The organism is Rhodococcus kronopolitis (assembly GCF_042654025.1).
Lineage (GTDB): Bacteria > Actinomycetota > Actinomycetes > Mycobacteriales > Mycobacteriaceae > Rhodococcus_G > Rhodococcus_G kronopolitis.
Genome location: NZ_JBHSFO010000014.1, coordinates 113232 through 170902 on the forward strand (window position 1 = coordinate 113232; position 57671 = coordinate 170902).

41 protein-coding genes (2 of these 41 cut by a window edge) are annotated in these 57671 nt (G+C 68.4%); 14 read left to right on the plus strand and 27 right to left on the minus strand.

The window, feature by feature from the left end; translation table 11 throughout:
- The 9 genes from ACFO6S_RS19210 to dndB form a co-directional block, all read right to left on the minus strand.
- A protein-coding gene (locus tag ACFO6S_RS19210) for an AAA family ATPase (RefSeq protein WP_378419571.1) crosses the window boundary here: on the minus strand, positions 1-66 show its 5' end (the start). The gene continues 1992 nt to the left of window position 1, outside the view; the window shows 66 of its 2058 coding nt (coding positions 1-66); its start codon is at positions 64-66; its stop codon lies beyond the left edge, outside the window.
- Positions 63-221, minus strand: a complete 159-nt coding sequence (locus ACFO6S_RS19215) for a hypothetical protein (protein WP_378419572.1) — start codon at positions 219-221, stop codon at positions 63-65. Before ACFO6S_RS19215 ends, ACFO6S_RS19210 begins: the two co-directional genes overlap by 4 nt.
- 49 nt (positions 222-270) lie before the next feature.
- The gene (locus tag ACFO6S_RS19220; protein ID WP_378419573.1) at positions 271-2436 is read right to left on the minus strand and encodes a DEAD/DEAH box helicase family protein; all 2166 of its coding nucleotides are present in this window, start codon (positions 2434-2436) and stop codon (positions 271-273) included.
- On the minus strand, positions 2433-4664 hold the full coding sequence (locus ACFO6S_RS19225; protein ID WP_378419574.1) for a sigma factor-like helix-turn-helix DNA-binding protein: 2232 nt from the start codon (positions 4662-4664) through the stop codon (positions 2433-2435). The genes ACFO6S_RS19220 and ACFO6S_RS19225 overlap by 4 nt, the downstream gene beginning before the upstream one ends.
- A gap of 670 nt (positions 4665-5334) precedes the next feature.
- Positions 5335-6807 (minus strand): DNA phosphorothioation-associated putative methyltransferase, encoded by a 1473-nt coding sequence (locus ACFO6S_RS19230; RefSeq protein WP_378419575.1) that lies wholly within the window; start codon positions 6805-6807, stop codon positions 5335-5337.
- A 6-nt stretch (positions 6808-6813) separates the two neighbouring features.
- Positions 6814-7200: a DNA sulfur modification protein DndE gene (gene dndE, locus ACFO6S_RS19235; RefSeq protein ID WP_378419576.1), complete on the minus strand. Its 387-nt coding sequence runs from the start codon at positions 7198-7200 to the stop codon at positions 6814-6816.
- Positions 7200-9173 carry a DNA sulfur modification protein DndD gene (gene dndD, locus ACFO6S_RS19240; protein WP_378419577.1) on the minus strand — a complete coding sequence of 658 codons (1974 nt, stop codon included), beginning with the start codon at positions 9171-9173 and terminating at the stop codon, positions 7200-7202. The genes dndE and dndD overlap by 1 nt, the downstream gene beginning before the upstream one ends.
- The gene (gene dndC / locus ACFO6S_RS19245; protein ID WP_378419578.1) at positions 9170-10699 is read right to left on the minus strand and encodes a DNA phosphorothioation system sulfurtransferase DndC; all 1530 of its coding nucleotides are present in this window, start codon (positions 10697-10699) and stop codon (positions 9170-9172) included. The genes dndD and dndC overlap by 4 nt, the downstream gene beginning before the upstream one ends.
- Positions 10696-11808, minus strand: coding sequence for a DNA sulfur modification protein DndB (dndB, locus tag ACFO6S_RS19250; protein WP_378419579.1), 1113 nt, complete (start codon positions 11806-11808; stop codon positions 10696-10698). The genes dndC and dndB overlap by 4 nt, the downstream gene beginning before the upstream one ends.
- A 121-nt stretch (positions 11809-11929) precedes the next feature.
- Between dndB and dndA the strand changes: the two genes are divergently transcribed.
- On the plus strand, positions 11930-13123 hold the full coding sequence (gene dndA, locus ACFO6S_RS19255; RefSeq protein WP_378419580.1) for a cysteine desulfurase DndA: 1194 nt from the start codon (positions 11930-11932) through the stop codon (positions 13121-13123).
- 307 nt (positions 13124-13430) lie between these two features.
- The gene (locus ACFO6S_RS19260; RefSeq protein WP_378419581.1) at positions 13431-14714 is read left to right on the plus strand and encodes a DNA sulfur modification protein DndB; all 1284 of its coding nucleotides are present in this window, start codon (positions 13431-13433) and stop codon (positions 14712-14714) included.
- 19 nt (positions 14715-14733) lie between these two features.
- On the opposite strand, the gene ACFO6S_RS19265 is transcribed toward ACFO6S_RS19260, so the two are convergent.
- On the minus strand, positions 14734-16182 hold the full coding sequence (locus ACFO6S_RS19265) for a sensor histidine kinase family protein (RefSeq protein ID WP_378419582.1): 1449 nt from the start codon (positions 16180-16182) through the stop codon (positions 14734-14736).
- 86 nt (positions 16183-16268) lie between these two features.
- Positions 16269-17591 carry a DGQHR domain-containing protein gene (locus tag ACFO6S_RS19270; protein ID WP_378419583.1) on the minus strand — a complete coding sequence of 441 codons (1323 nt, stop codon included), beginning with the start codon at positions 17589-17591 and terminating at the stop codon, positions 16269-16271.
- On the opposite strand from ACFO6S_RS19270, the gene ACFO6S_RS19275 reads away from it, so the two are divergent.
- Entirely contained in the window at positions 17590-18939 is a 1350-nt protein-coding gene (locus tag ACFO6S_RS19275) for a DEAD/DEAH box helicase (RefSeq protein ID WP_378419584.1), read from the plus strand. The genes ACFO6S_RS19270 and ACFO6S_RS19275 overlap by 2 nt on opposite strands.
- Positions 18940-19079: 140 nt before the next feature.
- Here ACFO6S_RS19275 and ACFO6S_RS19280 read toward each other — a convergent pair whose 3' ends face one another.
- From ACFO6S_RS19280 to ACFO6S_RS19295, 4 genes are all read right to left on the minus strand, one after another.
- Entirely contained in the window at positions 19080-20222 is a 1143-nt protein-coding gene (locus tag ACFO6S_RS19280; protein WP_378419585.1) for a sigma-70 family RNA polymerase sigma factor, read from the minus strand.
- A gap of 276 nt (positions 20223-20498) precedes the next feature.
- A complete protein-coding gene (locus tag ACFO6S_RS19285; protein ID WP_378419586.1) occupies positions 20499-26072 on the minus strand; it encodes an AAA domain-containing protein in 5574 nt (1857 codons plus the stop codon).
- Positions 26073-26169: 97 nt separating this feature from the next.
- On the minus strand, positions 26170-27534 hold the full coding sequence (locus ACFO6S_RS19290; protein ID WP_378419587.1) for a hypothetical protein: 1365 nt from the start codon (positions 27532-27534) through the stop codon (positions 26170-26172).
- A gap of 284 nt (positions 27535-27818) precedes the next feature.
- The gene (locus ACFO6S_RS19295) at positions 27819-27971 is read right to left on the minus strand and encodes an endonuclease/exonuclease/phosphatase family protein (RefSeq protein WP_378419588.1); all 153 of its coding nucleotides are present in this window, start codon (positions 27969-27971) and stop codon (positions 27819-27821) included.
- A 234-nt stretch (positions 27972-28205) separates the two neighbouring features.
- On the opposite strand from ACFO6S_RS19295, the gene ACFO6S_RS19300 reads away from it, so the two are divergent.
- From ACFO6S_RS19300 to ACFO6S_RS19320, 5 genes are all read left to right on the plus strand, one after another.
- The gene (locus ACFO6S_RS19300) at positions 28206-29582 is read left to right on the plus strand and encodes a T3SS (YopN, CesT) and YbjN peptide-binding chaperone 1 (protein ID WP_378419589.1); all 1377 of its coding nucleotides are present in this window, start codon (positions 28206-28208) and stop codon (positions 29580-29582) included.
- 22 nt (positions 29583-29604) lie between these two features.
- Positions 29605-30360 carry an HD domain-containing protein gene (locus tag ACFO6S_RS19305; protein ID WP_378419590.1) on the plus strand — a complete coding sequence of 252 codons (756 nt, stop codon included), beginning with the start codon at positions 29605-29607 and terminating at the stop codon, positions 30358-30360.
- A 148-nt stretch (positions 30361-30508) separates the two neighbouring features.
- On the plus strand, positions 30509-31120 hold the full coding sequence (locus ACFO6S_RS19310) for a T3SS (YopN, CesT) and YbjN peptide-binding chaperone 1 (RefSeq protein WP_378419591.1): 612 nt from the start codon (positions 30509-30511) through the stop codon (positions 31118-31120).
- A 200-nt stretch (positions 31121-31320) separates the two neighbouring features.
- A complete protein-coding gene (locus ACFO6S_RS19315; protein WP_378419592.1) occupies positions 31321-32730 on the plus strand; it encodes a T3SS (YopN, CesT) and YbjN peptide-binding chaperone 1 in 1410 nt (469 codons plus the stop codon).
- Positions 32731-32894: 164 nt separating this feature from the next.
- Positions 32895-33566: a hypothetical protein gene (locus tag ACFO6S_RS19320; protein WP_378419593.1), complete on the plus strand. Its 672-nt coding sequence runs from the start codon at positions 32895-32897 to the stop codon at positions 33564-33566.
- Between the two features lie 27 nt (positions 33567-33593).
- Here the strand turns inward: ACFO6S_RS19320 and recD are convergent, their stop codons facing one another.
- The 4 genes from recD to ACFO6S_RS19340 all read right to left on the minus strand — a co-directional run bounded on the left by recD (position 33594) and on the right by ACFO6S_RS19340 (position 43310).
- Positions 33594-35504, minus strand: coding sequence for an exodeoxyribonuclease V subunit alpha (gene recD, locus ACFO6S_RS19325; RefSeq protein WP_378419594.1), 1911 nt, complete (start codon positions 35502-35504; stop codon positions 33594-33596).
- The gene (locus ACFO6S_RS19330; protein ID WP_378419595.1) at positions 35501-38893 is read right to left on the minus strand and encodes a UvrD-helicase domain-containing protein; all 3393 of its coding nucleotides are present in this window, start codon (positions 38891-38893) and stop codon (positions 35501-35503) included. Before ACFO6S_RS19330 ends, recD begins: the two co-directional genes overlap by 4 nt.
- A complete protein-coding gene (recC, locus tag ACFO6S_RS19335; protein ID WP_378419596.1) occupies positions 38851-42168 on the minus strand; it encodes an exodeoxyribonuclease V subunit gamma in 3318 nt (1105 codons plus the stop codon). Before recC ends, ACFO6S_RS19330 begins: the two co-directional genes overlap by 43 nt.
- Positions 42169-42323: 155 nt before the next feature.
- Entirely contained in the window at positions 42324-43310 is a 987-nt protein-coding gene (locus ACFO6S_RS19340) for an ADP-ribosylglycohydrolase family protein (RefSeq protein WP_378419597.1), read from the minus strand.
- A gap of 60 nt (positions 43311-43370) precedes the next feature.
- Here ACFO6S_RS19340 and ACFO6S_RS19345 point away from each other — a divergent pair, with 60 nt between their 5' ends.
- The 3 genes from ACFO6S_RS19345 (at position 43371) to ACFO6S_RS19355 (ending at position 45917) form a co-directional block, all read left to right on the plus strand.
- Positions 43371-44051: an NUDIX hydrolase gene (locus ACFO6S_RS19345; protein ID WP_378419598.1), complete on the plus strand. Its 681-nt coding sequence runs from the start codon at positions 43371-43373 to the stop codon at positions 44049-44051.
- Between the two features lie 388 nt (positions 44052-44439).
- Positions 44440-45267: a hypothetical protein gene (locus ACFO6S_RS19350; RefSeq protein ID WP_378419599.1), complete on the plus strand. Its 828-nt coding sequence runs from the start codon at positions 44440-44442 to the stop codon at positions 45265-45267.
- A 56-nt stretch (positions 45268-45323) separates the two neighbouring features.
- Positions 45324-45917: a hypothetical protein gene (locus ACFO6S_RS19355; RefSeq protein ID WP_378419600.1), complete on the plus strand. Its 594-nt coding sequence runs from the start codon at positions 45324-45326 to the stop codon at positions 45915-45917.
- A gap of 214 nt (positions 45918-46131) precedes the next feature.
- Here the strand turns inward: ACFO6S_RS19355 and ACFO6S_RS19360 are convergent, their stop codons facing one another.
- The 3 genes from ACFO6S_RS19360 to ACFO6S_RS19370 are packed head-to-tail and all read right to left on the minus strand — an operon-like array spanning position 46132 to position 49018.
- Positions 46132-46755: a LutC/YkgG family protein gene (locus ACFO6S_RS19360; RefSeq protein WP_378419601.1), complete on the minus strand. Its 624-nt coding sequence runs from the start codon at positions 46753-46755 to the stop codon at positions 46132-46134.
- The gene (locus ACFO6S_RS19365; protein ID WP_378419602.1) at positions 46752-48266 is read right to left on the minus strand and encodes a lactate utilization protein B; all 1515 of its coding nucleotides are present in this window, start codon (positions 48264-48266) and stop codon (positions 46752-46754) included. Before ACFO6S_RS19365 ends, ACFO6S_RS19360 begins: the two co-directional genes overlap by 4 nt.
- The gene (locus ACFO6S_RS19370) at positions 48263-49018 is read right to left on the minus strand and encodes a (Fe-S)-binding protein (RefSeq protein ID WP_378419603.1); all 756 of its coding nucleotides are present in this window, start codon (positions 49016-49018) and stop codon (positions 48263-48265) included. Before ACFO6S_RS19370 ends, ACFO6S_RS19365 begins: the two co-directional genes overlap by 4 nt.
- 205 nt (positions 49019-49223) lie before the next feature.
- Here ACFO6S_RS19370 and ACFO6S_RS19375 point away from each other — a divergent pair, with 205 nt between their 5' ends.
- Both ACFO6S_RS19375 and ACFO6S_RS19380 read left to right on the plus strand, forming a co-directional pair.
- Positions 49224-50225 carry an MBL fold metallo-hydrolase gene (locus ACFO6S_RS19375; RefSeq protein WP_378419604.1) on the plus strand — a complete coding sequence of 334 codons (1002 nt, stop codon included), beginning with the start codon at positions 49224-49226 and terminating at the stop codon, positions 50223-50225.
- An 84-nt stretch (positions 50226-50309) separates the two neighbouring features.
- A complete protein-coding gene (locus tag ACFO6S_RS19380) occupies positions 50310-51830 on the plus strand; it encodes an acyl-CoA synthetase (RefSeq protein WP_378419605.1) in 1521 nt (506 codons plus the stop codon).
- A 15-nt stretch (positions 51831-51845) separates the two neighbouring features.
- On the opposite strand, the gene ACFO6S_RS19385 is transcribed toward ACFO6S_RS19380, so the two are convergent.
- The 3 genes from ACFO6S_RS19385 to ACFO6S_RS19395 all read right to left on the minus strand — a co-directional run bounded on the left by ACFO6S_RS19385 (position 51846) and on the right by ACFO6S_RS19395 (position 55032).
- Complete coding sequence (locus tag ACFO6S_RS19385; protein WP_378419606.1) at positions 51846-52787, minus strand: SGNH/GDSL hydrolase family protein; 942 nt, start codon at positions 52785-52787, stop codon at positions 51846-51848.
- Positions 52788-52899: 112 nt separating this feature from the next.
- Entirely contained in the window at positions 52900-53691 is a 792-nt protein-coding gene (locus ACFO6S_RS19390) for a DUF8176 domain-containing protein (RefSeq protein WP_378419607.1), read from the minus strand.
- Positions 53692-53721: 30 nt separating this feature from the next.
- Entirely contained in the window at positions 53722-55032 is a 1311-nt protein-coding gene (locus ACFO6S_RS19395) for a hypothetical protein (RefSeq protein ID WP_378419608.1), read from the minus strand.
- 333 nt (positions 55033-55365) lie between these two features.
- Between ACFO6S_RS19395 and ACFO6S_RS19400 the strand changes: the two genes are divergently transcribed.
- Positions 55366-55800, plus strand: a complete 435-nt coding sequence (locus ACFO6S_RS19400; RefSeq protein WP_378419609.1) for a hypothetical protein — start codon at positions 55366-55368, stop codon at positions 55798-55800.
- Here ACFO6S_RS19400 and ACFO6S_RS19405 read toward each other — a convergent pair.
- Positions 55754-56197, minus strand: a complete 444-nt coding sequence (locus ACFO6S_RS19405; protein ID WP_378419610.1) for a hypothetical protein — start codon at positions 56195-56197, stop codon at positions 55754-55756. The genes ACFO6S_RS19400 and ACFO6S_RS19405 overlap by 47 nt on opposite strands.
- Positions 56198-56361: 164 nt before the next feature.
- Positions 56362-57671, minus strand: the 3' portion of a protein-coding gene (gene pepN, locus ACFO6S_RS19410; protein WP_378419611.1) for an aminopeptidase N. It continues 1177 nt past the right edge of the window; 1310 of the gene's 2487 nt are visible here — the last part of the coding sequence; the start codon falls outside the window, past its right edge; it ends in the stop codon at positions 56362-56364.

Here is a 57671-nt window from a genome sequence, read left to right on the forward strand (position 1 = left end):
CAAATCGAATTCCTGGGTGCCCTTGAACTGACGGAAATTCGTCAGCGTGATCGAGTGCAATCTCACCGAATGATCCCCTTCACTGCCTTGAGCAGGTCATCGACAGTCGCGTTGCGGTCGCTGATGTGCAGCTTCGCCCGCTCGATCTCGAGGACCCGGAACAGGAAGTCCCGCTGCTCGTCGGTGAGCTCCTCGACCACCTGCTTCTCCGTACGCTTCACTCCGTCAGTGCCTTTCACCGTCACTCTTGTTTCTCCTCCACCTTCACTGCTACAGATGCATCAGCCCGTACCGCTCCTTGAGCGGACGAAGCACCTGCAAAGTCGTCTCGTAGTTCTCCGACAGCTCGGCAAACTCGGTCGCCCTCTCCAACTCCCGCACAAGCAACGCCCGCTCAACCGTGAAGTTCACCGGAGCATCCGCCGGCGGCACCGCCAAGTAGTCGAAGATCTCGGCCCTCTCCTTCCCTGGGGCGCGGCGAAGCAGACGACCACGCCGCTGCACGAACTGCCGCGGATTGCTGCTGCTCGCCAGCAGATACCCCACCCTCGCATCCGGAATGTCCACACCCTCGTCCAGGCAGCGCATCGCCACCAACGCCCGCAGATCGTCCCCAGACCCGAACCGCCGCAACAACGTCTTCCGCTCCACGGGCGCGGTGGTGGAAACGTAGGTGTGCGCCGTCAACCGCAACTCGTGGCCGACCAGATGCATCACCTCGTCGACCTGCCGCGGACCCGGCTCCTCACCGCGCTCCGCCGGGCGGTGTCCCTCCGCGCAATAGATCAACTGAAACCACTCGTCCCGCCGCGCCTCCAGGTCTGCTCGCAACGCCGCGACCTTTCCTGCGGCGTGCCCGAGCACACCGGCACGCTGACGCAGCAGGAACCCGAGCGGCGACTGCGGATCGGCGTCCTTCAACTCGTTGCCCGACCCGATCAGCCTGGCGATCTGCGCCGACAGATCGACATACAATCCGGTCTCCTGCGCGGTGAGTTCGACCAGCCGCGGCACGTACCGGTAGCGGGTCAGCGCCCCCATCTCGATCGCCTCACCCAACCCCAGTTTGAACACCACCGGGCCGAAATAGTCGATCAACGCGTCAGTGCCCTCGTCGTCGAACCACCGCTCCGGTGTCGCCGACAACCCCAGCCGGTACGTCCCGTTCTGCGGCAACGCCGCCCGATACGCAGGTGAACCCAGATTGTGCGCCTCGTCGGCAATCACCAACACCGGCTGGGTGATCCGCGCCAGCACCGACTGGAACCGCTCCCCGGAGAAGGAATCGTTGGTTGCCACCACGACCATCACCGGCCGCCGCCCCATCCGGACGGCAGTCAACTGATCGTCGACCTGCTGCGGCCACTTCTTGTTGGCGCCGTACACCGCCACCGGTCGCACCCCGAACGGCTCGACCTCGGGGAGCCACTGATCGACCAGATGGATCAGCGGAGCCACAATAACCACGACCAGCGGCTGCTCGTGCCGCGCCAACACTTCACCGAGCTTCGCCGCCGCGATCATCGCCGTCTTCGTCTTGCCGGTGCCGGTCGCCATCTCCAGGATCCCGCGCCCCCCACCGCCGAGCCACGCCGTCACCGCGTCCTTCTGATAGTCACGCACCGTCAGCGTGTCGGGGATCGCAAGCCGCGCAGGAACGCGAACCTCCACGCCAGCGTGCCCCGGGTCTCGCACCGGCACCTCAACCGCCGTCAATGCATCATCGACCCCGGGCAATGCGCGCCCCGGACGCTCCGAACCCAGCCGGACCAGACGCTCCCGAGCAACATCCGGGAACCGCTCGACACTCAGATTCTTAGTCCTGTTCTCCCACAACGCCTCGAACTCGTCCTCCAACCGCAACGCCCGCACCCCATCGCCTGGGACCCAGCCGCGAAACACCTCGACCGACTCGAAGTTCGCCATCAACCCGCCGCCAGTCTCGTTGCTGCTGCCGGTGAACCCGACCAGATCACCGAACCCGTCACGGAACACGCCGATCTTCTCGTGATAGATCCCGACCCGACCCGCCTGCTGCACAAACGCCAACTTGACATCGAGGCGGCCTTCGGCGATCAAACGACCCAACACGCCCAGCCCGTCGAGCACCCGATCCGGCTGCTCGACGTCGAGCTCACGCAATGTGGCGCGCTCGAGCACCGCTCGCATGTCATAGCCCCGGGCGATGTCGACGATGTCGTCCTCCGTCAGATGCGGCGACGCGATCAGCCGCATCACCCCACCCCGCTGCGCGAACACCTCAAGGCCCCGCGCATACAACGCCATACTCGTCGAAGTGAAGTAGCCGACCGCCCGACTGTACGACGACGCCACCGTGAACGACGGAACGAAGAACTCCGCAACGACATCGCCCTGATCGCTGCGATACCGATCCCGCAACACCAACGCCCGAAGCCCCCGGGCACCATCGGTCACAGCAGATCCAAGATGTCGTCGACCTTCGTACGCTCCTGCCGCTGCACCGGACCGTGCCCGGTCTCGAGGTGCTCACGACCCGCCACCAGCAGCTCGGCGACATCACCGTCACCACGCGTGCGGTACTCACCGATGATGCTCACCACCGGTGAATCCTCCGGCATCCCCAGCGCGGTCGCGAACGCTACCCGCGCCTGCTCCCGATCCTCGCCCTCCGCAGCGCCGATCAACGCCAACGCATCAGCCACCGGATCTCCCGACAATTCGCGCGCCAACTCGAACCCGAACGTCCGATCATCGCGCAGCACAAGAAACACTTCGGCGTCCGCCGCGACATCCTCCGCCAGAAGGAAGCGCCGAATCGTGCCGAACGCCGGCTGAATCCCCGTCCACGCCACCATCTGCGAACCCAACGGCGAATCCAGCTGCACCGTCTCACCCGACTGCAGCCCCAACACCGTCGCCACCGCCGCCGGCGCCACCGACCCACTGCCACGCAGATGGTCCGTGGTGATCCGCACCCGCAGTGCCCACCCATCCGGACGGCGGAACAACCGCCGCGTCCGCTCCGGCGCCTTACCCGCAGCCCGACCACCCCGACCCAACGACACAATGCGCTCGTTCGTCACGAACGGCGCTGCAGCCGCATACGCGACAACGCTGGACGCACTCACCGAGTAACGGGTCGTGATGTACTCGATGACCTCGTCGAGATGAGCGCGACCGCCGCCACGCAACACTGCATCCCGGATGATCGACCGGATATTGGTGTACTCCTCCACGCCCCACTCCGTCAGCGCCCACCGATCCCGATCGGCACGCACGAAACGCTCGTCACGGCTGAGGGCGTTGCCGAGAGACCGCGAGCTACGCTCGAACACAAACCGGTCAACGATCTCTTCCGTGGTCAGTGAGGACCCGACCAGAGACAGGATCGCTGCAGCGTAGTCGTTCACACTCGACGTCCGAATCAATGCGACGTCGCCGTCAACGATGTACCCGCAGTGCCTCAACCACTCCGCGGTCAGGTCCGGCAGCTGCTCGGGGTGACTCGACTCGATCAACTCAATCTCGTCCAGCCGCACCACGCCGTACTCATCGGCGCACTCCTGCAGCTGCGTCTGCGTCACCGCCATCGCTGCTGTCATCGTCGGAACGACACACCATCCGTCCTCGATCTCATAGGCATCGTCGAGACGATCGAGCACCCGCCAAGCAGGCTGCCTCACCGACTCGACCATCCGCCCCAGGGCGGGAATCAGCTTCACCAGATCATCGAGCGGACGAATGACACCGATGAGGTCCCGCGCAGCCTCGGCGACCGCCGCAAGCGCGCCCTCCCCGGACACAGAACTCAGCAAGGCACCCCGCGACTTGCTCTCGATCTGACGAATACGCTCGCGCGTCACGCCGTGCTCACGACCCAACTCATCGAGAGTTGCCGGATCGTCCGCAAACAACCGATCACCCAACACGTGTGCAGCTCGCGGATCAAGCAACCCGAGAGCGGCGTCGAACAAACCCGCGACGTCGCGGCCGAGTTCGACGTCGCTCAACACATCCCCCGCATTCAACGCCTCCAGACGGGCGCGTGCCTCGACGATCTCGTCCGGCGTCCCCGCAGGCACCACACCACCAACCAACCGCTGGCCCGGCAACCCCACCGTGCCGTACCACGTCGCCACCCTTTTCAAGTCTTCGACAAGCGACAACGCCCATTCGGGCACCTCCGCTGCCGCGAACGACATCCCACCCCCCAACGGGGAATCTGCCTGCGACGGAACCCAACCACCGTCCGCCACTGTCGGCGTCGCCACCGACGTCGACACATCCGCCAACGCCCGCAAGATCGCATCGACGGTCCCCACGCCGATCCCACGCCACCCCAACATGCTGTCCAACGCAACCGGCATCAGCTGCCCCGACCACCCGCAGTCCGCCCGAGTCAGCGCATTCGCAGCGCGAACCGGTAGATCCAGCCGCACCAGATCGATGTCTGCGGGCAGGCCCGGGAAAATCTGCCCGATCGTCCACCCCGTCAGCCGCTCCATCGCAAGCTCTGACACGGTCCCCAGCCGTGCCCTCCGCGTCACCAGATCGGTGTCGTCGATCGACTCGTCCCACCATGGCCTCGCGGCCACACCCGCCGCGCCAGCCAGCCACGGAAACGCATCCGCCCAACACCTCGGACGAACATCATCGAACGAAAAGTCGACCTCCTCGGTCAACACTGTGAATCAACCCCTTTCGAGTACCCGACACCTGTATATCGCCGGTATCAAACACATCCATTACGAACCCCCGAAACGGCAGGCGACACCCCCCGAACCCACTCCACAGCACCCCACACCTGCAGCCCAGCCAAACCCACGGATGTCAGATGCCACTCACGACCACACCATCGCTCTTGCCAGCCCTTTTGGTGGGTAGGTCGCGATCGCACCGTAGTGCTCGGCGACGCCGGCACACGTGGCATTGCCACTCCCTGACTCGGCATTGGCAGACCGTCGCCACGCGGTCGAACCGCCACACGTGACAGTCCACTGAGCTTGCGGTCGAGCGCCGTCTGCCCTCCGATCAAATGAACTGGGTCATCGCCCGAGCTAGAACTCCACGCCCCCGCCTCCGCGCGGGAGCTGATCAGAAGATACAACGCCATCACCGGCCTCACGGTTCCGGTCAATTCAGCGATTCGACCCAGTCGGGCAAACTACGTTCCTCGCCCGATAGGGCTCGGTGACCTCGTCCGCGCTGTCAATGGTGCACGTGAAGGCTTCGCACACAGGTCGAGCCTTCACTGCCGGATCTGGAGCTCATCGTCTGGCGCGAGACTGCGTAGCCGATCGTCCAGGCTGTCCCCGCTGGTGTCGAGCATTGCACTTGACCCATACAGCCCACTCAATTCGCGGGATGAACGGCTTGGATGCTCGCGAGCCTATGTCCGCGGACGACCTTGTCCTTCGACAACAATGTCCGCTCCCATCCTTGAAGGGTTCCAATAAGTTCCGGATTCTCGTATAGCCCGGCCCTCATCTCCGCCCTCGTCAGCCGGGCGTAGAGGTCGCGCCGCGGATCATCAACACAGACAAATTCTTCCTTGCGGTGAAGCAACGGGGGGTTGGGCGATTCTGAATAGTCACGCCAATCCACCGTCAGTTCGCGCAGATTCACCGTCACGGCCGATTCAAGTGTGGGATGCGCGTCCCGCTCGAACCGCGGATAACTCAGGAAGGACACCTGTGGCTTCACCACCGACAGCTTGATCATGTTCGCGCGTTCGATGGTGCCCGACAACACCCGCGCACACCCCTCGTACACCTGAAGCAGTGGTGGGAGTTCGGCGAGAGCGTTGCGGTGAACGTACAGGGCACTTGGTGTCTGCTTGCCGACCTTCGCGCTGCGAGCTGCAACGACGACCATCATCGGATTTCCAACTGCGACCAGCATGCGGTCGCCCTGGACGGTGGCGTCCCGGTAGGTGCCGAAGTGCGTCTTGATGTCGTTTCGCAGTGACACACCCAGTTGCGCGAACTTCGGCCGCCGCCCGAACCGAGAAAGAGCGGCATAGACAAGCAACTCCGAACGGCGCTGAACCCTGACCATCTCCCAGTACTCATCGTCCGTCACGCGGTGGATGAGATTGAGTGCGCGGCCAAGCGTTCCGAATTCCGCCCTGATCGCGGCTTCACTCGCCGCATCGAGCTCCCCGGCCTTCGGTGGACGCGCGTGCGCGGTAGCAAATCCGAACAGCGGAGCAAGCAACTCCCGGTTCGCCTCGTAGGCCGCGTGTGGGTCGATCTGTACCCGAGGTCGGTATGTGTACACGCGGTTGGCGAGGAAGTCCTGCTGGTCGTGTTCCTCCCTGAACACATAGAAGATCCCCGGGGCGGCGGCAACCGGTTTGACGCCCAGAACCTGCTCGATCCACGTCGCGAGCTCAGTCTGCTCGTAGAACTTCTGGAATGTCCCGGTCTTGGTGACCACGCCGTCAGAGATCCGTCGTCCGACGAGATTTCGGGCTTCCCACACCAACCGTCCGGACACGACGAGGACGCGTCGCGTTAGATTCCAGGCCGATCGCAGTGTCTCGGCACGCTCGGAGCGATTCTCGATAACGTTGACGACGTACCCGAGGTTCACGATCTCGGCGGGCGCCCGCTCCGCCGCGGGTCGGTGGCTGGGATCCCAGCCTGCAACCGTGTAGCCGAGTGCGCCGAGATTCCGCAGGTCGTCGCCGCGACCGCACCCGTAGTCGAAGAAGCTGCGCTCCGGCACCAGTATCTGGTCCATCAGCGCAAAGCTCATCGGTCTGGACAGCGACGTCCGGGCCATCGCAGTCCTGTGTCGTGCGATCTCACCCGTCACCGTCATCCCAGATCACTCCGTCAATGCGAGCCTGACCAGCCCCTCGATGTCCGAGGAGCGAGTATCACCGATCAAGTATCCAATCCCGCGATGCAAATGCAGGCGGAACTGATTGGCGACTGTCTCCTCGTCCAACGGCAGTCCGTCCCGATGACACCGCAAGCGCACCAGCGCCCACAGCGCATCCCCGTGGTTGCCGGCGAAGACGCGCCACGTCATTTCCACGCTGCTGTCGGTGACGAGTTTCATCGCGGGTGGAACCGTCGGCTCGGCGAGTGAGCGGCACAGGGCCCACCGGCAGAGCACGTTCCAGTGCCCGATTCCCGTGCGACGTTTGAGGGTGATCAGCTGATCGCGAGCGCCCTGCGACAATCGAATGTGTTCGAGTGGCATTGCCATCACTCCCAAAAGTATCCGGGCAGAACGGAAGTCGAGTTGGTCTTCTGGTCGAAGGACAGCCGGTATGAACGCCCGACGAACTTCTTGACGCGCGCATGGGTCGGTTCGTCGATCTCGGTGTCGGTCGACAGGAGGATGACCTGATGGCTCGCATACGGGAAGTACCGATCGACAAGGTGCTCACGGTGGGTCCCGTCAAGCCGCCCGAGCGGTGTGTCGACGACGACCGGTAGCGGTTGTCCGGATGCCCTGGCCAGTCCCCACAGGAGCGACACGGCCAACAGCTGCCGCTCGCCTGCCGACATCTGGTTGGCCATGAGGCGACTGCCGTCCCGCCCCACCAACTCGACGGTGTGCGTGTCCGGGTCGATGCTCACCGAGGCAACCAGCGATTCCTTGCGCAAGAGTCGCTGCAGGGCTTCGAGGACCAGGTCTCCGATACGGCCGAGGTACCGCCTCGTAGCCGCGGCACGGAGAGCCTCGAGGGTCACCTTCACCTTGTCGACGTGCGCGACGATTCGGAGGTCGTCGTCGATCGACAAGCTGGCGTGCGCGAGCCGATCCAACTCGCTCTCGTAACTGGCCTCGGCTTTCACACTCTCTGCACGCCTCGTTGCGAGAGTCTCCTCGACCATCGCGAGAGTCGCCTGGCTGCGGGACAAGTCCGACGATGCTGCATCCAGCTTCGAACGCAGATCGGCCAGCGACTCCGGGTCCGGCATTGCGACCAGAACCCGTTCGAGCTGATCCAGCTCCGCGCGAGTGCCGGCACGGCGATCCAACAACCCCGTCAGCCGGCGTTCAGCCCCGGGAAGGGCCGACGTCCTGAGAACGCTGATTCCAGTCGCATCGGACAGACCGGTGATGTCCGGAACCGTGCTTTCGGACGCGCGGCGGTCGCGGTCAGCCTCCATGAAGCCCTCGACGGCAGCGTAGACGTCGGAGCCCACCAGGGCGCCCTTCAGCAGCTCGAGCACGGATTCGTCGCGTTGACCGAGTGCCTGCGTCACGATCTTCTGGTGTGATGCGTTGGCCTCGGCGCGAACCTGCTGTTCGAGTTCTTGCAGTAGTCCCGCAACCTGCAGCAGGGGCGCGACATCTGCAGCCTCCTCTCGGAGGTCGTTCTCGAGCTGCAGCAGACTCGCCCGGTGAACCTCGACGGCGCTTTCGGTCGCAGCTCGTTTGTCGAGCAGTTCACCACCCGACGACCGGTACTGCTCGGCCGCCTCGAAGTGCAGCTTCTCGGCCCGCTCGAGCTCGACCCGCACAGACGCGGCCGAGGTAAGAGCCTGCTCCTCTGCCTGTCGAGCGGCAAGGGAGGCCTGCTTCCTTCCTTCCACCGTCTGCTTGAGCGAGTCGGGAATCTGGTTCACCCGGTGACGCCGCCGCAGCACCGCCAGGTCGGTTGTCAGCCGATCGACGAGGTCCAGGCCCAGCAGCGCCGACAATGCGGACCCAAGAACCTCCCGTGACTTCTGCATGTCGGCGAGTGCCTCGATCTGCTCTCCATCGAAGAAGAACAGTCCCGCGATCCCCCTGGGCAGGAAGGTCTCGACATGCTCGGTCCATGTCGAGATCAGCGCCTTGTCGATACGGCCGTCAACCTCGACCTCGAGGTGTTCACGGACAGGTCCGTCGGTCCCGCCCCACGAGCGGGTGATCCGGTAGCGATGTTCAGTGCCCTGCTGGTGCGCGCGGAATGCCAGTTCTACCGAGGAGGTTTCGTCCGCCGCGGCGCCTCTGTGGATCAGACTACGAAGGTAGTTCTCGTAGCTGCCGGTGCGGCGGCCGTTCGACTGCGCCAGCGTTCCGTAGAACGCGAGGTGGATCGCCTCGAGGAAGGTCGTCTTGCCGGCACCGTTCAACCCGCCAACCAGGATGATCGGCTTTCCCGCCGACGGCGGCGCGAGTTCAATCGTGTGCCGTCCCGAGAACGTGCCGACGTTTTGGAGCACCAGTTCGTCGAGAATCAACCTTCTACCCCAGTCTCGATTGGACGGACGTACCCGTCTGCAAGGTCGAGATCACTGACCTCGTCCGACTCTGGTGTCCTGTCCATTGCGTTCTTGCGCGTGTGCGCACGGTCCAGCGCGTCGCCCTCGTTCTCGTAGAAGCCGCGACGCAGCGCCTTGCCCAGCGAGTCGAAGAGACCAGCCCGCCGCGCCTGAGAACGGTGGCGCTGCTCGATATCGAGGAGCTCACGGACCAGTTCGAAGTGAAGTCTGTCGTCGCCGACAACTTCCTGAAGGATCTCGACGGTGTCCGGACCGAGCGGCAGGTGCTCGTCCAGCGGACGTCCCGGGTACTCCTCGCCCGTCGCGGCCGAATAGATTCCCGGAAGGTTGTCCTCGAATTCGTGCTTGTCCACCACCCAGATTCGGCGAATCTCCTCGAGCTCGGCCAGAGTGACCAGCTCGAGTCCGCTGACACTCTCGGGACCATTCTCGCGGATCCATGTCTGTGCTTCGAGAAGCCTGCGCACCCAGTTCTCGCGGGAGTCCTGGGTGTAGGGGCCCGGGATGGGGCGACCATGGAACAGCTGCACGGAGCCATTCATGCGACGGAAGTCACGGAGGTGCCGGTCGTCTGCGACATCGAGTTCGTTGCGAAGTTCAAGGAGCGGAAGCATCCACTCCTTCTCCTCGTCGTTCTGAATCATCGCGGACATCGACTTGTCCTTCTCGACGAGAGTGCAAGTCCAGCAACCGAATCTGCTGTCCCCGCAGCTCGGTGTCGTCGAGTCCACGACGAGGGGGCACTCACCGTCAGCCGATGCACCCTGATACATCGTGAGGAGGTCCTTGTTGGTGTAGCCCCACGGATTCGGACTCTGCATCAGGTAGGTCCACACGTCGTCGTTCGACCAGTTCTCGACCGGGGAATAGACGAGGCAGTTGGGCAGCGAGTCGTTAGGGCTCAGCATGTCGCGAACTCGACGGGACTCGAGCTCCTTCATTCGATGGGAGCGCCCCGAGCTCTCGGCCTTTCGGGTGCCCAGCACGAGGATGGCTTCGCCATGGGATTTGACCATGTTGGTGATGAAGGTGTTGGACGGCTTGATCTTGAGTCGCTCTGTGCACCAACGGAACTTCGGGCGCGGCGCAGGATAGCCACGTCCGGCCAGGTTGACCCAGAAGGTGTCGGCGACCGCAGGCGTCAACCGGTGAGGCGCAATGGGGAGTCCCTGTGCGGTAGCAGCCGCACCCATGGTGTCCAAGGAGTGCGTGACCCACGCGGCGACAACCGGGTTCTCGACCAGCGTGTCCGTGCTGATGACGTGAACCTGCTTCGTGCGCTGGTCTGGTTCGAGCGCCGCGAGCGCCTGCCAGACAAGCTGCAGGACGGCGGTCGAGTCCTTGCCACCGGAATAGCCAACCACCCAAGGGATGCCGTCGGCGAGGTAGAGGGCCTGTGTCTGCGCGATCAGTTCGTCCAATGCCCCGGACAGGCCCAGATCGTCGAAGGCCGATCGCGGCCGGATAGGCAGGTTGCGGGTCATGATTCTCCTCGCGTGAACGCATCCTCGGCACGCTGTTCGTCAGCTGGAAGCGGCAGGCCGAGTTTCTGCCGTATCAGTGCGGTGGTGAGCAGGAGATTTCCGGCGCTCTTGGAAACGCGGCCACCGGACATTGCCCGGCCCTCCCATAGTGTCGAATTCGAGCGGTGCCAGTCGATGTCCGCGAGCGGCTTGAGTGTCCGCACCCAGCCCCGCTTGTCGCGGCTCTGCTGAAGAACGCTGTTGCCGACCTTCCCCAACGAGTGGAGCACGATGCCGTGACTGTGAATGAAGTCTCGCCGAACCTCGCCGGCACTGACCTCACGCGCCCGAACCTGTGACCATTCAGGGATGTATCGGGCGACCGTATCCCAGTAAGCGCGCGCAAGATCGACTCGTTTGTCGAACGGTTCCTCCTCGAATCCCTCGAGCAACGCACGGTTGGCGCTGTACAACGCGGATAGCGTGAAGAGCTTCCGTGAGCGCGCGGCGAGGTTGCTCGATTCGGTCTCGGTCAGGTCGTTGTAGAAGTCGGATGTGAACACGACTACGCGGGTGATGGCCGACATCTCGTCCCGGTGGTCGTACAAGACGCTGATCGACTTGGCCGGTCGAATCGCATAACGATTGAGGTCGGCAAACATCTGCTGGCACCGTTTGAGTCCGACATCGAGGAACATCACGATGGCGATCGTCTCGTCGCCGAGCTCGGGATTGTCGCCGAGTGCCTGTTGAATTGCCGCTCGGCGATGCTGGCCGTCGTTGATGACAAATTTTGCGGACATCGGGATGGTCAGAGTCCCCACCCGGTCGTTCGGTCCACCACCACCAAATGCTTCGAAGACGACATCTGCATCGACCGATGCAGTGAGTGCAGAGAATACGTAGCTGTCAGGGTTCTCCACCACATAGCGGGCGATCTCCGGGATCCGGGCCTTGTTCAGAGTCCGCTGCGCCCGCATCTCCGGTACGAGCTCCTCGTCATCGAACAGGAACAGTCGTGGGATCAGCCGGAGCGGACACATCGTGACGAAGTACTCGCGTCCCGCCTGGATGCCACGGATGGCCGGGAAAACGTACTCGAATCCCGTGCTTCGAGACTTGGTGCTCACAGAGTCCATCGCAATCTCGCCCTCACCACACAGTCGACCGGTCCACCTGTACGGAACTATACATCCGAACAACCTGGATGTTGAAACGAACACAACAGGAAGAGTCACGTACAGTACGTGCATGACGATAGCTCCTGGCACCGACAGCTTCGATCAGACGGCGTCACACGGGGATAGCCGCCCCGTCTACCTCGATTGCAACGCGACGACGCCCATCGAACCGGCAGTACTACGCGAGGTTGTTGAGTTCCTGCAAGGGGACTTCGGCAACGCCGGAAGCCGCACCCACGCCTACGGTCAGCGAGCCAAGGAACGCGTCAACCGCGCGCGCGAGGAAGTCGCAGCAGTTGTCGGAGCCAAGCCCGACGAGGTGATCTTCACGAGCGGAGCAACCGAGAGTAACAACCTCGCGATCCTCGGACTCGAGGAGATCGGCCGGAATACTGGCCGTCGCCACATCATCACCACACAGATCGAGCACAAGGCCGTACTGGAGCCAGTCGAACGACTACGCGACCGCGGGTTCGACGTAACACTGCTACCCCCGAACCGCGGCGGGTGGGTTGAACCACAGTCCGTGGCCGACGCCCTTCGACCTGACACACTCTTGGTGTCGGTCATGGCCGCAAACAACGAAACCGGCGTGATTCAACCGATCGGCGCCATCGCAGATGCCTTGGAATCGCATGACACGTACCTTCACGTCGATGCGGCGCAAGCATTCGGCAAGCTTCTCGACGAACTGCGCAACTCCCGGATCGACATGATGAGCGTGTCCGGCCACAAGCTCTATGCACCCAAAGGCATAGGTGCGCTCATCCTTCGCCGGCGCGGGTATCGCCGCATTCCTCTGACCCCGCTGACAATTGGCGGCGGACAGGAGCGTGGGCTACGTTCTGGAACTCTACCGGTGGCGCTGATTGCCGGTCTCGCAACCTCGGCCACAATTGCCGTCAGGCATCACGATTCACGTACCGCACATTGCATCAAACTCCGTGACCGACTCATCACGGCGCTGGAACCACTCAACGCCTCATTCAACGGAGACTTGGATCGAACCATGCCGCACACGTTGAACTTCTCCGTACCTGGGGTCGATTCCGAAGCCGCGATTGTTGCACTCAAAGACTTGGTCGCGATATCAAACGGATCAGCATGCACGTCGCAGAGCTATGACCCAAGCCACGTACTGGTGGCGATGAACCTTCCGGACGAACGCATACACGGCGCGCTACGGTTCTCGTGGAGCCACCTTACGGAGGAGCCCGACTGGATGCAGGTGGCGAGCCGGCTCCAACTGATCCAGCATTCCTGACATCCGAACTCCGACGGCGGCGACAGTCCGTCCACTGATGACACAGCCCCAGCCGAACGGCCGACATGGCAGCGCCGCTTCCACACCATGGCCCCGCAGCGGGATAGAGTGCACCTTTTCGTCTTCATTCGCTACCGCTGGAGCGTGCAAGTGAACCGTCTTACAGGCGGTTCACTTGTTCAGTCCCAGACATCACGAGTTCAGTCCCACCAAAGCATGCCTGGCGACGACAATGCACACCCTTGTCGGATACACCGGATACAGTGCGCTTCTTGAAGTACCGACCGCGAAACGACGGAGACGAGCAGTGAGCTACACCGTGCCTGCACTCAAGGGGCAAATGGGATCAACCGAGTACTTTCAGGCAACAGTTCCTGCCCGTGAACTCGCGGCGGTCGCGAAGCTTGCAGTCGAGCTGCCCCAGTGGACGACGTGGTCGGTGTTCGAGCGGTTCCAGCGTGAACTCGCGACCAAGCGGGTGGAGAAGGAGATCGTTCCCTACCTCGCGCAGGCGCGGGACAGGTTCTTCAATGCCCTCATCGTCCTCGTCTACGAACCTCGCACCTTCACGTTCGAAACGGTGGGAAGCAACGTGTCCGGTCTGCCGGGCACGTACCGAAAAGTGGCGGACAAGATGGGGTTCCTCACTGTCGACGGCGGAGACCTCGTTGTCCTCGACGGCCAGCACCGCCTGTCGGCGCTGCGCGCGGTCACCACCAATGACGGTTCGATCAAGGGTGAATACGCCGACGCAGTCGCCGAAGACGAACTGTGCGTGATATTTATCCCGCACGAGTCGTTCGAGAAGACCCGTCGGATCTTCAACAAGGTGAACCGGTATGCAAAGCCGACCAGCCCGTCCGACAACATCATCACCAGCGAGGACGACGGTTCCGCGATCATCACCCGGTGGCTCGTCGAACCCACACCTCCCGAAGGTGCCGGAGATCGGCTTCCACCGCTGTCAGCCTTGGATCCGTACGACGAACCGATCGTGGAATGGCGTCGAACAACCCTCAAGCCCAACGATACGAAGTTCACCACCTTGTCCGCGGTGTATCAGATGACGCAGGTCATTCTCGATGCCAACGGAATGCACGGATTCACCGAGAAGCACATGGTGAATCGTCCCTCGGACGATCAACTCCTCAAGGCGTATCGGATCACGTCCGAGTGGTGGTACGTACTGCTGGACAAGATTCGACCGTTCCGTGACAGCATGCAAGACCCCGCGCTCCTCCCCGACTACCGCGCATACCAGAGCCGGCATTCGTTGCTGTTTCGCCCGGTCGGTCAGATCATGCTGATGCATGCCCTGACCGAAGCGACGAGCAGAGGACTGTCACTCGCCGACGCTACCGGCCTTGTCAGCCGAAAGAACTGGTCGGCAAGCAACCCTCTCTTCACCGGCACGATCGTGTACGCAAACGGCCACATGTCGACCAACGAAACCGCTATCCGCCTCGCTGGCCGGCTCGGCACCTATCACATCGCCCCCGGGATTCTCACCGAACGTGAGATCGACTCGTTGACGCACGACCTCGCGGTGGCAAAGGGGCAGCCCGGATTCCGGCTGCCCCGCCCGAGGTGACACACCCGGCGGGCAGCGGTCAATGCCCTCCCGATGTGGGGAGGTGCGGGCCGACGTACCCGACGTAGAGGCGTTGCGTGGGTCCCCCCGAGTCGTCGTACAGGTGCACGCGCGGGGCAGCCAATGCGCGGTCGATCTTCAGATGCGCCTCCATGTAATACTGTCCGTCCGAGCTGACTTCATGTGGCACCCGGAAGGTCCTCACTCGCCGCATGTCACGATCGTTAGACGTCGACTCGCTCTCCTTTGCGGCGTAGTCGCACGACAGGGGAAACACGGCTTCGGGTGGGTCACTCTGGTAACTGTGCAGGCTCCCGCGATACCCCATCTCGACTTTCGCTCTCACGTAGTCGTTCAGCGCTTTGAGCGCTCCCCAGATCTTCGTGGCCCACAGTCCATGCCGGGGGTGTCGGTCCAAGTCGATCGCAGGATCGTCCAGACACGAGACGACCAGGTACTTCAGATCGTCACGCGCCGCGAGCACGGCATCGAAACACGTGTCAGGAGACCATGTTTCATCGGTACCGTCGTCCACAACGTACCCGCTCACATCGCGTTGAGCACGCTCGAGGTACTTGTTCCGAGCCTGCGCGGAGTGCAGTTCCCTCAGCGCAGCATCTTGTTCAGCCAATGCAATCTCGAGGTCCAGCTCCAGAGCACGCAGGCGCTGCTCCAGGTCGCTTGCACGCCTGGATTCTTCCTCCAGCAATTCCTCTGCAGCCGTGACATCCCCGCCGTCGGCATGCCCTCGAAGTTTCAGGAGCGACGAGGTCCGCAGCTTCTCGAGCCACATCGGTCTCGGTGCAGCGAGCTGATGACGCAAGACGAGCCGGCGTGCCCCCCTCGGCTGACGCCGCAGAGAGAACGCCCCGACCACCTCGATATCGACGCGGCCAGCGGCAGTTGACCGCGCAAGGCTCACGACAGAGCCGTCTCGGACGTCACCTCCGATACCGAGACCACCACAAAGGAGGCTTTCAGCCCGCTCCCTCGTCACCCTGAACGCGATCGCATGTCCGCCCAGTCCGACGGCAACCTGACTCAACCTGTCCGAAACGCTGGCATTGTCCGATACCAAGACGATCACGCCAGGACTCAAATCCCCATCCAGCACTGCCCGTAGATCTGTCGATCCCCACTCCGCCGGCATCTCGTTGACCTCGAGCCGGTTGAACCCGCGGTACGTGTCTCCGGCAGCCCTGATCAGTCCCGCCAGTAGACCTTCCGCCTCGACAGACAGATCCTGGTTGGCGTGACCCTCACCGGCGTCGAGGCGCTCCTCCTCCAAGAGCAGCACGACCCCGGCATCACCGCGTGCAATCGCCGCGGTGCGGGAAATCCTTGCCTCGTGGTCCACCACGGCAAGGTGACACGAGTACTCACCGAGTCCCTGCGACGCGGACGCCCACTCGACACTCAACCGCCCGGAATCCTGGGAGACCAGACTGACCGAGTACGTCTTCTCCATCCAGTCGCCGAGAAACGACTCGACCGCCCCGGAATCGCCGCGCCATTCGACCGCGGTCGCTACACGGATCGGCCCCCCACCCGACGTCATAGCGACAGCGGCTCAGGAAGATCCACGGGGCGCTCATTCTCCTCGAGGGTGTCGATATCCGAGTAGGGGTCCTTGCCTCGCGCCTTGTTCCAATCCTCGTACAGCGTCTGGGTGAACTCCTCGGTCACATAGTCCGGAAGGATCATGTAACAGACGAGGCGACCCGCGAGCTCGAATGCCTCCCTCCTCGCCACCATGCGCCCATCGGCGCGGACGATGGTGTCGCGCCAGATGCACGAAGGCGTGGCGGAAAAGTCGACCCGATCGACCCGCTCCAGAAGAGTCTTGAGACTGACCTCCCCCTTCGAATACGTCATGGCTCTCGTGAGTCCCTTCACCAATGCCATCTGCCCGACCGGCCGCAGAAGCAGAGTGTGACTGTGCTCGTTGTCGAACCGGGTCGACGGAATCGAAGCGGGGTCACTCAACGCAGTCGTGAATGCTTGGAGCGTCAAGATTTGCTCCCACCAATCCGACACGACGTCGTACGCACGATTGAGCGTGTTGTCGTCGGGAGCGACAGGGTTCTCCTTCTCGGAGAACCCGGCGAAACCATTATTGATGGATAGAACATCCTGGACTGTCTCGTACACTGCGCTGATCGTCGTGAGCTTCTCCGACTTCTGCTTCAGTGTGGTCATCCCCCATTCGACCAGGTCATGCGACCGTTCCTCGCTCTGCCGTGCCGCCAGCGGCGCCTCGATACTCGAGTCCAGCAGTCGGCGGGTCACAAGCGCGTAGCCGTCGTCCTCGCTGGTGATGATGTTGTCGCTGCGCCCTGTTGGCTTCGCATGTCGATTGACCTTATTGAAGATGCGACGCGTCTTCTCCGCACTCTCCTCCTCGAGGACGAGAACGCAGACCTGATCGTCACCAACCTGGGACCAATACGGTCCGAGCTCAGGCCCACCGGTGATGACCTCCCGGAACGCCACCAACCGATGCTGGCCGTCCAATGCAATCAATTCACCGCTGGTGAATGTCAGGAAGCCGATGTCCCCGGCCTGGCTGCGGTATGCGGCAGAGAGGCCCTCGACGATGTCACCCAGCGACTCGAACTCGATTCCGCCCGGCTTCGCCAACACGATGAACGACCCGAAAAACCGATCGGGGTGCTGCGCCAAGTACGGCACGATCGTCTTCATCACGCGCCCCTTGTTGACCTCACGCTGGATTCGCTCGTCGATCGACGCCGATGCCCAGGCATCCGTCTCGCGCGCAGGGCGCACACTGTTCGTCAGCTCACGCGCGGTCATCGTGACTTCGTAATAGGTCGTGGATCCCATGCGACCACGGAGACAGGGACGAGTGATAGCCATGGACGCACTGTACAGTCCGGTTTCGCACCCCTATGTCAGCCCACGAGAGGACAAGCTGCCGATGACGGAGCTGCGGGCATGGCAGACCGACGCACTCGCTCGATGGCACGCCAACGGCCGCCGGGGGATCATCGCCGCCGCCACGGGAACCGGCAAGACACGCATGGCCATCGAAGCGATTCGCCTCGCACTGGACGACGGCGCACGAGCTGTGGTCGTCGTACCCACCCGGGTCCTTCAACAGCAGTGGATCCGCGCCCTTCGTACGGCCGGCATCGTCGGTCGCAGACTCGGAACCATCGGCGGCACCTCACCCGATCCGAATCCTGACCACCTGATCCTCGTCGCCGTCATCGACTCAGCTCGAAACGGTGTCGGATCACTGTTCCGCCACTGGACCTCGAGCGGCCGTCCGACATTGCTGGTCGTCGACGAGTGCCACTGGTCAGGCAGCGCGCACAACCGTGGAGTCTTCGACGGCGACCCGGCATGGAGACTCGGTTTGTCTGCCACACCCGAACGTGGAGACGACGGATTCGACGACGTTCTCGTGCCGATGCTCGGCGAGGTCGTCTATCGGTACTCAATGCGCAACGCGATGGACGACGGTGTTCTCAGCGACCTCCGCCTGTCGAATCTGTTGATCGATCTGCCGCAGCTCGAGCAAAGCGAGTACGACCGCATCGAAGCACAGATCACCGCCTCAGCGGCAACGCTGACACGGCAGCACCCCGAACTCTTCACCTCCGCCGACTGGACAGCGCATATCGCGCAGGCAGCGTCGACCATTCCAGCGGCGAAACGACTGAATAGCCTTGTCGTCGAACGCCGCCGACTCCTGGCGAACAACAACGGGCGATTGCGGGCAATGGAGTACCTGCTCGACCTCGGCGTGCTCACGTCACGACGTACGATTCTGTTCAACGAGACAATCAACCAAGCTGAGCACGTCGCACAGAAGGTCCGAGAGCTGGGGATCAAAGTCTCCATCGACCATTCTCGATTGAACTCGCGTGAGCGGGATCAAAACCAGGAAGCATTCCGCGCAGGGGCAACCGACGCGATGGTTGCAGTACGAACCGCCGACGAGGGACTCGACATCCCCGACGCCGACCAAGCCATCATCGTCTCCGGAACGATGAACCCGAGACAGCGTATCCAACGACTCGGGCGAGTGGTCAGACTCGGGGGCACTCCGCCGCGCGCGATCTCACTGCTCGCACGAGGCACGCTCGAAGAGTCGGTAATCGCCGGACGCGACCGCGAACTGCTCGGCCTCGATCGCGTGATCATCAAACCGCTCAGCGCATTCCGGGACGATTCGGTGGACTTCCTGTTCAGCGTATAGACCCACCGGGTCATCGAGGGCACCCACGCGCGATGCGAACCCTGGGCACAGCGGGCTTCCCGTCGCTTAGCTTGTGAGCATGCGGATTGCGCAGATTTTCGAAACTCCGGCATGGACGAAGGAAGTCGACCAAACTCGATTCATCCGAGATGGTCAAAGTAGTTTCGCAAGGCATCAGCCAATTCAGCATCCGTCCTCAGCATTTTCATCGTCCGCGCCTCGATCTGACGAATCCGTTCGCGTGTGACGCCGAATCTACGCCCGATCTCGTCGAGTGTGTGGACTTGACCATCCAATGCACCTGCGGGCAATCCGCGCCACCCACCAGGCCAGTCGCTGACCCACCCGTTTCTCAGTGCAATCACGGCCGCCTCCCTGTCGGTGAGGCACTCGAGTACAGCCTCGATCCGCCAACGAAGCCGCTCACGAAAGACGACCTCGACCGGATCTACTGCGTCATCAACAACGTCGACGATCGATTCAATCGCACACGCCCACCTGTCCTCTCCCCCGCCTTCTAGGAGTGCATCGAGGCTCGCAACAGGCGCCGCCCACGAATCGAGCTGGCAAAGCTTGTCGATGTCCAGTTCGGATATGGTGGCGATCTCAGCGTCGGTCGCCTCCCGTCCCTCCGCCAGACGATGATCGTTCCTCAGCCGACGCAGCCTGTCGATGTCCTCGACTACGTGGACGGGCAGGCGAACACTCCTCCCTTTGTCCGCGATCCCGCGAACGATGGCCTGACGAATCCACCATGTGGCATAGGTGGAGAACTTGTTGCCCTTCGTGAAATCGAACTTCTCGACAGCTCGCATCAGTCCCGTATTGCCCTCCTGGATCAAGTCGAGCAGATCCATCCCGCGGTGCTGGTATGCACGTGCGGTGTGGGCGACCAGCCTCAAGTTCGCCTCGATCATGGTGGACCGTGCCTGGTTACCGGCGCGGACCAGCACACGAAGATCGCCAACCTCGGAGGCATGCGGGACTGGGCCCAACGCACCCGACAGCTTCACCTCCGCGTACAGACCCGCCTCGATGAGCTGCATGAGTTCGACCTCCTCAGCTGCGGTGAGCAGATCGGTCCGACGGATCCTCTCCATGTACCAGTCGACACCATCCGCCGACTGGAAGTAGCCGCCCGCCCTGTGCGGGGTGCCTTGGACCTCAATTCCCGCCGTTGGCAGGCGTGTCCCGCTCGAACGCCGTTCGCGTACCTCGATACCGAGAGCGGTGAACGACTCGATCAGTGTGGTCAGATTCTTCGCACCGGACGCGAAACGCACACCTCCAGGCCCGTCGCACCGGCACGATGCGCTGCACAATTGTTGGCTGTCACCGCGGGTAATCACGTGAGCGCATCCGCGATGCCCTCCAGTGCGGTGCACGACGGACAACGCCTCGACCGCATGCAAGCGGGCTCTGCGCGGTTCTCTGGAATACTGAAATCCCGCTTCAGGAGAGAGATTCTCGCGCGTCACCCATACGTAGTCGTCGTGGAGTATCAGCTGTCCATCGTGACACTCGAACCGTTCGTACACGCCTCTACTTCCCGACCCATCTCATTCGTCCCACCCATCTCGAGCCAGCACATAGCTTGCGCCACGTCGACTGTTCACCTTGGTGAGCTTTTCCTGCGCCACAAGCGCGTACAGCATCGACGCAACCACCGGTCGCTCAAGGCCCAACGCTGACGCCAGCTCAACCGAGGTGACTGGACCGTTGGCTGCCATCGCCAGTACTCGATCGTGCGCGGGGTTCGCATCGTCACTCCGCTGATCAACCGCCACTTCGCGCTCCGGCGCAGCCTCTACTGGGTGGTCCTCACCGTTCCAACTCCAACTGGCTGCCGACCTGTCGGCCACTCGCGCGTCAGCGGATGCGTCAGTCCGATTTGAGATACGCGAACTGACAGCACTCCAGAGCGACCTCAGTCGGGATAGCGGAAGGTCCGCGAGGTCAGTGAGTGCGGCAGCTGCGATGAACCGCGACAGGTCCGACATCGACTCGGGCGAACTCCCGATCTCGATCAGGATGCGTGCGTGCCCCGAGTTCTCGGGAATACGCTCCAGAATCTGGACATTCTCGACCCGATACGAGCGGATCGCGTCACCTTCGAGGTCCGCCAGCGCTCGAGCCACCACCGATCGATCGAGTACAGCACTCACCGAGCGAGGGCTGTCACTGACGATGTCAACAATCTCGTCCACCGTCGCGAGCCCACCCAACTTCGAAAGCGCACCCATGAAGTCGAGACCTCGAAGCGAATCGCGCTGGGAGCGTGCATCGTGCCGGCTCAACTCATCCGCGCTCACGGCCTTCTCCAGCGGCAGCGAACTCTCAATCGAGGGAGCCGAGAATGGGATGGCGCTACGCGGCATGATCTCCCATGCCGGACCAAGGTCGGACGGCGCGGCCGCCTCGGCCGATGCCGTCGCCGTATCATTCAACGCACGTTGATGGCTCGCCTCCTCGGCCGGTGTGTCACTTCCGGCGACATCCGGCGTCGAAACGAGCGATGGTACCCAACTGGTGTCGACGATCTCCCAGGCCGACGTGGCAACGACAGGTGCCTCCGCCTCTGCCTCCGCGCTGACCGTATCGAGACCAGTAGTCGCCTCGTCGAGCGGATCCGGCTCAGCCACCGAAGTCCACGCTGTCAGCGTTGACGCGCCCACCCGACTGACGACAACCGGAGTCTCCGGCGCAGGCGCCACGGCGACCGGTGCGGGCCCGTCCGGAGCATTGACGTCGGTCTCATCCGTGTACGAGTCGTCGTCGATCAGCACCGTGGGAGTCCACACCGGCCCCGAGGAGGCTGTGGCGTCCCCAAGCAGGAGCGGCGCGATGCCGCGACGGTCCAGCTCCGCACACAGCCCACTCAAAGCAACGGTGGGGTCGAGGTAGTAGGCGGATTCACGGATCCGCCAGAACACCCAGCCGCACCGCTTGAGTTCACGCTCGCGCTCGAGGTCTCGGGCCCGCTGTTCCGGGGTGGTGTGGAACGCGTCGCCGTCGCACTCGACAGCGAGCCGGCCCGCCGCCCCGGTTACGACCAGGTCGATGCGGCGGCTGTTCACCTCGACCTGCGGGTTGACGTGGTAGCCGCGGCCGGTGATGTCCAGAAACACGCGCTGCTCGAAGAGGCTGTCGAACGCGGCGTGCCGGTCGTCGCGGGTGACGCCGATTGGCATCGGGTCGGCCGGCGCCGGCGACGTCGCCAGCATGTAGGTGAGCAGCGAATGCCGAAGATCGTTGTCCCGCAGCGAGTCCGGGGCAACAGAGTGGAACAGCCACAGCTGGTCCTGCGCCCGCGACGCGGCGACGTTGAACGCCCGTTGGGCCTTGTTGTCGGTGCGCGCGGCAACGCGCTGCCCAGGCGCGATCACCATCGACAGCAGGACCACGTGCCGTTCGTCGCCCTGGAAGTCCGGCGGGGTGCCGATCCGCAGCCTGCGCTCATCCCACTGCTTTCCGTCGAGGCGTCCCAGCAGCTCGTTCCGGATCACGTCGACCTGCGCCTGCCCCTGCAGCACGACGACACCGAACGTCTTCCCGTCGTATAGGGGATCGTCCAGGCAAGCTTCGATCGCGTCGGCGATTGCGAGTGCTTCCGGCCGGTTCGCCAGCTTCGCATCCCGACCGGTGACGACGCCACCCTCGACATAGGTGTGTCGCAGCGGCTTCAGTCGGTCGGACCCGAACTGCCGCAACGGAACCAGTGGTGCGTCCCGGTAGAACTGATTGCTCGACCAGGTGATGATCTCGGGCATGCACCGGAAGTGCTCACGTAGGCGTACCACCTGACCGAACCGGGTGCGCAGCATGGAGAACAGGCTGTCCCGCGGAGTCAGGCTGGCACGTAGGTACTCCGGCATGTCCGGTAGGAACGTGTCGAGCCGCTGGAACACCGCGTCGAGCGCGCCGGATGCGACCTCGCTCGGCGCGCACTGCTTGTCGTCACCCACGACGATTACCCGCGGCGCGAGCCACAGCAAGAACAAGCTGGCGATGTCCGCTTGGCTGGCCTCGTCGACGATCACCACGTCGAATGCGCCCGGCTCCGTCGGAATGGACGCGAGCACCTGCTGCAACGGCATCACCCAGGCGGGAACCGCGCCTTGCGCGACCTGCATCGCCGAACGCGCCGCCGAACGGTACTGCTCGGCGTATTTGCCGGTGCCCTTGCCGATGTTCGCGACCTGCCCGCGATACGCCTGCAGCGCCTGCACCTGCTGCGCCGTCATCCGTTCCAGGCAACCGCGCCACGCCTGCTCCGCGGCGAGTTGTGCAGTGAGGCGGGCGATGTCGGCCTCGACGGCCTCCAGATCGGATTCGAGGCGGCGGTCGAGACCCTCCTCGTGATGTGCTTGCACCCAGCGCTGCGCGCGGCGCCACGCCCACGCCTCGTCCAGCTCGGCAATTCGGGTGAGCCAGTGGTCATCGGTCGGTGTCCCCGCCACGAGTGCGGCCAATGCTGGGGCGTCCTCATCGAGTTGCTGGCGAAGTGACGCAAGCCGCTCCTCTTCCGCCCGTGCAGTTCTAGCTTCCTCAATACCGGACAGCGCAGCTGCCACACCGGCGTGATCGCCGGCTCCGATCGCGGAGACCAGCGCCGCGCTCTCCGAGGACGGCGCCGACGAGAAGCACGCCGCCACCGACTCACCCAGATCCTGCAGCGCGGCGCGGGCCGCATCGGTGTCGGCTCTCGCGGCGATCGCTGCCGCCGCATCGGCGAGGGCGTCCGCCTCCGCCACGCACCGCACCGGAGGTACCGTCGGGCTAATCGACCGCAGCGCGTCCGTGATCGAGTTCACCTGCCCGACAAGTGCATTCACCACCCGGATCGAGAACTCGACGATGCTGAGCGCGTTGACCTGCGCCCCACGCGATCCGGCGGTGTCCACCGTGACCCCGAGGTCGTCGAGGACCGCCGCCGCCCGCTGCATGCAGTCGAGTGCGCGCAGATGCTCGGCGACCACGCGCACCGATTCCGCGGTCGTCGCCGGCTGTCCGTCGACGGTGGCGACGGGGCCAAGTGCCTCCACCGCCTTCTGCTGATCGCTCTTCCGGAACCGGCCGCGCCATTCCAGCCCGCCGTTCATCGCAATCGCCATTGCGCCGTACACGTCGAGCGCGCTCCGACCGTTTGTCGGTACCTGCACCACGCGTGCCCCAACGAAAGCGTCGGACTCGGCGGCGACTCGGAGAAGGCTTGGGATCTCGGCGGTCTTCGCCCACAGATGTCCTACCGCGCCGGACAGCACCGCGTCCGCCGCCGCCTGCATCGCCGGCATTTGACGGCGGACATCTACGACGACGCCCTGCAGGCGCTCGCACCTCATCCGGATGTCGGTCTGGACGTGCAGCGGGACATCGGTAAGGACATTCATCAGCCAGGATGCCTCGGGGCGAACCTGCCGCGGCGCGGCGCCGGCTCGTTCGCACAGCTGCTGCAATACGGCGGGATTCGGCAGAACACCGTCGACCGGCGGAAACTCCTGCCGCAGACGCGCTGCCCGCTCCGGAGTCGACCGGGCGGTCAGGTCGAGCAGTGCTTGCAGCTGCGCCCCCGCGAGGTTCGGTACGGAGGTGTTCAACGGCCCGGGCAGCCAGTCAAACCGTCCGGCATGGCGGGTGACGTCCCGGACGATCGACGCAGCGGTGCCGGTGTACCCGGCGGCGACCTCGGGGTGGACGAATGTCTCGGCTTCCCGAAGCGATCGGATGTGCTCGGTGATGCTGCTGCGCCGACTCAACGCCTCGTTGCGCCGGGCCGCGAGGTCGTCGATACGCGCGGTGGTCGTGGCCGCAATGTACGACGACTTGCGTGTGGCAATCTCGGCGACGCTACGGTTCAGCTCGGCAGATCCCCCACGTCCGACGTCGGTGATCGCGACGCACAGCTCCTGCATCTCCGGCGGTAGCTTGTCGCGCAGCACGCGCAGCGCCTGTGCCTTTTCACTGGTGACCAGAACCCGCTGACCTTGGGCGAGCAACGCGCATACCAGGTTAGCGATGGTGTGTGTCTTGCCGGTACCGGGTGGGCCCTCGACGACCACTCCGCTGTCCCGGGCTAGTCGAGTGATGATCTCCCGCTGCTCAGGGTTCGCGGGCAGCGGGAACAGTGGATCCTCGGCGAGCGTGGCGGACGGCGACGAGCCGGCGCGGTCCAGCCAGGACACCCGATCATCCGGCTCGATGGCCTCGACGAGCTGCGCCAACCCGAGCGGCACCGGGACGTCGTCGCGTTCGGACTCTGCGATCATCCGGTCGTAGTACTCGACAAGCGCGAACGCGCCCCGCTTGCGGAGCACCAGCGCAGGCGCAGCGACCAACGTCCGGTTCGATTCCGAGACGTCCGACTCGCCTTCCACCTGAACCGGAACGGTCAGCGACCGCCCGGCCCAGGCCTTGAGGAACACCGGGATCGCCACGTCGATCGGAGACGACAGGCCCTGCAACCCGTCCTGCAGCGCCCGCGACCCCGTCGGGTCGAACATCGACAGGCCCGTCAGCAACTGTGTGTCCTCGAGGCGCGGGGCGGTCTCGGATGCCAACCGGACCAACAGATCCCCGGACGCCTCGTCGCGCTCGATCGTGGCTGGCTGGGTGAGGATGTGGGTGCGCACGGGCTCGCCGACGTCACCGGGAGGCAGCGTGAGCAGGCCCGAGGCGAGGACCAGCTCAACGGATTCGGGTCGGGCGCCGAGTTCCTGCATGGCCCGTTGCAGCGCGGTGTTCAGTTGCCACACCGGTCGCCGCTCCCGGTCAGTGGCCGCCCACGTCCGCCAGTCCGCCAGCCAGTCGTCGAAGGCAGTGCCGATGTCGGTGGCGTGGGGGTCCAGCGCCGGGGTCGCAGCTGAGTCGGTGACGTCCCCGTGAACCCGACCGTGCAGGTGGGCCGGCAGCGCGGGCGGGTCGGAGAGCATGACACGGCGCGATCGGAGCACCACGTCACCGGCCGCCGCATCCCGGACGAGTGCCACCTCGACGGTGTCTCCGGACAGCCAGACCACGTCCTCGTGACGCCGGTGGTCCAGGACCGGTTTGCTGCGCGACTTCACCAGTTCCCGCAGGAACCGCATCAACCTCTGGACCCGGTCCTTGAGGTGGGGATCGTCCTCCCTGTTCACCGCGCCACCCCTCTCGATTCCCGGTTAGCTGCGCCACGTTGAAGTACAGGGTAAGGACCCGGTACAACACGTCCCTGCCGACCCCCGGGCTGACTCGCTACCGTGGCAGGCCGAGCAGGTCCCAACGGTCGCGACCATCACGGACCATTTCCTGGTTCACGCCGAGCGTGCCGACGGGACGACGCCCGGGATACCGGGCCACACGCAGGTCATTGGCTGCACGGACCTCTGCGGTCACACGCGCGGTCGGGAGAATATACATGCAGAGTGGTTTCGCGGTGAGATCCACAAATGCCCAAAACTCAGAACCAGTGTCATCCGTGTCCGGGTCTTCGTCAGCCCTCGACGCGGCCCAACCGAGTCCTGACCTGGTCTTGACCCGAACCGTGACTGGGCGCTGCCCGGGTACCAATACTTCGACGGCGGTTCGGCGCGTCTCCGTGAGCCTCGTTGCGATCGCTCCGCGGGAGCGAACTTGATCGATGAACCAGGCTATTCCGCGGTCAGCCGTGGTTGCGATCGAGTTCACTTCGGATTGGGACTTCAAAACCCGCGATTCGAATTCGGTGCCTGCCGCCAATCGCCGATCCGGCCGCTCAGCGAGGCCCACCGACGGAGATTGCCCGCCCTCTGCCTCGTCCTCGTCCGACCCTGCCCTTGAAACGAGGCCAGTGACCGCGTCATCCAACAGCGTTGCCAGCAACTCGAATTCGGGGCGCTGGGCATGGCTGAATGTGATCGCTTCGGGGTGACTCTCTACCTCCGGCGTCAGCTCCTCCGCTCCGTCTACCAGAATGTGCGCGAACCCACCCGAACCGTGCCGGGAGGGCAGTAGCCGGCACGCACGCACCGCGGTGATTGGGGCGCGCCGAGGTTCGGCCGAGAACTGGTAGTCCGCGACTCCGTCCCTGGTTATCCAGACATGCGTGCGGTCGACGATGACCTGCCCGTCGAGTCCGTGGAACCATCGCACCGACGCATCAACTGTGTCCCCGCCCTCGCCGGAATCAGCAGGGGCTGGGTTGTCGGTGGCGTCGAGCAGATTGAGGAAGTCGGGCAGCAAGTCCGGACCGATGGCCTGCCGACGCGCAGCACGCAGGATTCGCCGATACAGCTCGTCGAGGGTCGCATGTGCCCCGGCCAGTTGCTCGAACACAGCCCGGTCGTGCTTGCCGCCGTTGGGGCGAGTGCCGTCCAGATTCGCCATTTTCGCAAGGATGCTTGAGCTCGGGCGCCTGAACAGGCGAGCCAATTCCGGCACGGGGAACGGTGCCCGGCTCGCCGAACCGCTGCCGAACCGGCTGTGGTCGACTAGCCGAATCGCGCACAGACACAGCACGACCTCACACGGGATGAAGTTGACCTGGCGACCCGTTCCCGGGTCCATTCGTTGAAGTACTGAACGCCAGGCGTCGTCCAATCCGACATCCGTCGGATCCACAAATTCGATGAGCTCACTCACGATCATATTCGTCCCAAATCCTTATCCTCCACAATTATTTACCGCGCGCCCGAAGCCAACCGGCTACCTGAACCGCCGCATAGCTGATACGCAACAGATCCATGCCAGGCAGCTTCGAACGAACTGCTGGCTCAATGATCAGCCCTTGCCATGACGTTCCCAACCTGCACTCGAGCATCGGCCCATCGATCTCCTCAAGCATGTCCTGCCGGATCTCCACCACGTGGTCCGGTCTGACCCGAAGATGTGTACGTCGTAGACCGCAAGGTGGATCCTGCACAACGTCAGCCCGGCAGGAGCCCACGCTGACCCTCCGTGACGACCAGGATGTCGGCGTCCACCTCGCGCAGCCGTTCGCGCACCCGCGGCCCTCGTCCGCCCGGCACCGGGGTCCACTCGGTGTTCCACGACGCGACGGTGATCTCTTCTGACGACACGATCGGACTCTACGTACCCGACTGCCGCCGCACCCGGCCACAGCAGGGATAGAGCGCACCCACCACCCGGCGGCCCGCGATTCCCCGGCAAATCCCGACCCACCTGGACCCCCAGAGTGCCCCGATTTCTCCCCGCCCCGCGATACCGTGGACAGGCACCATGTCGGGGGACACGGATCTGTGACGTCGGCGCCCCTCCGCCTGCCCGCGGAAGGCTCCGAGATTGGGGGCAGTATGTCCGAGTTCGGCACCTTCGACCTCTCCGTCGACAAGGCCTGGCGCAGCTTCCGGGCCGCGCTCGCCGACTACGTGGTCGAGATGGTCGACACCGACTTCCTGGTACTGCAGTCCGCCGAGTCGAACATCGCCGGCCACCATGTCCAGTACGTCCAGTTCCTCTCCCACGACTCCGACGCGGTCTCCTGCGGCGTCCCCACCAACGCCGACCTCGACCCGAAGCAGGCATTGAGCCTCGCCGACGAGGCCCGGCTGCGCGAACTCGGCTGGGCCCCGCAGGACCGTGCCGTGGCGGACGACTGCGCCCACCCGAACACCCGGTTCTTCTTCGCCGACCGGCCCCGGATGCGGGCCGACGAGCTGGCGACGATGGCGGTGACCGTGCTGCGCGAGCTGTGGAACGTGCCCCACCCCGGCTTCCTCCGGGCGGGGACCCTCGGCCGTACCGCAGAGCTGCCGGTCGGGGAGAACTACTCGCGGAACGCGCCCCCGACCGAGCAGGACCCGACGCCCTACCCCGACGCGTCGATCGGGGCGGATTTCCCCCGCGACCACACCCACCTGCGCGAGCTCGTCGGCGCCGCCCTCACCGACAGTCCCGACCACCCGCCGGCGCTCGACGCCGACGGCGACATCGAGTTGACGCTCGACGGGATGCCGGTGTTCGTGATCGTGCACCCCACCGAGCCCTACGTGCAGATCTGGGCGCCGCTGCTGCAGCAGATCAGCGACCACGCCCGGGCCGCGGCGATCGTGGCCGAGCTCAACACCGGCTGGCCGCTGATCAAGTTCGTGCTCACCGAGGACCGACTGTCCGCGTCGATCATCGTGGTCGCCAATCCGTTCGTGCCGCGCCACCTGACCGACATGCTCGGCCGGATGTCGGCGTTCCTCACCACCTGCGACGACGGGTTCGTGGCCCGCTTCGGCGCCGTCTCCGCCCGCCACACCCAGGATCCGGGGTCCGGCCGCGACGGCGAACCCGAGTTCCCGGCAGCCCTGATGGCCGTGATCGACCTCGGCGCGGACGCGATGGGGGAACTGGGCGCGCGGCGGGTGGTGGAGACCTGCGCCCACGACCGCGACACCATCCTCGAGTACATCCGCCTGTGCTCCGAGCAGGAGGCCGAGTGGCTCGGCAACGCCGACGCCGCCCGCGAGGATCCCGACCAGGACGACCTCGAGCTCTGCCTGAGCGAGGCCCGCAACTGGTCCCGGACCGTCGAGGCGCTGCTCGCCGCGCTGCGCCTGATCGACTCCCCCGGCCGGCACCGCGCCCAAGGTCGGCACCGGGCCCCCGACTCGGCCACCGAGTCCCGCCCGCGCGACCGCTTCGGCCCCACCGAGCCGACCCTGTTCGACGACCCCAGCTAGCCACCGGCACGAAGGGACCTGCATGAGGACACCTCCCCACGACCGCACGCTCGCGGCGATCCGTCGGCTCGAACTCTCCGAGATGGACGCGGCGCTGCTGACCCTGGCGGTCCTCGGCGAGGCGTCGGACCTGAGGATCGACACCACCGTGCTGCGGCCGGCGATCGAGGTGGCCGCCTACGTGCACCGCACCCAGACCCGCCCCGGCAACGCGACCCGCCCCGTCGAGCCGTACATCGCGCACCCGCTGCGCAACACCCTGCGACTGATCCGCTACGGCTGCACGGACGCGCCGACCCTGGTCGCGGCCGTCCTGCACGACACCGTCGAGGACCATGCCGCGGACCTGATCACCCTGTTCGACGGCCCGCCCGACGCCGGCCTCGACGCCGCCGCCCTGCAGGACCGGGCGCTGACGCTGCTCGCCGACCAGTTCGGCGGCGAGGTCGCGGGGATCGTGAAGGCCGTCACCAATCCCCCGAAGCCCGCGGGCCTGCCCGTCGAGGAGAAGAACCGCGGCTACGTCGACCACGTCGAGTCCGTCATCGGCGACCCCAAGGTGTACCTGGTCAAGCTCGCCGACTACGTCGACAACGCCGGCAGCGTGCAGTACATCGCGGACGACGGGAGGCGGGAACGCCTGTCCCGCAAGTACCGTCCGCTGGTGGAGATCTTCCGCAGCGGGTACGCCGCCACCACCGGGCCGATCCAGGTCAGCGCGGACGGCCGGCGCCGCATCGGCGAGCACCTCGACCGGATCGGCGACCGCCTGTCCTGACCAGGTGCGACCCCCGTCACCCGCCGGACAAATCAGTCACCCGCAGTCCACCTGCCGTTACCTCGCCGCGATACCGTGTACCCGCACACCCAGCCACCGACAGCCGCGACCAGCCCGTACCCCCGCGCCGGCGCAGGACAGAGGAATCATGACCGACGCCGACACCACCCAGGACCAGCCGCTGCAGCTCGACGGCGCCTTCGCCATCGTCACCGAGGAGCGCGAGCAGCTGCACAGCCTGTGCGTGCGGGCCCTCGCCGAGCTCCTCGGCTGCGAGCCGGACGTCGACGAGGACGGCGACATCGCCATCCCCGTGCACGGCTTCGCGGTGTACGTCACCATCGCCGACGACGGCCCGCAGATCCACGTGTGGTCCTCGCTGGTCACCGAGCTCGCGGACCGCGCCCAGGCCGAGGCGGCGCTGACCGACCTCGCCACCGAGTGGCCGCGGCTGCGCTTCGCGTTCAGCGACAACCACCTGCTGGTCTCGACGATCCTCGACGCGGACCCGTTCGCGCCGCAGCACCTGCTGAACCTGATCGACGAGATCCACGAGCTCACCCACGACCTCGACGACGACCTCGCGGAGCGCTTCGGCGGCACCCTCGACTGCGATGCCGACGACGACTCCTACGCCGGCGGCTGCGGTGGCTGCGGCGACGACTGCAACTGCGGCGACTCCCACGACGGCGGCTGCGGCGACGACTGCGCCTGCGGCGAGGCCCAGGACGACAAGGGCGACAGCCTGCCGCTGGTCTGATCGCTCGGACCCCACCGCCCGCCGGGTTCCTCGACTCTGAATCGGTCGAGGGCCCGGCGGCGTCGTGTCGCGACCGGTTCCTCGCGCGCCCCTACACGGTCGCGTCCGTTGCCCGCGATACCTTGTTCAGGCCACGAGAAGGTGGCGCCGGTGCACCGGAAGGTGCCGCACCGGCAGCGGATCGGAACCAGGAGGGCGCCGTGTCCAATTTCGAGGGATTCGACCAGACCGTCGAGCAGGCGTGGTCCAGCTTCGAGGCCAGCCTCGCGACCCACCTGCGCGCGATGCGCGGCGGCGACCTCCTCGGGCTGACGCCGGCCGGCTCGGACGCCGACGCCCTCTCCTACCTCCGGTTCCTCGGGCGGGGCGACGGCTCCGTCGTCTGCGAGGTCCCGCACCGGTCCGGCGACGACGCGGCGCCCACCCCCGCCGCGGACTTCGACACCCGGCTGGTGGACCTGGGCTGGCATCCGCCCGCCGACGCCGCCACCGACCCGCACTTCGTCGACCTGCCGCCTGCCGTGATCGACGACTGGGCGTCCCGGTCGGTGACGGTGCTCCGCGAGATGTGGGACGTGCCGCACCCCGGCTTCCTCACCACCAAGACGACCGGGCGCGCGGCCCGGCTCGCGTACGTCTCCGACGGGGCGGGCGATGCCGCCGCCGCGACCGTCTGGCTGGACCCGATGACGGCCGTCGCCCCGCGCGACGTCGAGCACCTGCGCCAGCTGGTCTCGACCACGGTCGAGGACATGACCGGCAACCCGCCGGTGGCCGACGACGACGGCGACCTGGTGATCCGCATCGGGACCCGGCTGGTCTTCCTGCTCCCGCACCCGCAGGACCGGATCCTGCGGATCTGGGTGCCGCTGGTGTCCCGGATCAGCGGCCGCACCCGCACCGCCGAACTGATCTCGGACCTGAACGCCCGGGCGCCGCACGTGAAGGTGGTGCTGCGCAAGGACCAGGTGAACGCGCTGATCGACATCGTCGCGGCCCCGTTCGTCCCGGAACACCTGCGCGACATGCTCACCCGGATCACCGCGTTCCTCGACTACTTCGACGAGCACTTCGCGGACAGCTTCGACGGCGAGCTGTACGGCCGTGAGGACGCGGACGCCGACCAACCGCAGGGCGCGGCCGCCGTCGACGACGACTACGACTCCGTCCCGACCGACGCGGACACCGAGCCGCTGCCTGCGGCCCTGCAGACCCTGATCCAGCTGGACCCGGAGGGTGGGACCCTGCGCGCCGCCGAGGTCGCCCAGATCTGCGGCCGGGACCGCGACCTGATCCTCAACCTCATGTGCGTGGCCTCCGAACAGGAGATCAGCTGGCACGGCGCCGCGGACCTCGCCCGCGACGGCGGCGACACCGACGAGGCCGCGGCCTGCGCGCACGACGCCGAGGTCTGGGCGAACACCCTCGAATCGCTGCGCGGCGCACTGCGTCTGGTCGCCCTGCCGGAGCGCAACACGCAAACCGGGCACCCGCCGGTGGCCGGGCAGATGGAGCTGTTCGACGAGCTGGCCGACGCCGGGCCCAAGGACGCCGCCACCGGACCCGCGAGCCCGGCGCCGGAGGCCACCCTGTTCGACGACCCGGCCTAGCGGCGGCCCGGAGGGTCAACCCGCCACGGCCGTTCCGCGGCCCGGCGACCGAAAGGTGTTCGGCCGGTTCCGATCCCATTCACGGTGGCGCGACGGCACGGGCGGCGTAGCATTCCCCCGGTTGCCGACGGGCGGCAACGGTCGGCACGGGTGAGGAAATACGAATGGTCGAACGTCCTGAGCAGGTCAGTGGTCGGCGAGCCGGGAGCTCGGCGCCGAAGCTTGTCGCAGCCTGCGTGCTGGCTGCCGGCATCGCACTGGGAGGTACGGGAGTTGCCGGGGCCCAGTCCGTTTCGGGTTCCTCGTCCGCGCTGGACGCGGAATGGGAGGCCTCGTGGGCGGCCTACCGGTTCGAGGAGAGCCAGGCCGGCGCCCTGCTGACGACCGTGGACGTCACCCTGCCGGTCACCATCGACGCGCCGGTCGACCGGGTGTTCCCCGCCTACTCCAACTTCTCCAACAGCTTCGGACGGCACCCGTTCCTCAAGGGCGTGCTCGACCGCCGCACCTACACCGAGGGTGGCGCCGACGTCTGGGAGTTCATCGCCCTCGAGGACATCCCGGCGGGTCCGATCTCGATCCCGGGACGCACCGTCGGGCAGCAGCGGGTGTACGCCGCCGACCGCTGGTACAGCACCGACACCTGGGACATGCCCGGCGTGATCACCCACCAGAAGGTCACCTTCGCCGAGAACGACGGCGCGACGACGGTCACCGAGCACCTGACGTTCAAGGCGCCGGCCGTGCTGATCGACTACACCGTGCAGAACGGCGTCTCCTCGCACATCGCGAACCAGCAGGCCCTCAAGCGCGACATCGAGAACGGCACGCTCTAGGGCCGATCGCCGGGCCGGACGGGCGGCTCAGAGCGGGGTGACCTCCGCCAACTGCAGCCCACTGGCCCGGCGCACCTGCCTGCTCACCCCGGCCCGCACCGCCTGCTCGGTCCCGACGATCCGCACCCGTTTCTGCGCGCGGGTGATCGCGGTGTACAGCAGTTCACGGGTCAGCAGCGCCGACGTCTCGTCCGGCACCACCACGGACACCGCGTCGTACTGGCTGCCCTGGCTGCGGTGAATCGTCATGGCGTACACGGTCTGCACCGACGCCAGCCGGCTCGGGTGCAGCAGGAACGGCTCGCTGCCGCGGGCGAACGCCGCCACCAGTTCGCCGTCCGCGCGCCGCACCACCACCCCGGTGTCGCCGTTGTAGATCCGCGTCTCGTGGTCGTTCGCGGTCACCAGCAGCGGCTGCCCGGGATACCAGCGGCTCGGGTCCACCCCGTGCCCGGACGCCGCCGACACCCACTCCACCGACCGCCGCGCCCACCAGCTCACCCCGAACTCGCCGCCGCGGTGCGCGCACAGCAGCCGGTGCGACTCCGCGGACCTCAACGCGCCCAACGCGTCCCCGGCCAACGCGGCCTCGGTCACCGTCGCCGAGGTCTCGACGACGTCGGCGCGCAGCGCGTCCCAGTCCTGCGGTCCGACGAACGAGACCGCCTCGTCCCCCGACCGCAGAATCGCCATCACCTCGTCGTCGCGGCCCTCCCGCACCGCGTCGGCCAGGTGCGCGATCGCGCCCTCGAACCGTCGGCCGCGGCTGAGCCGGACCACGCCGCCGCCCAGCCGGGACCGTTCGGCCTCGCCGAGCGGCGCCTCCACGCCGTCGCCGCGGGCGTCCAGGTCCGGGCCCACCACCCGGGCCAGCGCCGGGTTCGCGGCGCCGGGCGCCGGACGGGCCACCAGGTCCGCCAGCACCGCGCCTGCGTCGACGGACGCCAGCTGGTCCGGGTCACCGACCAGCACCAGCCGGGCGTCCGGGCGGACCGCCTCGAGCAGCCTGCACATCATGGTCAGCGAGACCATCGAGGTCTCGTCCACCACGATCACGTCGTAGGGCAGGTGGTTCCCGGCGTGGTAGCGGTACCGGCCGCCGGGCCGCCAGCCGAGCATCCGGTGCAGCGTCATCGCCGCCAGGTCCGGCGCCAGGCCGAGCTCGCTGAGCCCCAACGACTCGGCCTGCCCGTGCACGGCCTCCTGAAGCCGGGCCGCGGCCTTGCCGGTCGGCGCCGCAAGCCCCACCCGCGGCGGCGGTCCGGGCTGGCCGGCCAGCAGCGCCAGCACCCGCGCCACGGTGTGGGTCTTGCCGGTTCCGGGGCCGCCGGCCAGCACCGAGGTCCGGTGCGTCGCGGCGACCGCGGCCGCGAGGCGCTGCCGGTCCGGGGCCGCGCTCGGCGCACCGCCGTCGCCGCGGAACAGCGCGTCCAGGCCCGCCCGCAGCCGGTCCTCGTCCACCTCGGGGTGGGTCGTCGCCCGCTCGTCGAGCAGGCGCCGCACCGTCTGCTCCTGCCGGAAGTACCGGTCCAGGTACAGCAGGTCGCCGCCGGCGGCCGGCACCAGCCGCAGCGGTTGCAGCGGCCCGTTCGGCCCGCCTGCCACCAGCGGGCTGGCCCGCAGGCCTGCCGCCACGGCGGCATCGTCGGGCCACGGCAGAGTCGCCGGGTCCACCGCCGACGTGCCGTCCGCCTCGTCGTCGCCGGTCCAGGTCTCCTCGACCGGGATCTCCCGAATCCTGTTCAGCTCCAGGCACACCGACCCGGACCGCACCGCCCGCACCGCCAGCGCGGTGGCCAGCAGCACCGACTCGTCGCTCTCGCCGGCCAGCGCCCCCAGCCGCAGCGCGACGTGCACGTCCGCGGCGGCCAGCACCCCGGCCTCGTTGAACACCCGCAGCGCGCCCTTGCCGCGCTGCGCCACCCGTGCGTCGGTCACGCCGTCACCCCACTGTGAGTCGAGGCCGCACCGATCCCGGCCAGCAGGTCGGACAGCCCGGTGACCAGCGCAGGCGGCGGCGTCCAGTCGAAGACGCCGCAGCCGGCCGGGGTCTCGGGCCCGACCATCCCGCGGACGAACAGGTACTGCGTCCCGCCCAGGTGCACCGCCGGGTCGTAGTCCGGCAGCCGCCACCGCAGGTACCGGTGCAGCGCAACGGAATACAGCAGCGCCTGCAGCGGGTAGTGCGCGCGCATCATCTCCGCGGCCATCGCGTCGCGGGTGTAGTGCGCCGTGGTGAGCTGCTCGACCTGCGCCAACCGGTTGGTCTTGTAGTCCACCACCACGTACCGCTGCCGCCCGGACGCGTCGGGCAGCCGCAGCACCGCGTCGATGCTGCCGGTGAGGAACCCGCGCAACTCCGGGCGGTCCAGCGTGAGCAGGTGCTCGGCGTACGAGGCCAGCGCGTCGCCGGTGGGCAGGTGCGCGCGCAGCAGGGACACCAGGCCGTCGAGGGTCACCCGGGCCCGCGCGTCCTCGCCGCCGGCCAGCGGCAGCTCGAACTCGAGCTCCGGCAACCGGTCCCGCGGCGACAGGTCCGCCAGCGTCACCCCGGCGCCGTCGCCGAGCGGGGTCCGCAGCACCGGAAGCAGCGCCTCGGCCAGTTCCGCGGGGTCCACGCTCGACAGCTCCGCGGCCACGGCCTCCCGGCAGCAGCGCAGCAGTTCGGCGGGCAGGTCGGCGGCGGAGGTGTCGACGATCTCGAGGACGGCGTGCACCAGGGTGCCGAACACCGCGCCGCCGGGCAGCGCGTTCATCGTCGACGCAATCCCCGCGACCGTCGGGTCCGCGTCGGTGATCAGCGGCGGCGCGTCCGGCTCGTCGGCGGTCTCGGTCTCCTCCTGCTCGCTGCCGACGCCCGGCGCGTCGTGCGCGGCGGCGGTCAGCGCGGTGTACGAGGTGCGCCGCCAGCGGGCGTCGAGCACCCGGTCGAACCGGGCCGCGGCCAGCTCACCCGGCTCGGCCCGCGGCGGCGTCCAGGACGCCTCGGGCACCGGGTCGGCACCGACGCCCTGGACCGCGATCACCGCGGCGCCGGTCGAGAGCACCGGCCCCTCCGCCGCCCAGCGGCCGAACGTCTCGGCGATCACCGGGTCGGTCGGCAGGTTCACCCGCTGCGGCACCTCGAGCTCACCGGGCTTGCGGCCCAGCAGCATCCGGTGCAGCGGCGCGCCTGCGGTGGCGTAGGCCGGCGCCCACCACAGCACCAGCTGGCACTTGGCCCGGGTCATCGCGACGTACAGCAGCCGCAGCGACTCGCCGGACTCCTCCTCGTCGTGGGCCTTCTTGCGGTCCCGGTAGCCGTCGCTGTCCTCGCCGCCGACGTCGAGGATCCGGCGGCCGTCGCGGTCGTGCAGCAACAGGGTGTCGGGGTTCGGCCGCTTCGCCGCGTCCCAGCCGAACGGCACGTACACCACGGGGTACTCGAGGCCCTTGCTGGCGTGCACGGTGCAGATCTGCACGGCCGCGGCGTCGCTGTCGAGGCGCCGGCTGCGGTCGACACCGCCGGACCTCGGGTCCCGGATCCGGTCGGTGAGCCAGCGGGTCAGCGCGGTCAGCCCGAGGTTCTCCTCGACGGCGGCGGCGTTGAGCAGCTGCCCGACGTGCCGCAGGTCGGTCAGCTGCCGTTCCCCGCCCTGACGGGAGAGCAGTCGCTGTTCGAGCTGCGCCCACCCGGACAGCCGCTCGAACAGCGCCGCGAAGCCGGAGTGCGCGAACACCTGCGTCAGCTCCCGCAGCGTCCCGCCGACCTCGGCGACCACGTCGTCGCCACGGGTGTCGAGCTCGCCTGCGGTGCGGCCGATTAGCGGGGTCAGCGCGGCGAGGCGCACCCGGTCCGAGCGGTGCGGCTGCTCGAGCGCGTGCAGCAGCCACAACCAGTGCTGCGCCGCGGGGGTGGCGAACACGCTCAGCCCGCCGGCCAGCACCGACGGCACCCCGGCGCGGTCGAGGGCGTCGTGCACCAGGGTGATCTGCGCGTGGGTGCCGGCCAGCACCGCGATGTCACCCGGGGCGACGGGCCGGGGTCCGGCGCCGAGGTCCAGGCTCGCGCCGCGCTGCAGCAGCGCGACGACGTCCGCGGCCAGGTCGGCGGCGACCCGGGCCCGCAGCGGTCCGACCGACGGGAAGCCGCTCTTGCCGACCGGCCCGGCGCCGCCGCGCGGCAGGTACCGCAGCCGCAGCGGCGTCTCCCCCGCCAGCCGGGACTCCGGCTTGGCCGCCTCGACCGCGTTGACCACGATGTCGTCGTGCCCCAGCGCGGCGCCGCGCTGCAGGTAGCCGAGCGCGTCGAGCAGTCCGGCGTCGCTGCGCCAGTTGACGGTCAGTTCCAGGGTGCGGTCCGCGGCGTCGACGGCGTCGAGGTAGGCGAGCACCTCGGCGCCGCGGAACGCGTAGATGGCCTGCTTGGGGTCGCCGACCAGCACCAGGGTCGAGTGCCCGTGGAAGGCGGCGTTCAGGATCCCCCACTGCAGCGGGTCGGTGTCCTGGAACTCGTCGACGAGCACCACCCGGTAGCGCTCGCGCACCCGCGCGCGGGCGGCCTCGCCGTGCACGGGATCGGTGAGCACCCCGTGCAGCAGGTACGGCAGGTCGTCGAAGTCCCGCAGCCCCGCCGCGCGCTTGCGGTCGCGCATCTCGGCGCGGACGGCGGTGGCGAAGGCGACGGCGTCCCCGGCCGGGGTGCCGTCCGCTCCCTCCGGCGCGAGGACGGCCTGCGGGTCGAAGATGGCTGCCCGGGCGGCCTTCCGGGCGACGCCGGGCTCGAGGCTCGGGTTCTCGGCGGCGGCGAAGGTGCTCAGGTACAGGTCGCCGACGGTCTCGGCGGCGAGGTCGTCGGCCTCCTCGACGAGCACCGCGTCGGGGTCCCGGTCGCCGGCGACGCCGAGGCCGTCGAGCACCCGCTGGCAGAAGCTGTGCGTGGTGGCGATCGTGGCGGCGTCGAAGTCCGAGAGCGACTGCAGCAGTCGACGACGCCGCAGTGCGACCTCGTCGGGGGTGCCGGTGGCCAGGTGCGCGGCCAGTTCGTCACCGCCGTCGCGGGCGGCCGCCGGGTCGGTGAGTGCCGTTGCGGCGCTGGCGAACCGCTCGCGGGTGCGTTCCCGCAGTTCCTTGGTCGCCGCCCGGCTGAAGGTGACCAGCAGCAGCTCCGAGAGGTCGGCGTGGCCCTCCGCGACGAAACGGGCGGCCAGGCCGACGATGGCGTAGGTCTTACCGGTGCCGGCGCTGGCCTCGAGCACGGTGGTGCCGGTCGGCAGCGGGCCGAGCAGTCGGAATGCGGTGGGGCTCACGGCGCCTCCAGCGTCTCGGCGGCGAGCAGCGGCTCCCACAGCTGCCGGGCGCACATCCCGAACACGGTCGGTTCCGGGCTGCCCGCCGGCGCCTGCCGGTCGGTGAGGACGCTCAGCGCCGCCGAGCCCCCGTACACGTACGCGATGTGCCGGTCCTTCCCGTCGCCGAAGTCGCCGCCCCACTCCTTGCCGGCGTACGTCATCGCCTGCTCGAGCGAACGCCCCTGGAAGCGCAGCTCCGCGTAGGCCGCCGACGACGCGGTCGCGATCGGCGCCAGCACGTCGAGCCCGCGGTCCCGCAGTCCGACCAGCCGCACCAGTTGCGCGAGGGCGTCGTCGGGCGCGAGCAGGGTGGACTGCATCACCGGCGCCCGGCCCTTGCCGCGGCCGGTGGTCACCGCCCGCCACCGCTCCCCGTCCGGCGCCGGCCCGGACGCCGCGAGCGCGAGCAGGTTCGCCCACGCCGGCAGCCGGTGCTTGGGGGCGAGCCGGGAGAAGGTGCTGCGCGCGACGACCGCGCCGTGCACGCCGCCGACGGTCCCGGTCAGCCGGCGGCCGTCGCCGAGGTCGAGGTCCACGTCCACCGTGGCGGCCCGTCCGGGCTGCGCGCTCGCCGACGCCAGCGACTGCACCTGCCACTCGATGTCGGCCAGCACCCGGTTGCCGAGGCGGGCCGGTGGCAGGGTGCCGCGGCGCCACTCCGCCGCCCGGAACTCCTCGACGGAGGTCCCGTCGAGGCGGGCGCCGAGCATCCGTTCCCCGACGTTCCACTTCGCCAGCGGGTCGAGTTCGAGGTCCAGCGCGTCGGCGAGGTCCTCGTCCAGTTCGGGCACCCGCAGACCGAGGCGTTGACGCAGGAAGGCCTGGGTGGGGTGGACGAGGAACGCGATGAGGTCCGCGAGGTCGACGTCGCCGCGGGGGTACGGGTCGAGGGGCCGGGCCAGGAAACCGGACTCGGCCGCGGTGGGCCGCTGCGCGGCGCGGGCCCCGGCCAGCGCGGCGGTGTCGAAGCTGAACGGCGCCTCGGGTTCGAAGTTGCGCGGGTCGAACGGCTGCAGCGGGTGCCCGCGGCGCACGGCCGACGCGGCCGCGTCGGGGCCGACCATCTGCTCGATGACGTCGGTGAACTCGCTGAGCGGGATCGCCGGGGCCCGGTGCGCGCCGGTGACCGGGTCCTTGCCGGTGTAGAACAGCAGCAGCCGCTCGGTGGCGGACATGATCGCGTCGAGCAGCAGCTGGCGGTCCTCGCTGCGCGGATCACGTTCTCCCAGACGCGGACTGCGGGCCAGCACATCGTCGCCGTCTACGCCTGCGCCGCGGGGGAACACCTCGTCGTCGAGGCCGAGCAGGACCACCACCCGGTGCGGCACCGAGCGCATCGGCACCATGGTGCACACGGTCAGCTCGCCGGTGCGGAAGTTGGTGCGGCCGGGCCTGCCGGCGAGCCGGGTCGCGAACAGTGCCCGCACGTCGGCCAGTCGCAGCGTCGGGTCCCCGCCCTCGGCGGCGTGCTCCATGGCGCCGGCCAGCTCACGGCGCGCCTGCCCGAGTTGCCAGGCGTCGGTGGGGCTCACGTCGACGAGCAGGTCCAGCGCCCGCGCCAGGTTCGCCGACCACTGCGCGGTGGTCTGCGGGCCGGCCAGCCCGCGCAGCGCGACGTCGAGCCGGTCGATGTACTCGGAGAGCCCGCCGGCGAGGGCGATGTCGTTGCTCTCCACGTCGTCGAGCGGCAGCGCCAGCGCCAGCCACTGCGCGTCGGACTCGTCCGCGGCGGCGCCGAGCAGGATCCGGTCCAGCGCGGTGCCGAAGGTATTCTGCTTGAAATCGCCGAGCCCGTAGGCGCCGCGCTGACGGGGCCCGATCCCCCACCGCGCGCCCGCGGCGCCTGCCCATTCCCGCAGCCGTTCGAGGGCGTTGTCGTCGAAACGGAAGCGGCGGCGGACCGGCTCGGTGGCCGCGAGGTCGAGCACCGCGCTGGCGGCGACGCGGGCGTCGGCGAGGTCGAGCAGGGTGGCGACGACGGCGAGCACCGGGTTGGTCTGGTGCAGGGCGCGGTCGGCGAGCCGGACCCGCAGGCCGTGCCCGGGATGCCCGAAGGTGTTCTGGCCGAAGGGGTCCTGACCGAACGCGGCCCGGACCAGCGGGGCGTAGGACTCGACGTCGGGGCACATCACCAGCACGTCGCGGGGTTCGAGCGTGGGGTCGCCCTGGAACAGGTGCAGCAGGCACTCGCGCAGCACCTCGACCTGGCGGGCCGGGCCGTGGCAGCCGTGTACCTGCACCGACGCGTCGTCGGCGGCAGGGGTGAAGGCCGTGGGCGGACGGTCGGCGCCGATGTCGGCCTGGATCCGGCCGAGCAGGGTGTCGACGGGTGCGGCCTGCGCGCCGTGGTGGACCTCGACCAGGTCGAGTCCGGCGAGCCGGGCCTGCAGTTCCCGGACGTCCCGGGCGAGGCTGGCCAGCAGCGGATGCCCGGCGGCGAGCGCGCGGTGGTCCTCGGTCCGCAGCGTCGGCGGTGCGGCGTCGGACAGCGTCACCCACATCGCCGGGCTCGGATGCGGAACCCACAGGTGCACATCGCGGTTCGCGCCGAGCGCGGACAGCACCGCGATCTGGTCGGTGCTCAGCCGGGTGGGGCCGAACAGCGAGAGCCGGACCGGCAGGTCCAGCAGGCCGGGGTCGGTGCGCAGCCGGGCGCAGGCGTCGTCGAGGCGTTCGGCCGGGCTCGGTGAGCCGATGCGTTCGCGCAGCCGGCGCCACAGCCGCGGCTGCCAGAGCTGGTCGTCGTCGAGGGGCTCGGCCTTGCCGTCCGCGGCGTCGACGTCCCGTCCGTCGGCCCAGGCGACGAGCATGCCGGGGCGTTGGGCGCCGTAGCTGCGGAAGAGTCCGGCCAGGTGCGCGGCGGTGGCGTACCGGCGGCCCGCGCGGTGCTCGGCGCCGTCGACGCCGTGCCCGAGGTGCCGCGCCAGCACCGCGCACCACGGCTCGTCGAGGCTGTCGTCGATGACCGCGAGCAGGGTCCACAGCACCCGCGCCGGGTGCCACGGGTCCGCGTCCGGGTCGACGCCGGTGGCCGCGGCCAGTGCCGCGTCGACCAGCCGGGTCGGGGACGGGAACTCGATGTTCGCGGCCACCCCGTCGCCGTCGCGCGCGCCGAGCGTCATCGAAAGTCGTTGGGTGAGCCAGCGTTCGACGCCCTTGGCCGGCACCGCGATCACCTCGCGGGCGAACGGGTCGTCGAGCGGGACGGCCAGCAGCTCGGCGAGCGCGGCCGCGAGGGTGTCGGAGCGTTCGGCGCGGTGCAGCGTCAGCATGGTCCGATCCTCCCCGGTGTCGTGTCCACTATGCCGGGGCCAGGAATATCACACGGCACCGACACCGCTGTGAAGGGAACGCGGCGGCCCGGCCTCGCTGACGGCGGTGTCCACGCGCGGCCGGTTCACCTCGCCCTCGGCCACGTCGACGACGGTCACGACGGCGCCGACATCTCGGTGGCGCTGTCGGTGTCGTCGCGCCCACCGCCTACGGTCTCGAGCGCCAGCCGTTCCAGGTCCGGTGCGGTGTATCCGGGCCAGCCGTGCAGGATCCGGCGCCAGCCGGCGGGCACCGCGGACCCGCCCCAGCGGGCCCCAAGGAGTCCGCCCGCGATGGCGGCGGTGGTGTCGGTGTCCCCGCCGGCCCGGACGGCCGCCACGAGGGCGTTCCGCAGGTGCCGGTCGTCGGAGCTGTCGGTGGAGGCGATCGCCCACCACGCCGTCTGCAGCGCGTGCACCACCCACCCGTTGTTCGCGAAGTCCTCGGGCGTGCCCCGCTCGGCCTGGTCGAGCAGCGGACCCCAGTACGCCGCGATGTCCGCGGGGGCGATGTCGAGGTAGTCGCGGACCCCGTCGAAGGTGCCGTGCAGGATCGCGTGCCGGATGGCGTGGCTCCACAGCTGGCACGCCTGGATGGCCTGCGGGTCGTCGTGGGTCAGCGACGCGATCTGTGCCGCGGCGTCGAGGCAGCCCGCCTCGTCCGCGAGGTAGGCAAGCGCGACCGGCGCGGTACGCATGAGCGACCCGTTTCCGCCCTTGCGCCAGGTCAGTGCGCGGGCCTGCTCCTGCATCGCGGCGGCGCCGACCGGACGCCGCGATAGCACCGCGCGGGTCTGGTTGCCGATGTCGGCCGGATCGGAGTCGTACCACCGGACAAACTGCGCCGCAACGGCGTCCAGCCCCTCGCCGCGGCCGATGTCCGCACCTGTGGCCGCGACCTCGGCGATGGCGAGCGCCATCGAGGTGTCGTCGGTCCACTCCCCCGGCGCCCAGTGGAACGGACCGCCGCCGATCATCTCGATCGTCGTGCCTGCGCCCGGGTGGGTGAACTCGTACCCGGCCCCGAGGGCATCGCCGGCCGCGGTCGCGAGCAGCGCACCCGCCGCACGATCGGCCTGCTGCGTCGACAGCTTCACATGCATGAAATCCCCTTTGATCAACTGTGCGCTAACGATAGATCATTCTTGAGATAAGATGCAACGGTGACCGAATCGACAGTACCGAGCGGCAGGCGCCTGGAGGATTACCCACGCCCGTCGGTGGCGGTGGATGTCGCCGTGCTGACCTACTCGGCAGGCACACTGCGGGTGCTCGTCGTCGAGCACCGCCTCGGCTCGCTGGCACTTCCCGGCACGTTCCTGCACGAACGCGAACTGCTCACCGACGCCGCCGAACGCGCGCTGCGGGACAAGGCCGCACTGCCGGGCACCCGGTTCCACCAGCTGGCCATGTTCGACGACCCCGCCCGGGACGACCGCGGCTGGGTGCTGTCGATGGCGCACGCCGCCGCCGTTCCGGCAGGCAACCTGCCCGCCGACGCCGTCCTCGTGCCGATTCGCGGCGGCGGGGCCGCCCAGGCCCTCGCGTTCGACCACGCCGACATGGTGAGCCTGGCTGTCGCGGACCTGCGGGAGCGGTACGCGGCACAGGTCGATCCGGCCGGGCTGCTGGGCGAGACGTTCACTGTGCTCGAGCTGCGACAGCTCTACGAGGCCGTGTTCGACCGGGAGCTGCAGAAGGATTCGTTCCGGCGGCACGTCAGCAAGGCGCTCGAGAACACCGGGAGGTGGTCGAAGCCCGGCAACGGTCGCCCCGCCGAGATCTTCCGCCGCAGCGGCGACGCCGTGCTGCCCGCACAGGCCGCGGTGCTGTTCGCCGGCTGAGCCCGCCCGGCGACCACCCACCCACCAGCATCGCCGCAGGCCAGAAGCTTTGAGACCAGAAAGAACATCGAATCATTTTGAACGGCAATTAAAGCCGAATCAATTTCCCGCCGAAAGAATTCGGTCCGATTCAATTGAACGTTCTTAGATTGCCTCGAAATTACTGCAATCTTTCGCGAATTAATTGCCATTAAAAGCCCTACACCTGCGACGACGGCGCCCGAGCGGGCGTGTCGAACAATTTCGAAGAATGGTTGACGCGACGGCGCCCACTGCTCTAACCTCATCTCGGCGAGCACGGAGCGAACGCCGAATCTCGCAAATCCGGCCAATTATGAATTTCCACAAGGCCACATCTTTGTCAATTTCACATCGAATGGGAGTAATCATGAACGACCCACTGAGCCGATCCGGCAACGAACTCTACGACGCAATCGTCGACTTGATGCCGAACGAGGAATTCACCGGCGACTACCCGGCCGAGGCACTACTGGTGGTGGCCACCGCTCTCCGGGCGACGGTGTGCAGGGACCTCACCGCGGTGGTCGACGACGAGCGCGACGAACTGATGCCGACCGAGCCGAACTGGTTTTCCGACAGCGGCTTTCAGATGACGGTGAACATCGGGCAGTACCGGAGGCTGATCGAGGAGGCGGTCTCCGTCGCCGTGCTCGCCAAGACGAGCCACGGCAGCTCGGCCTGGCACGTCCTCGAGGGCATGGGCAGGCAGGTGGTCCACCTCGCCGTCACGGCAGTAAACCCGGACTGGGCCGTCACCCGGGCCAGGATCGCCATTTCCGCGGCGACGGACATGACCGCATTCGCACACCGCCGGTCGTGCCGAATCAATCAGCCGGACCCAGGTCTCGAACTGGCCCTCCTGGGTCTCGACAGCCCCACGGAGCCCGCGAACAGGATCGTGAACGAGACCCTGTCCGGCGCTCTCGCCATGATCGACGTCGCGCGGCGGGCGACGGTGGATTCCCTGCCCCCGCGAGACCTCGACCCGCGCTTCACCGGCTACCCGGAGCCCGACGAGACGTCGGAGCTGTTGTGGCAGACGACGATCGAACTCCTGCTCGTCGCAACCGAATTGCTCGAACTGGTGATGCGCAAGCACTGCCCCGTCGATCCCACCTGGGACGGCACCTACTCGGGGCTGTTCGCCGCCGTCAACGACATCACCGCCGAACTGCACCGGTACGACGCCGCCTGACGATCGATACGGCCGGCACCCCACACCCGAGCTCACACCCCCACGAAAGGCACACCATGACCCTCGCTCGCAGGAACAGCCAGTCCACCCACAGCCTGCTCGGCAAGGGCAGCAGCGCCCTCCGGCCCGCCGGCGCCCAGTGCGGCCGTCCGGTCGGCCCGTGTTCGGCCGCCGTCGAGGCCGCCCGCCAGAGTCTCGGCGACCGGGTCCTGATCCACCCCGACGCCTGCCACGGTCTCCGAGACCTGGACTGCGCCCCCCAGGCCGCGTCCTGGGGCAAGGGAATCGGGCGCGCGTTCAATGCACTCGGTGCCTACTCCCTGTCCGCGGAGGCGGGCTTCGCAGGCGGCTTCTTCCAGTGGTGCAAGACCTCCGGCGACCCCCAGTCCTGGCCTGCTACCCCGAAGAAGCTGGCAATGCGCGAGTCCGAGACCGTGATGAACAGCCCGAAGCTCTACCGCTCCCGAATCCTGCCCGTCACCACCGACGTGGACGCGTCGGGTGCGATCCTGATGCAGGCCCACCTGAAGATCGCCGAGGGCGGCGGCGACCTCGCCCCGCGCATCTACTTCACCGTCGACCCGCGCACCGCGGCCGTGCACGTCGGTTACGTCGGCCCGCACAAGCACATGCGCAACACCCGATCGTGAGGCCCCGCGCCGGTGGGACGGCCGGAACGGAGCCGGCCGTCCGCCCCGGGCTCCTGCCGGACACGACAACCCCTCCGCTGCTCGAGAACGTACAACTCACTCAATCCGTACGGATTCAGCCATTTCGTACGGTTTCAGCGTGTCGTGCAGATTCCGCCAGTCGAACCTATTGGGATTCGACCGACGGTCATGCGAGGCGGCGCAGGCAGTCCCTTCACCCCACGATCACCACATGCAGGTTCCGCGGGCCGTGCACACCCTCGACCCGCTCGAGCTCGATGTCCGAGGTCGCCGACGGGCCGCTGATCAGGGTGGTCGGGCGCTCGGGCACCAGTCGGGCCAGGGCCTCGGGCACCCCGACCTCGACGTCGGCCAGCGCCACCACGCACACGTGCACGTCCGGCACCAGGGTCAGCGCCCGGCGGCCCTGGTCCGCGCCGCCGTCGAGGAAGACCGTGCCGGTCTCCGCGCACGCCACCGTCGACGCCGTCACCACGGCGTCGAGGGACGCCAGCTCCGGCGCGGGCACCGCGGCCGAGTCCACCACCACCTCGCCGTCGAACGAGGCCAGCCACGACTCGTCGAGTCCCGCAGGCACGCCCACCCGCCGCGCGCCGACCTCGGCGAGCACCGCGGCCAGCGTCACCGGCAGCTCGTCGGCCGAGCACGGGTGCACGTGTGCCTTGTAGTCGAGCAGCCGGTCCACCAGCAGCCGGCGCCGCTGGTCGCCGGGCAGTGTCCGCCCGGTCCGGTACCCGCGCGGGATCTCCTGCGGCACAGGCGGTGCCAACGTCAACGCGTCGCGCACCCGGCCCAGCACCACCTCTCGTGAACTCATGACCGCCCCTCCCGACGCGCGGCGTCGAGCTCCGCGCGCCCCTCGGCGGAGTCCCACCACTGCCGGAACGTCTGTTTCGGCGGCGCCGGGAGGTCGCGGGCGGCGGTCCAGCCGTTCAGCGGCGGTGGCAGCCGCGAGATCCGGCCCTTCCGTCCCGCCAGCAGCCGGCCGAGCCCAATTGCCTTCTGCGCCGCGGCGAACCGCCGGGCCTTCGTCATCGCGACGGACGCGGCCTTCATCGCGGCGGCCTCGACGCCGAAGCCCGACTGCGCCACCTCCTGGTGCCGCAGTTCCACCAGCATCGACGGGATGTCGATCTTGACCGGGCAGGCGTCGAAGCACGCCCCGCACAGGCTCGACGCGAACGGCAGCGTCGAGTTGGGGTCGTCGGCGCCGTCCATGCCCGCCAGCAGCGGGGTGATCACCGCGCCGATCGGACCGGGATAGGTGGAGCCGTACGCGTGCCCGCCGGTCCGCTCGTAGACCGGGCACACGTTCAGGCACGCCGAGCAGCGGATGCAGTGCAGCGCGGCGCGGCCGACCTCGTCGGCGAGCGCGGCGGTGCGGCCGTTGTCGAGCAGCACCAGGTGGAAGGCCTGCGGGCCGTCGCCGGCGCTCACGCCGGTCCACAGCGAGGTGTACGGGTTCATCCGCTCCCCCGTAGACGAGCGCGGCAGCAACTGCAGGAACACCTCGAGGTCGGCATACCTCGGCAGCAGCTTCTCGATGCCCATCACCGTGATCAGGGTCCGCGGCAGGGTCAGGCACATCCGGCCGTTGCCCTCCGACTCGACCACCCCGAGGGTGCCGGTCTCGGCGATCCCGAAGTTGGCGCCGGAGACCGCGACCGGCACCGTCATGAACTTGTGCCGCAGGAACTTCCGGGCCGCCGCCGCGAGCCGGGACGGGTCGTCGTCGAGGCCGGGGTCGACGCCGTCCATCTCGCGCAGGAAGATCTCCCGGATCTCCGCGCGGTTGCGGTGGATGGCAGGCACCAGGATGTGCGAGGGCTTGTCGTGACCGAGCTGGACGATCAGCTCCGCGAGGTCGGTCTCGTACGCCCGGATGCCGTGGGCCGCGAGGTGCTCGTTGAGCCCGATCTCCTGGGTGGCCATCGACTTGACCTTGATTACCTCGTCCGACCCCGTCTCGCGCACCAGGTCCGTGACGATCTCGTTGGCCTCGTCGGCGTCCGCCGCCCAGTGGACGACGCCGCCGCGCGCGGTGACCGCCGCCTCGAGCTGCTCGAGCAGCTCCGGCAGCCGGTTCATCACGTCGGTCTTGATCGCGGATCCGGCCTCGCGCAGCGCCTCCCAGTCGGGCAGCTCCGCGGTGACGGCGAGCCGCTTGGCGCGGATGGTGTGGGTGGCCTTGCCGATGTTGCGGCGCAGCTGCGGATTGGCCAGTTCGTGACGCGCGGCGTCGGGGAACTTCTCGTCGCCGCGCAGGAACCCGGCGCCCCGCGGCGCCCGCGGCGGGAACGACGGCAACCCCAGCGTCGCGGCGCTCATGCCCGCACCCCGGCGGGCTTCGACACCGAGGCCAGGATCTCGGCGAGGTGCACCGTCCCGGTGGCCATCCGCAGCCGGGAAATGCCGCCGCCGATGTGCATCAGGCAGGACGAGTCGCTGGCGCAACAGAATTCGGCGCCGGTCGCCCCGACGTTGCGGATCTTGTCCGCGAGCATGGCCGTCGAGGTGTCCGCGTTCTTGATCGCGAAGGTGCCGCCGAACCCGCAGCACACGTCGGCCTCCGGCAGCTCGACCAGGTCGATGTCGCGGACCTCCCGCAGCAGCCGCAGCGGCTTGTCGCCGACCCGCAGCATCCGCAGCGAGTGGCAGGTCGGGTGGTAGGTGACGCGATGCGGGAAGTGGGCGCCGACGTCGGTCACCCCGAGGACGTCGACCAGCAGCTCGGAGAGCTCGTAGGTCTTGACCCGGACCGTCTCGACCCCCGACCGGAGCGCGGGGGTGCCGTACCGCTCCGCGACGATCCGGTGCTGGTGCCGCACCGACCCGACGCAGGAGCCGGACGGCGCCACCACCGCCTCGATCGCCGGGTCGCCGAAGTTCTCGGCGTAGTTGCGCACCAGCGGCAGCGCGTCCGGCTGGTACCCGGTGTTGACGTGCATCTGCCCGCAGCAGGTCTGCTCCGGTGGGAAGACCACCTCGTGTCCCAGGCGGGTCAGCAACAGGGCGGTGGCCCTCGCCGCGTCCGGGAACATCGTGTCCCCGATACAGGTGGCGAACAACGCGATTCGCATGCGGTCTCCATCGGTGGTCGGCGTCGGTGCCAGGTGGCCTGCGCCCACAGTAGGACCGTCGACCCCCGGCGGCCTCCCGACCGGACCGCCACGCCCGTGACCAGCGGGTACATCACGATTCGGGACCCCGACGCCCATCGTCCGACGGATGCGTCCATGATGACCTAAAGGGTTAGCGATATTAACTAGTCTCGAGGTATTGAAGATGAGCGATGCGGCAGCGATCGGCGACGGAATCTTCCAGATCTCCGTGCCCATGTCCCACAATCCCCTGGGCAGCACCCTGATCTACGCGATGGAGTCACCCGGCGGGCTGGTCCTGGTCGACACCGGTTGGGGCGACGACGAGGGCTGGCGGGGACTGACCGCCGGCCTCGAATCCATCGGACACTCGGTCTCCGAGGTCGAGGGTGTGGTGCTCACCCACTTCCACCCCGACCACACCGGCCTGTGCGGCCGGGTCCGGGAGGCGTCCGGCGCGTGGATCGCCATGCACGAGTCCGACCACGACATGTTCGAGAAGATGTCGTCCGGTCGCGACACGGAGTGGATGCAGTACCAGCTCGCGAACCTCGCCCGCGCCGGCGCGGCACCCGAGGACCTGGCCGCGTTCGAAAAGGCGTCGGACGCCAACGCGCCGGTCGGCCCCGACGCCGCCCCCGACCGCAAGCTCGAGGACGGTGAGCTCATCGCGCTGACCGGGCGCGGACTTCGTGCGGTGTTCACGCCCGGCCACACCCCCGGGCACGTGTGCTTCTACCTCGAGGACGCCGACGTGATGTTCACCGGCGACCACGTGCTGCAGAAGACCACCCCGCACGTCGGCAACTTCACGTACCCGCTCGAGGAACGCGACGGCCTCGCCGAGTTCATGGACTCGCTGCGCCGCGTCGGCTCGATGAACGTCACCCGCGGCCTCGGCGCGCACGGCCTGCCGATCGACGACGTCACGGGCCGCGCGACCGAGCTGATCGAGCACCACGAGGACCGGCTCGAGCACCTCTACGACGCGTTCGGCGACGACCAGATCACCGTCTGGGAGGTGGCCCAGCGGATGAAGTGGTACCGGCCGTGGTCGGACTTCCACCCGATGGCCAAGGGCATGGCGCTGTCCGAGGCGGCCGCGCACCTGCGGCACCTGGTGACGCGCGAGCAGGTCGCGCAGGTGCCGGGCACCGAGCCGGCGCTGTTCGTCGCGCGACGATAGGCGCTGCCGCACCCGTGCGTCCATCCGGTCCGCTGGGGGCGAACAAGGACGCACGGGCGGCGAAGCGGCCATAGCCTGGCGCACATGAGCCAGGACCCCCGTACCAACACCGTCGACGGCGTCCTGCGCCGCTCGGCCGCCAGGTTCCCCGACCGCACCGCGCTGAGCTTCGACGCCCGCAGGTGGACGTACCGCGAACTCGACGACGCGGTCACCCGGGCGGCCGGCCACCTGCTCACCCTCGGGCTGTCCGCGGGCGAGCGGGTGGCCGCCTACGGCACCAACTCCGACGCCTACGTGATCGGGTTCCTGGCCTGCGCCCGCGCGGGTCTGGTCCATGTCCCCGTCAACTACGCGCTCAAGGGCGAGGAACTGAGCTACCTGCTCGCGCAGTCCGGGTCCCGGACGGTGCTGGTCGACGCCGCGCTCGCGCCCACCCTCGACTCGGTGCGCGCGGACCTCGACGTCGAGCACGTGCTGGTGCTGCACGACGGGCCCGACTCCCTGCTCGGGCTCAGCCGCGCCGGCGAGGTGCCGGACCTGTCGCCGCGAGCGGCCTCGACGGACCTCGCGCAGCTGCTGTACACCTCGGGCACCACCTCGAAGCCCAAGGGCGCCATGATGACCCACGGCGCGCTGGTGCACGAGTACGTCTCGTCGGTGATCGCGCTGGATCTGGCCGCCGACGACAGTCCGCTGATCTGCATGCCGCTGTACCACTCGGCGGGCATGCACGTGTTCATGCTGCCGTACCTGTCGGTGGGCGCGACGGTGAACCTGATGGCGGCGCCGGACATCCCGGAGATCCTGCGTCGCATCGAGGCCGAGGGGATCGGGTCGCTGTTCCTCGCGCCGACCGTCTGGGTGCCGCTCGCGAGCCACCCGGACCTCGACACCCGCGACCTGTCGTCGCTGCACAAGGCGCAGTACGGCGCGTCGATCATGCCGGTGACCGTGCTGAACCGGTTGCGCGAGAAGTACCCGGACCTGGCCTTCTACAACTGCTTCGGGCAGTCCGAGATCGGTCCGCTGGCGGCGGTGCTGCGCCCCGAGGAGCATGCGGACCGGGCGGACTCGTGCGGGCGCGCGGTGTTCTTCGTCGAGACCCGGGTGGTGGACGCCGAGGGCAACGACGTGCCCGACGGCGTCGCCGGCGAGGTGCTCTACCGCTCCCCGCAGCTGTGCGAGGGCTACTGGGAGAACCCGGAGGCGACGGCCGAGGCGTTCACCGGCGGCTGGTTCCACTCCGGCGACCTGGTCACCCGCGACGCCGAGGGCTTCATCACCGTGGTGGACCGGATCAAGGACGTCATCAACACCGGCGGCATCCTGGTGGCCTCCCGGGACGTCGAGGACGCCCTGTACACCCACCCCGCCGTCGCCGAGGTCGCGGTCATCGGCACCCCGGACGAGAAGTGGATCGAGGCGATCACCGCGGTGGTGGTGCTGCGCGACGGTTCCGGTGCAACGGCGGACTCGCTGATCGCCCACGTCAAGGAGCGGATCGCGCCGTTCAAGGTGCCCAAGCGGGTGGTGTTCGTCGACGCGCTGCCCCGCAACCAGAGCGGCAAGCTGCTCAAGCGCGAACTGCGTTCGGCCACCTGACCTTCCGCGAGTCGACTACCGTCCGAGCACAGCCACCACCTGGTCCGCGATCGCGCGTTCGCCTGCCGCGTTCGGGTGGATCGGCTGGCCGGTGTTCAGGATCGGCTCCACCCACCGGTGCCCGGCCGGCTGGCAACCGTCTCGGCCGTCGGAAACCTGCGACATGTCGACGAAGGCCGAGTCGGTCTCCTGGGCGGCACGGCGCATCGCGTCGTTGAGCACGGTCTGCAGCTCCCGCAGGTATCCCATGTCCCCGTCGGCGACGGGGATCTGCGCGGCGCAGCTGCCGCTCCCCGGGAACAGCCAGGGGTATCCGACGACGACGACCCGGGCGCGGGGCGAGCGGGCGTGGATCGCGCGCAGGGCCCCGACCAGGTCCGGGTGCGTGCCGGTGACGATCGGCGCGAACATGCCGGCCCCGTACTGCGCCCGGCAGGGGTCGTAGGCGCCGGGGTTCGACGCCCGTGCCGCGATGCAGGCGGCGACCGCACCGCCGAAGGTGTTGTGGTCGTTGCCGCCGACCATCAGCGTGACCAGTTCCGTCGTGGGCGTGAGCGCATCGAGTTGCGGTCGCATGCCGGGGTACAGCGGGAGGCCGAGGCCGATCGCCGTCGCGCTCCCGCAACTGACGTCGGTGAGCCGGTAGCCGAGTTGCGCGGCCACCAGATGGGAGTAGTTCTGGCTCGACTGCAGGCACCACGGCGGCGGCCCCTCCGCCAGCGGAAAGACGCCGGTGCCTGCGCCGTAGCTGTCGCCGAGGCTGACGTACTCGGCACCGGGCGCCAGCGCCGCCTGCGCCGGGGCACCGGGCTGCGCCTCGGTCAGTGCGACGGGGCCGGGCGGCGCGCCAGGTCCGGGCGGCGCCTCGGCGGCGACGGTGGGCGATGCGAACGCCGCGACGGCGGCCAACGCCCCCACGGCCGCGACCCCCAGCCGGAGTCGAGTTGTCAGATTCACAGTGCTTCTCCCCTCGTCGACGGCCGAGGATCTACGTGCACGCCATCAACTGAGAATGCTCTTTCCCTGTAAAACGGTACGCCTCGCCGCACGCCTCCGCGGCGAATCCGGCTCAGCCCTCACGTTTGCTGATCGCGGTGATGACCTCTCCGGTAGGCGATCCCACCTCGGCGACGGTGGTGATCGACTGCCGGTACTGCGTGGTGGTCCCGTCCGGTCGACGCTCGAACAGGTCCACCGCGTACTCCCCCGGCGCCGTGCGCCGGGCCACGACACAGTGTGTGGTGCCGACGGGGATCAGCTCCGCGATGCCGCGGGTGAGGGCCTCGGCGCCGCCGACCCGGGCGTCCTCGGCGACGAAGGTGCGGGCCTTCGACCCGTCGCGGGCACCGTAGTACGCGTCCTCGAACCCGGCGATGGCCGCCGCGCCGCGGTCAGGCGAGTCCCGGGTCGCGGGGGCGCCGGGAGCCAGGTCGGCGCACCAGAGACCGTCGGATCCGGGAACCGTTGCGGTGGCGCCGGACCCGGACTCCGCGACCACCTCCTGGCGGTCGGCTCCGGCGGTGCCACCGACCGTCACTACCGTCACCGCCCCACCGACGACGGCGAGCAGTCCGGCGGCGGCGAGTGCCGCGACCGCCACCCGCCGACGGGTCCGGGGCGCGGGCACCGGCGGCACCCCAGGTTCCGGATCCTCGAGGTAGGCGGTGAACGCACTCGTCGCCACCGGTGCCGGCCCGGGCTCGCCGGGCGAGCCGTCCGTGGCCGACTCGGCTCCCGGCTCAGGTCCGGCCCCGTCGGGCTCCGACGCCGCGCCCCCGACAACCACGGCGGCCGCGCCCGGGGCGGACTCGACCGCGTACCAGTCGTCCCGCGCCGTCTGCCAGGTCGGACGCGTCCCCACGGTCGTCGAGCCCCGACTCTCGCGGCCGGCCTACGCCAGGCCCGCGCGCACGGCGGCCAGGAGGTCCGCGACCTGCCCGCCGACCGGCGCGACCGGCGAGTTCACGACGGCGGACTCGAGCGAGGTCACCGCCTCCTCGCCACCGGCCTGCGCGAGTGCCGCGGCCCGCACCACCGCGACCTGACCGGTCACCGCGCTCGTCGCGTCCTCGATCACCGCCGGCGCCGCATCGGCGACGGTGCGAACCCCGTCGACCGCCGCGGACCCGCCGGGCGCCGACTCCACTTGGGCGACAACGGCCCTCGTCTGTGCGGTGATTACGGCGGTGTCCACCGTGCTCGGCGCGGGGGCCGGCGCGGCCGGGGTGAGGTCGACGAGCGGCTCGCCGTCGACGTCACCGGCTCCCAGCGCGGTTCCCGACGCGCCGCCGACGAGTCCGCCGACGGTGCCGCCCGCGACCGCGGCGGGCACACCCAGCACCGCGGCGCCCGCCGCGGCACCGATGGCCGCGCCCGCGGCGGTACCCACGACACCGCCCGGAACGACGCCGACGCCCATGACCGGCACTCCCGCGAGCCCGCCGAAGAGGCCGCCGAGGGTGCCCCCGACGAGCGCGCCCGGCACCGCACCGACCGCCGCCGCCGGCACACCTGCCGCCGTCCCGCCGACCAGCGCGCCGCCCACCGCTCCCGCGGTGGTCGCGGCGGCCACCTTCTGGGCCCGGGCCGGCTGGATGCCGACGGACTTCCAGAAGGTCGCGACCTGGGACTCCGCGATGGCGAACTGGTTGTTGGTGCGTTCGAGGTCGTCGTCGCCGAGTCGCACCGACTCCTGCGCGACCATGAAGTCGCCGGCCCGCAGCATCCGCTTCGGCGCCTCGATCGGCGCGACGGTGGTGACCGTCGTCGGCAGGTGCAGGGCGTCCGGTTCGGTGTACGCGGGCTCGACGTACGGGGGCGCGGACGGCCCTCTGTCGGAGGTCTCCGCGTACGAAGGCTCCGCGTAGGAGGGCTCGACGTAGGCCGCCGGCACGGTGGCGGCGGGGGCGTCGTAGGCGCCCGGATCCTGGTACGGCTGGTACTCGATCTCCCGGTACTCCGTCGGCGGCTCCACCCAGTACTGACGTGGCGCGGGCTCCACCGCGGCCTCGGGTTCGGGTTGGGATTCGGGTTCCGGCGCCACCGCGGGTTGCGTCGGCTCCGGAACCGAGACCCCCGGCTGCTCGGTCGGCGCGGCGACCGCCACACCCGCACACACGAGCGTGATCGCCAGCGGCACCGCCCCCGCCACCGTGATTCGCTGCACCCGACGACGACGGACGCCGATTCTGTTGTCCTGCATGGTCCCCCCATGATTTGTCCCGATACTGACCGGTCCGGAGTTCTGGCGCGGACTGTCGCTGATGTGCACTGGCGCCCGGCTCGGGAGGGCCGCACCTCGCCCGCCGCCGTGACGACGGCGGGCGCTCCGGTGTCGCAGCGGCGCGAGTGATCCGCACCGCCTCGAGTCGCCCCACGAACCCCCCGTCCGGCGGGCGACAAGCGAATCCTAAGCGAATGTGAAGCGATCTGCAGCAGAATGCCGACGACGGCCAACCGCACAGGTCAAGACACGTCGCGGGCGCGAATCGTCGATTACCCGGACCCGAATCACTCGGTTGATAGGCTGCGCGTCATGGATTCGGCAAAGCTGCGGCGATTCGGGGTGATTGTCCGGAAGCGTCGCCTGGCGCTGGGCCTGCTGCAGGACCAGGTCCATGCCGCGGGCGGGCCGTCGGACAAGCGCCAGACCGGGATCGAGAACGGCATGACCCCGGCGCCGAGCCTGACCACGCTCGCCAAGGTCGACGCGGGGCTGCAGTGGGCCCCCGGCAGCGCCGCAGCCACCCTGGGCGGCGGTCTCCCCACGCCGCTCGACCGACCCACTTTCACCGCGGAAGACGTTGAGCGCCATACGAAGTTGACCGTCGCACTCGAACGTGCCGGCGTTCACCGGGTCACCGCGAACGGTGCGCAACGCACCGCAGGCGGCACCGCCCTGAGCGCCGACGTGGTCGACCAGCTCATCGAGATCCTGAACTCACTGCCGCAACCGGACGACTCGCGGTAACGCGCGTCATCATCATGGTGGCCAGCAGCCCGGCCTCGTACTCGAGGGCCGGATCGAGCTCCCCCGAGCCTCCCGACGGGACCAGCTCCGCCCCGCCCGCCTGATCCAGGCCGACCAGCGTCGAGGCCAGGCCCACCGGGTCGAACCGGTCGTCCCCACCGCGCCCGAGCAGCAGACACGCCAACTCGCGCGCGACGATGAACCGCCGCTCCTCGGCGAGCGGCGACGAGCGGTACAGGATCACGTCCTCGTCGCGGCGGGCCAGGCACAGCCCGTACAGCCCACCCGCGGCCGCCTCCGGCAGCGACACCAGCACGACGCGGCGCCCGCGGACCGCCGACACCGTGCGCACCAGCTCCTCGACGGTCCAGTCGACCGGCAGGTCCAGCTCGGACACCAACCGCTGCAACCGTGACCTGGTCGATGCCCGACCCGGTACGGCATTCCCCCGCATCCGCATGAAACCCCCATCTCAGCGGCCACACCCCCGGCGCAGCTCGCCCACTCTAGACGGTTAGCGGTAGACGGCACCGGGGAATCGGCCGGAGCGACCGCGAGGGCTCACCGCGCCCGGCGGACGTGCAGGTCCCGGGCCAGGTGGTCCCGCTGCTCGAGCACCAGTCGGCGCAGGGCGGCGGGTGCGGCGGCGTTGGCGTCGAGCCAGGCGTCGACCGGCACCAGCGAGTCCGCGGCCGGGAACAGCCCGAGCACGAGGCGACGCGCGATCTCGATGCTGCGGGTGGCCCACGCCTCGCCGATCGCGGCGAAGTACTCCACGTCGTACTCGGCGATGAGGTCGCGTCGCGCGCCCGCCCGGAAGCCGCCGATGACCGCGTCGAGGTGATCGTTGCTCAGCGAGACGTCGCCCCAGGCCGCGGCCCAGGCCTGGGCCTTCACCTGCTCGTCCGGGCGCGCGGCCAGCGCCTGCCGGTGCGCGGTGCGACCCGACGCGGTGTCGTCACGACCGAGTTCGGCGTCGAGGTCCGCGGCGTCAGCGCGCCCGGTGGCGGCCAGCGCGGTCCACAGGGCCCAGCGCAGGTCCGGGTCCAGCGCCAGCCCCGGCACCGTCGCGGTACCGTCGAGCACCGCCCGGATCTCGGTGGCGCGGCCGTCGTCGACCGTGGCGGCCGACGCCAGCGCCCGCGCCCAGGCCAGCTGCGCACCCGATCCGGGATCGGCGGCGGACATTGCGTCCCAGCACGATTCGAGCCACCGGTTGCGCCACCGGTCACGCTCCGCGGCGGGCAGGTAGTGCCCGACGGCGAACGAGGCGTTGGCCAGCACCGAGGTGAGCAGCGCCATGTTGGGCTCGGTGGGCGCGAACGTGCGGGCCATCTCCAGGTAACGCGGCACCTCGAGCTGCCCGTCGCGGGTGGAGTTCCACAGGGCGGACCAGACCAGGCCGCGGGCCAACGGGTCGACGATCCGGTCCAGGGAGGACTCGACCGTGCGGATCGAGTACCCGCCGAGACGGACCTTGGCGTAGGTGAGGTCGCCGTCGTTGAGCAGCACCAGGGGCGTCTCGGTCAGCTCGATCGGCGTGCGTGCCTCCTCGATGTCGACGACCAGGCGCCGGCTGAGCACCAGCGCGCCGGACTCGTCGAAGTCGTAGCACCCGACGGCCAGGGTGTGCGGTCGCGGCTCGGTCTGGACGATCTCGTGGCCCTTGCCCTTGCGGCGCTCGAGGGTGAGGGTGGAGACCCCGCTGGTCTGCAGCCAGAGCTTGGCCCACACGGTCAGGTCCCGGCCCGACGCGGCCTCGAGCTCGGCCAGCAGGTCCGCCAGCGTGGTGTTTCCGAACTCGTGGGTGCGGAAGTATCGCCGAGCACCCTCGAAGAAGGCGTCCCGTCCGACGTACGCCACCAACTGCT

Coding starts and splice junctions, on each gene's coding strand:
- recC (WP_378419596.1), bottom strand. CDS start 42,168: ATGCTGACGCTGCACCGCGCCGAACGCTCCGACACCCTCGCGGCCGCG.
- ACFO6S_RS19310 (WP_378419591.1), top strand. CDS start 30,509: ATGACCGACGCCGACACCACCCAGGACCAGCCGCTGCAGCTCGACGGC.
- ACFO6S_RS19270 (WP_378419583.1), bottom strand. CDS start 17,591: ATGGCTATCACTCGTCCCTGTCTCCGTGGTCGCATGGGATCCACGACC.
- dndA (WP_378419580.1), top strand. CDS start 11,930: ATGACGATAGCTCCTGGCACCGACAGCTTCGATCAGACGGCGTCACAC.
- ACFO6S_RS19265 (WP_378419582.1), bottom strand. CDS start 16,182: ATGGAGAAGACGTACTCGGTCAGTCTGGTCTCCCAGGATTCCGGGCGG.
- ACFO6S_RS19305 (WP_378419590.1), top strand. CDS start 29,605: ATGAGGACACCTCCCCACGACCGCACGCTCGCGGCGATCCGTCGGCTC.
- ACFO6S_RS19340 (WP_378419597.1), bottom strand. CDS start 43,310: ATGCATGTGAAGCTGTCGACGCAGCAGGCCGATCGTGCGGCGGGTGCG.
- ACFO6S_RS19370 (WP_378419603.1), bottom strand. CDS start 49,018: ATGCGAATCGCGTTGTTCGCCACCTGTATCGGGGACACGATGTTCCCG.
- ACFO6S_RS19355 (WP_378419600.1), top strand. CDS start 45,324: ATGACCCTCGCTCGCAGGAACAGCCAGTCCACCCACAGCCTGCTCGGC.
- dndE (WP_378419576.1), bottom strand. CDS start 7,200: ATGGCAATGCCACTCGAACACATTCGATTGTCGCAGGGCGCTCGCGAT.
- ACFO6S_RS19375 (WP_378419604.1), top strand. CDS start 49,224: ATGAGCGATGCGGCAGCGATCGGCGACGGAATCTTCCAGATCTCCGTG.
- ACFO6S_RS19360 (WP_378419601.1), bottom strand. CDS start 46,755: ATGAGTTCACGAGAGGTGGTGCTGGGCCGGGTGCGCGACGCGTTGACG.
- ACFO6S_RS19300 (WP_378419589.1), top strand. CDS start 28,206: ATGTCCGAGTTCGGCACCTTCGACCTCTCCGTCGACAAGGCCTGGCGC.
- ACFO6S_RS19380 (WP_378419605.1), top strand. CDS start 50,310: ATGAGCCAGGACCCCCGTACCAACACCGTCGACGGCGTCCTGCGCCGC.
- ACFO6S_RS19275 (WP_378419584.1), top strand. CDS start 17,590: ATGGACGCACTGTACAGTCCGGTTTCGCACCCCTATGTCAGCCCACGA.
- ACFO6S_RS19400 (WP_378419609.1), top strand. CDS start 55,366: ATGGATTCGGCAAAGCTGCGGCGATTCGGGGTGATTGTCCGGAAGCGT.
- ACFO6S_RS19365 (WP_378419602.1), bottom strand. CDS start 48,266: ATGAGCGCCGCGACGCTGGGGTTGCCGTCGTTCCCGCCGCGGGCGCCG.
- ACFO6S_RS19320 (WP_378419593.1), top strand. CDS start 32,895: ATGGTCGAACGTCCTGAGCAGGTCAGTGGTCGGCGAGCCGGGAGCTCG.
- ACFO6S_RS19230 (WP_378419575.1), bottom strand. CDS start 6,807: ATGACGGTGACGGGTGAGATCGCACGACACAGGACTGCGATGGCCCGG.
- dndC (WP_378419578.1), bottom strand. CDS start 10,699: ATGACCCGCAACCTGCCTATCCGGCCGCGATCGGCCTTCGACGATCTG.
- ACFO6S_RS19350 (WP_378419599.1), top strand. CDS start 44,440: ATGAACGACCCACTGAGCCGATCCGGCAACGAACTCTACGACGCAATC.
- ACFO6S_RS19395 (WP_378419608.1), bottom strand. CDS start 55,032: ATGCAGGACAACAGAATCGGCGTCCGTCGTCGTCGGGTGCAGCGAATC.